The 57,671-nt window shown below is 72.9% G+C and carries 39 protein-coding genes (1 of these 39 running past the window's edge); 17 read left to right on the top strand and 22 right to left on the bottom strand.

What is annotated here, in order from left to right; genetic code table 11:
* On the top strand, positions 1–1,857 hold a 1,857-nt coding region (locus tag CXY01_RS10155), incomplete at its 5' end, for a non-reducing end alpha-L-arabinofuranosidase family hydrolase (RefSeq protein ID WP_222594528.1).
* A 48-nt stretch (positions 1,858–1,905) separates the two neighbouring features.
* On the opposite strand, the gene CXY01_RS10160 is transcribed toward CXY01_RS10155, so the two are convergent.
* Genes CXY01_RS10160 through CXY01_RS10180 form a run of 5 tightly spaced genes read right to left on the bottom strand, consistent with a single transcriptional unit; the run spans position 1,906 to position 16,801 of the window.
* A complete protein-coding gene (locus CXY01_RS10160; protein WP_146927324.1) occupies positions 1,906–3,645 on the bottom strand; it encodes a hypothetical protein in 1,740 nt (579 codons plus the stop codon).
* A 1-nt stretch (position 3,646) separates the two neighbouring features.
* Complete coding sequence (locus CXY01_RS10165) at positions 3,647–7,747, bottom strand: hypothetical protein (protein ID WP_146927325.1); 4,101 nt, start codon at positions 7,745–7,747, stop codon at positions 3,647–3,649.
* Positions 7,744–10,536: a hypothetical protein gene (locus CXY01_RS10170; RefSeq protein ID WP_146927326.1), complete on the bottom strand. Its 2,793-nt coding sequence runs from the start codon at positions 10,534–10,536 to the stop codon at positions 7,744–7,746. The genes CXY01_RS10165 and CXY01_RS10170 overlap by 4 nt, the downstream gene beginning before the upstream one ends.
* Positions 10,533–13,979, bottom strand: coding sequence for a DUF6603 domain-containing protein (locus CXY01_RS10175; RefSeq protein ID WP_146927327.1), 3,447 nt, complete (start codon positions 13,977–13,979; stop codon positions 10,533–10,535). The genes CXY01_RS10170 and CXY01_RS10175 overlap by 4 nt, the downstream gene beginning before the upstream one ends.
* On the bottom strand, positions 13,976–16,801 hold the full coding sequence (locus CXY01_RS10180; RefSeq protein WP_146927328.1) for a metallophosphoesterase family protein: 2,826 nt from the start codon (positions 16,799–16,801) through the stop codon (positions 13,976–13,978). The genes CXY01_RS10175 and CXY01_RS10180 overlap by 4 nt, the downstream gene beginning before the upstream one ends.
* Before the next feature lie 301 nt (positions 16,802–17,102).
* Here CXY01_RS10180 and CXY01_RS10185 point away from each other — a divergent pair, with 301 nt between their 5' ends.
* Entirely contained in the window at positions 17,103–17,579 is a 477-nt protein-coding gene (locus CXY01_RS10185) for a PPOX class F420-dependent oxidoreductase (protein ID WP_146927329.1), read from the top strand.
* A gap of 15 nt (positions 17,580–17,594) precedes the next feature.
* Here the strand turns inward: CXY01_RS10185 and CXY01_RS10190 are convergent, their stop codons facing one another.
* Positions 17,595–19,961: an arylsulfatase gene (locus CXY01_RS10190; RefSeq protein WP_146927330.1), complete on the bottom strand. Its 2,367-nt coding sequence runs from the start codon at positions 19,959–19,961 to the stop codon at positions 17,595–17,597.
* Positions 19,962–20,115: 154 nt separating this feature from the next.
* Positions 20,116–21,078, bottom strand: a complete 963-nt coding sequence (locus tag CXY01_RS10195) for a formylglycine-generating enzyme family protein (RefSeq protein WP_222594529.1) — start codon at positions 21,076–21,078, stop codon at positions 20,116–20,118.
* A 168-nt stretch (positions 21,079–21,246) separates the two neighbouring features.
* Here CXY01_RS10195 and CXY01_RS10200 point away from each other — a divergent pair, with 168 nt between their 5' ends.
* From CXY01_RS10200 to CXY01_RS10230, 7 genes are all read left to right on the top strand, one after another.
* Positions 21,247–22,029: a DUF899 family protein gene (locus CXY01_RS10200; protein WP_146927331.1), complete on the top strand. Its 783-nt coding sequence runs from the start codon at positions 21,247–21,249 to the stop codon at positions 22,027–22,029.
* Positions 22,030–22,105: 76 nt separating this feature from the next.
* Positions 22,106–23,116 (top strand): Bug family tripartite tricarboxylate transporter substrate binding protein, encoded by a 1,011-nt coding sequence (locus tag CXY01_RS10205; RefSeq protein WP_146927332.1) that lies wholly within the window; start codon positions 22,106–22,108, stop codon positions 23,114–23,116.
* Positions 23,117–23,129: 13 nt separating this feature from the next.
* Complete coding sequence (locus CXY01_RS10210; RefSeq protein ID WP_246125226.1) at positions 23,130–23,654, top strand: tripartite tricarboxylate transporter TctB family protein; 525 nt, start codon at positions 23,130–23,132, stop codon at positions 23,652–23,654.
* Positions 23,654–25,180, top strand: a complete 1,527-nt coding sequence (locus CXY01_RS10215; protein ID WP_146927333.1) for a tripartite tricarboxylate transporter permease — start codon at positions 23,654–23,656, stop codon at positions 25,178–25,180. The genes CXY01_RS10210 and CXY01_RS10215 overlap by 1 nt, the downstream gene beginning before the upstream one ends.
* Positions 25,177–25,563, top strand: a complete 387-nt coding sequence (locus CXY01_RS10220; RefSeq protein ID WP_146927334.1) for a universal stress protein — start codon at positions 25,177–25,179, stop codon at positions 25,561–25,563. Before CXY01_RS10215 ends, CXY01_RS10220 begins: the two co-directional genes overlap by 4 nt.
* A 122-nt stretch (positions 25,564–25,685) precedes the next feature.
* The gene (locus CXY01_RS10225; RefSeq protein WP_146927335.1) at positions 25,686–26,834 is read left to right on the top strand and encodes a zinc-dependent alcohol dehydrogenase; all 1,149 of its coding nucleotides are present in this window, start codon (positions 25,686–25,688) and stop codon (positions 26,832–26,834) included.
* An 11-nt stretch (positions 26,835–26,845) separates the two neighbouring features.
* The gene (locus CXY01_RS10230; RefSeq protein ID WP_146927336.1) at positions 26,846–27,427 is read left to right on the top strand and encodes a hypothetical protein; all 582 of its coding nucleotides are present in this window, start codon (positions 26,846–26,848) and stop codon (positions 27,425–27,427) included.
* 23 nt (positions 27,428–27,450) lie between these two features.
* On the opposite strand, the gene CXY01_RS10235 is transcribed toward CXY01_RS10230, so the two are convergent.
* Positions 27,451–28,011, bottom strand: a complete 561-nt coding sequence (locus tag CXY01_RS10235; protein ID WP_146927337.1) for an AMIN-like domain-containing (lipo)protein — start codon at positions 28,009–28,011, stop codon at positions 27,451–27,453.
* Between the two features lie 263 nt (positions 28,012–28,274).
* On the opposite strand from CXY01_RS10235, the gene CXY01_RS10240 reads away from it, so the two are divergent.
* Positions 28,275–29,234 carry a diguanylate cyclase domain-containing protein gene (locus CXY01_RS10240; RefSeq protein ID WP_146927338.1) on the top strand — a complete coding sequence of 320 codons (960 nt, stop codon included), beginning with the start codon at positions 28,275–28,277 and terminating at the stop codon, positions 29,232–29,234.
* Between the two features lie 11 nt (positions 29,235–29,245).
* Here CXY01_RS10240 and ppk2 read toward each other — a convergent pair whose 3' ends face one another.
* The 3 genes from ppk2 to CXY01_RS10255 all read right to left on the bottom strand — a co-directional run bounded on the left by ppk2 (position 29,246) and on the right by CXY01_RS10255 (position 31,600).
* Positions 29,246–30,175, bottom strand: a complete 930-nt coding sequence (gene ppk2 / locus CXY01_RS10245) for a polyphosphate kinase 2 (protein WP_146927339.1) — start codon at positions 30,173–30,175, stop codon at positions 29,246–29,248.
* 90 nt (positions 30,176–30,265) lie between these two features.
* Entirely contained in the window at positions 30,266–31,189 is a 924-nt protein-coding gene (locus CXY01_RS10250) for a PfkB family carbohydrate kinase (RefSeq protein ID WP_146927340.1), read from the bottom strand.
* A gap of 177 nt (positions 31,190–31,366) precedes the next feature.
* The gene (locus tag CXY01_RS10255) at positions 31,367–31,600 is read right to left on the bottom strand and encodes a hypothetical protein (RefSeq protein WP_146927341.1); all 234 of its coding nucleotides are present in this window, start codon (positions 31,598–31,600) and stop codon (positions 31,367–31,369) included.
* Positions 31,601–31,752: 152 nt separating this feature from the next.
* Here CXY01_RS10255 and CXY01_RS10260 point away from each other — a divergent pair, with 152 nt between their 5' ends.
* The 4 genes from CXY01_RS10260 to CXY01_RS10275 all read left to right on the top strand — a co-directional run bounded on the left by CXY01_RS10260 (position 31,753) and on the right by CXY01_RS10275 (position 34,657).
* Positions 31,753–31,965: a three-helix bundle dimerization domain-containing protein gene (locus CXY01_RS10260; protein ID WP_146927342.1), complete on the top strand. Its 213-nt coding sequence runs from the start codon at positions 31,753–31,755 to the stop codon at positions 31,963–31,965.
* A gap of 187 nt (positions 31,966–32,152) precedes the next feature.
* Positions 32,153–33,073 carry an ABC transporter ATP-binding protein gene (locus CXY01_RS10265; protein WP_146927343.1) on the top strand — a complete coding sequence of 307 codons (921 nt, stop codon included), beginning with the start codon at positions 32,153–32,155 and terminating at the stop codon, positions 33,071–33,073.
* On the top strand, positions 33,070–33,864 hold the full coding sequence (locus tag CXY01_RS10270) for an ABC transporter permease (RefSeq protein WP_146927344.1): 795 nt from the start codon (positions 33,070–33,072) through the stop codon (positions 33,862–33,864). The genes CXY01_RS10265 and CXY01_RS10270 overlap by 4 nt, the downstream gene beginning before the upstream one ends.
* A gap of 16 nt (positions 33,865–33,880) precedes the next feature.
* On the top strand, positions 33,881–34,657 hold the full coding sequence (locus tag CXY01_RS10275) for a CPBP family intramembrane glutamic endopeptidase (RefSeq protein WP_146927345.1): 777 nt from the start codon (positions 33,881–33,883) through the stop codon (positions 34,655–34,657).
* A gap of 92 nt (positions 34,658–34,749) precedes the next feature.
* On the opposite strand, the gene CXY01_RS10280 is transcribed toward CXY01_RS10275, so the two are convergent.
* From CXY01_RS10280 to CXY01_RS10315, 8 genes are all read right to left on the bottom strand, one after another.
* Entirely contained in the window at positions 34,750–36,690 is a 1,941-nt protein-coding gene (locus CXY01_RS10280; RefSeq protein ID WP_186813368.1) for a glycosyl hydrolase 53 family protein, read from the bottom strand.
* A 186-nt stretch (positions 36,691–36,876) separates the two neighbouring features.
* The gene (locus tag CXY01_RS10285; RefSeq protein WP_146927347.1) at positions 36,877–37,914 is read right to left on the bottom strand and encodes a LacI family DNA-binding transcriptional regulator; all 1,038 of its coding nucleotides are present in this window, start codon (positions 37,912–37,914) and stop codon (positions 36,877–36,879) included.
* 56 nt (positions 37,915–37,970) lie between these two features.
* Positions 37,971–40,007: a beta-galactosidase gene (locus tag CXY01_RS10290; RefSeq protein WP_246125231.1), complete on the bottom strand. Its 2,037-nt coding sequence runs from the start codon at positions 40,005–40,007 to the stop codon at positions 37,971–37,973.
* A complete protein-coding gene (locus CXY01_RS10295; RefSeq protein ID WP_146927348.1) occupies positions 39,977–42,100 on the bottom strand; it encodes a beta-galactosidase in 2,124 nt (707 codons plus the stop codon). The genes CXY01_RS10290 and CXY01_RS10295 overlap by 31 nt, the downstream gene beginning before the upstream one ends.
* Before the next feature lie 45 nt (positions 42,101–42,145).
* Positions 42,146–45,148 (bottom strand): beta-galactosidase, LacZ type, encoded by a 3,003-nt coding sequence (gene lacZ, locus CXY01_RS10300; protein WP_146927349.1) that lies wholly within the window; start codon positions 45,146–45,148, stop codon positions 42,146–42,148.
* The gene (locus CXY01_RS10305) at positions 45,145–45,957 is read right to left on the bottom strand and encodes a carbohydrate ABC transporter permease (protein ID WP_246125232.1); all 813 of its coding nucleotides are present in this window, start codon (positions 45,955–45,957) and stop codon (positions 45,145–45,147) included. Before CXY01_RS10305 ends, lacZ begins: the two co-directional genes overlap by 4 nt.
* Positions 45,950–46,924 carry a carbohydrate ABC transporter permease gene (locus tag CXY01_RS10310; protein WP_246125233.1) on the bottom strand — a complete coding sequence of 325 codons (975 nt, stop codon included), beginning with the start codon at positions 46,922–46,924 and terminating at the stop codon, positions 45,950–45,952. The genes CXY01_RS10305 and CXY01_RS10310 overlap by 8 nt, the downstream gene beginning before the upstream one ends.
* Positions 46,925–47,012: 88 nt before the next feature.
* Positions 47,013–48,326 carry an ABC transporter substrate-binding protein gene (locus CXY01_RS10315; RefSeq protein ID WP_146927350.1) on the bottom strand — a complete coding sequence of 438 codons (1,314 nt, stop codon included), beginning with the start codon at positions 48,324–48,326 and terminating at the stop codon, positions 47,013–47,015.
* A gap of 353 nt (positions 48,327–48,679) precedes the next feature.
* Between CXY01_RS10315 and CXY01_RS10320 the strand changes: the two genes are divergently transcribed.
* The gene (locus CXY01_RS10320) at positions 48,680–49,711 is read left to right on the top strand and encodes a LacI family DNA-binding transcriptional regulator (RefSeq protein ID WP_146927351.1); all 1,032 of its coding nucleotides are present in this window, start codon (positions 48,680–48,682) and stop codon (positions 49,709–49,711) included.
* 23 nt (positions 49,712–49,734) lie between these two features.
* On the opposite strand, the gene CXY01_RS10325 is transcribed toward CXY01_RS10320, so the two are convergent.
* Together CXY01_RS10325 and CXY01_RS10330 are read right to left on the bottom strand one after the other, a co-directional pair.
* The gene (locus CXY01_RS10325; protein ID WP_246125235.1) at positions 49,735–50,574 is read right to left on the bottom strand and encodes a glycosyltransferase family 2 protein; all 840 of its coding nucleotides are present in this window, start codon (positions 50,572–50,574) and stop codon (positions 49,735–49,737) included.
* 44 nt (positions 50,575–50,618) lie between these two features.
* Entirely contained in the window at positions 50,619–54,002 is a 3,384-nt protein-coding gene (locus CXY01_RS10330; protein WP_146927353.1) for a DUF5107 domain-containing protein, read from the bottom strand.
* 69 nt (positions 54,003–54,071) lie between these two features.
* Here CXY01_RS10330 and CXY01_RS10335 point away from each other — a divergent pair, with 69 nt between their 5' ends.
* Entirely contained in the window at positions 54,072–54,965 is an 894-nt protein-coding gene (locus CXY01_RS10335) for an AraC family transcriptional regulator (RefSeq protein ID WP_146927354.1), read from the top strand.
* A gap of 47 nt (positions 54,966–55,012) precedes the next feature.
* Positions 55,013–57,382 carry a beta-galactosidase gene (locus CXY01_RS10340; RefSeq protein WP_146927355.1) on the top strand — a complete coding sequence of 790 codons (2,370 nt, stop codon included), beginning with the start codon at positions 55,013–55,015 and terminating at the stop codon, positions 57,380–57,382.
* A gap of 6 nt (positions 57,383–57,388) precedes the next feature.
* Here CXY01_RS10340 and CXY01_RS10345 read toward each other — a convergent pair whose 3' ends face one another.
* Positions 57,389–57,671, bottom strand: partial view of an FAD-dependent monooxygenase gene (locus CXY01_RS10345; RefSeq protein ID WP_146927356.1) — the final stretch only. The gene runs 878 nt beyond the window's last position; 283 of the gene's 1,161 nt are visible here — the last part of the coding sequence; its start codon lies beyond the right edge, outside the window; the stop codon is at positions 57,389–57,391.

Raw genomic sequence — 57,671 nt, forward strand, 5'->3', positions numbered from 1 at the left:
GACTGGAGCCACGCCAAGACCCAGGCCGTGTACGCCATGGTCAAGGACTTCAAGGCCCGCGGCGTCCCGATCGACTGCGTCGGCCTGCAGTCGCACTTCAACCCGCAGAGCCCGGTGCCGAGCAACTACCAGACGACGATCTCGAGCTTCGCCGCGCTCGGCGTGGACGTGCAGATCACCGAGCTCGACATCGAGGGCTCGGGCTCCTCGCAGGCGGAGAACTACCGCCGCGTCGTCCAGGCATGCCTCAACGTCGCGCGCTGCACCGGCATCACGGTGTGGGGCGTGCGGGACACCGACTCCTGGCGCGCGTCGGGCACCCCGCTGCTCTTCGACGGCTCCGGCAACAAGAAGGCCGCGTACACCTCGACGCTCGACACGCTGAACGCGGCGACGCCGACCCAGAACCCGACCACGCCGAACCCGACCCCGACGACCCCGAACCCCACCCCGACCACGCCGACCCCCACCCCCACGTCGGGTCCCGGCACCGGCTGCACGGTCGCCTACACCGCACCGAGCCAGTGGCCGAGCGGCTTCACGGCCAACGTCCGCATCACCAACCTCGGTACGGCGATCAACGGGTGGACGCTGACCTGGTCCTTCCCCGGCAACCAGGCGGTGACGCAGGCGTGGAGCGCCGCGGTGACGCAGAGCGGCTCCGCCGTGACCGCGCGCAACGTCGACTACAACCCGAGGATCGCCGCGGGCGGCACGGTCGACTTCGGGTTCAACGGCTCGTGGAGCGGCAGCAACCCGGCGCCGACGAGCTTCCGGCTCAACGGCACCCTCTGCAACGGGAGCGTGGAGCCCACGGCGACGCCGACCCCGACCGTGACGCCGACACCCACCTCGACACCGACACCGACGCCCACCCCGACCGCCACCACGCCGACGGGCACGCTCCCGTCCAGCTTCCAGTGGTCGTCCACCGGGGCGATCATCGGCCCGAAGCCGGACGCATCCCACAACCCGGCCTCGGTCAAGGACCCGAGCGTCGTGTACGCCGACGGCAGGTGGCACGTCTTCGCGTCCATCTACGCGGGCGGCTACAACCTGATCTACACCAGCTTCACCGACTGGTCCCAGGCCTCGTCCGCGACGCCGTACTACCTCGACCGGTCCGCCATCGGCTCCGGGTACCGGGCGGCGCCGCAGGTCTTCTTCTTCGCGCCGCAGAACCTCTGGTACCTCGTCTACCAGACCGGCGCAGGGGGCTCGTACTCGACGACGTCCACCATCTCGGACCCGTCGTCGTGGTCGGCACCGAAGAACTTCTACGCCTCGCAGCCGCAGATCATCACCGACAACATCGGCAACGGCTACTGGGTCGACTTCTGGACGGTCTGCGACACCGCGAGGTGCTACCTGTTCTCGTCCGACGACAACGGCCACCTGTACCGGTCCGAGACGTCGCTCGCGAGCTTCCCCAACGGGTTCACCAACACGGTGATCGCGATGCAGGACTCCGACCGGTTCCGCCTGTTCGAGGCCGTGAACATCTACAAGCTCGCCGGTCAGACCAGCTGGCTCATGGTGCACGAGGCCATCGGGACGGACGGCAAGCGGTACTTCCGGTCGTGGACGGCGCCGTCGATCGCCGGCTCGTGGACGGCGCTGGCCGACTCCGAGTCCAACCCGTTCGCCCGCTCGAACAACGTCACGTTCCCCGCAGGCGCGTGGACCAGGGACATCAGCCACGGCGAGATGATCCGGTCCGGCACGGACCAGACGATGGAGATCAGCCCGTGCAACCTCCGGTACCTCTACCAGGGGATGGATCCCAACGCCTCGGCCGAGTACAACGAGCTGCCCTGGCGGCTGGGCCTGCTGACGCAGACCAACTCGACCTGCTGAGCTCCGTGCCCGACCGCCCGTGCAGCCGGCGGTCGGGCACGGACCCGTCTACCCGACGAGGTGGTCGTAGCGGACCCCGCTGGGCGGCAGGCCGGTGCTCACCCGTGTCCGGTGGGTCGCCCACACGTGCAGGGAGCCGTCCACCCAGCGCGCCGACTGGTACGACCGCTGCACGACGAGACCACCGCTGGGCACCTCCTCCTCGGGGATCAGCAGGGAGCCGTCGGGTCCGCCGCCGAGCAGGGCCGTCACGCTGCTGACCACCCGCCGCCCGCCGGCCAGGTCCAGCACCGACCCGCGCGCCAGCGCGACCTGCTCCGTGCCGCCCACCCGTACCGGGAGCAGCGGGATCCAGTGCGGTGGCGGGGCCTGCGCCAGGTGGTAGTCGGGTGCGGCGTCGGGGTCGCCCTGCGGCTCGGGCGGCCGTGCTGCGCTCAGCTCGACACCGACCTGCAGCGGCGACTCCCGCAGCTGCTCGACGGCCCAGCCGAGGTTGGCCTGCTCGTCCCGGGCGAGCACCACCTGCTCCACGACCGGCCCGACGACGGGCTGGGCGAGCCGCGGCGCGAGGTACAGCAGGTTGGTGATCGCGACGCCCTCGACCTCGTCGCGGTCGACGGGCATGGCGTGCTGGAAGAGCCCCCACCGGTCGGACCGGCCGAGCCGGTGGTCGCCGTGGGGGCGCAGCAGCGTGCGCGTGCCGAACGTGTCCGTGACGACCAGCGACGTCGCGGAGACCAGGTGCCCGACGGGCAGATCCACCCCGATGACGAACCAGTCGTTGCCGAACCCCGACAGCGTCTCGATGAGCAGCAGCTGCCCCAGGTCCGTCTCGGCTGGGCGGAGCGCGGCCAGGTTGAGGCGACCGTCCTCGAGCTCCCAGAACCGGCGGGCGGGCAGGCCGGGCGCGGTCACCGGTGCCGGCATCACCGTCCGGGTGACCGCCTCCCCCGCCTCGGCCGGGGTGGTGCCCAGGTTCACCTCGCCGTTCACGTCGAGCTCGTACCAGTCGAGGGTGTCGCTGTCGTAGCGGTGGGCGGTCAGGGTGGTCTCGCCCGTCGGCTCGACGGACATCCGGGCGGCGAACGACGCCGTGTGCTCGAACCGGGCCGGCTGCCAGCTCGTCGCGGCGGGATCGGCGTCGGCGAACAGGCCCGCCACGAGGCGGAGCCAGTCCGCACCCGCCGCCCGCAGCTCGGCCCGGTCGGCCTGGTCGACCTCGACGCCCAGCCGGAGCAGGTCCCGCCCCGCCAGCTCGACCCGCAGCCGCCGGCCGTCGAGGCTGCGGCCGGCGTGCAGCCGCGCGTACCCGGCGGTCGCGGGGTCGAGCGTCGCCAGCACCTCCGGGTCCGGCGACGGCACCGCGAACGCCCGCACGACGTCCGGCCCGTAGTCGCGGGACGTGCTCTGCAGCGCGAGCACCCGCAGGAACAGGCGTCCGGTGTCGACGGCCAGGCGCAGCCCCTCCGCGGTCGCCGCCGTCGACGGCAGCGGCTCGCCCGCGTGCTCGATCAGCGTCTCGAGCGGAGCCGCCCGGGCGTCGAACCGCGGCGCCTGCACCGCCGTGTCGGGTGGGATCGGACCGGCGACGAAACGGGTGGGTCGCGCGGCGACGCCACGCCAGCGCGCGACCACCGGGGTGCCGCCGTCGTGCCCCGCGAACTCCCCCAGCTGCCACTGCCGGGCCAGGAGCCACATCGGGTCCTGCACGGGAGCCGCGGCACCGGCGCTGACGTCGGGCCGCTGCGGCTCCGGCTCGAGCCGCGAGAACGTGGTGATCGAGGGCACGTCAGTCCACCCCCGTCAGGGCGTTCGGGCTGGTCGAGACGGCGTCCCGGTCGGCGTTGAAGGCCAGCACGGTCGCGGGCAGGTACTGCCGGACCGCGCCGAGCGTCGACGGCGGGACGGCGCGCAGGTGCACCTGCTCCAGGGTCTCGACCAGCACCTGGTTCAGCGTGCCGAGCGTCCACGGCTCCCCCACGACCGGCGGGACCGCGAGCAGGATCGCCTGCGGGGCCATCAGGTCCGGCGGGTCGTAGCGGAAGGCGACGCCGGTCGTCTCGCTCGCGGACGGGACGACCTCGGTCCACTCGTCGACCAGCAGTCCGGCGACCTCCCGGTCCGGCGCCACGAGCTCGGCACCGACCAGGGCGAGCGAGACCGCGCCGTCGACGTGGTGGTCGGCGGGCAGCGCGTTCCACACGTCGCCGGACCGGAACGGCACCTGGGCCGCGCCCGGCGCGAACGCAGGCCCTCCGAGCACCTCCGCCTCGCGCAGCGCGATGCCCAGCCTCCCGAGCGGCTCCCGGACCCGTTCCATCCGGGTCAGCCAGACCTCCACCGCCAGCTGGTCTCCTCCGAGCAGGGCGGGGTGGTCGCGTGACGCCACGACGTCGGCCGCGGTGGACGGGACGAACCGGGGCAGCGCCACGAAGCCCGGTCCGAGCAACACCCGCAGCCGTCGGAGGGCCGCCGTCCAGGAGGGGCCGGAGGGGTCAGCGCCCGCGGCACCCGCCTCGGCGAGCCTTCCCCGCAGCTGCTCCCGCGCCCTGGCCGCGGCGGCGGCCCAGCCCGACGGTGTCGTCTCCACCGGGACCGCGGCGTCGCCCACGCCCAGCGACCAGCTCCCCACGACGGCGTCCTGCAACCGGGCGGGGTCGCTCAGGGCCGCGTCGAGGAGCTCCACAGCACCCTGCACGGCAGCCCGCGCCGCGGCCACGCGGGCGTCGAGCTCGGCGCCGTCGACCCCGGGCTCGGTGTCCGCGTGCGGCGGCTGCAGCGTCCCGCCGTCCATCGGCGTGGCCGGACCCAGCAGCGCGGCCAGCGAGCGGCCCACCTCCAGCAGGTCCAGGAGCGGACCGTCGAGCACCACCACCGGTCGCAGCACGTCGTCGCCGGACGCCACGGCCGCGCGCGCCGCGAGCTCGGCGAGCCCGTGCTCCCCCGCACCGGCCAGCCGGACGAGATCGCTCGCCGACAGGTCCAGGTCCGGCAGCGGGACGGGCAGCACGACGTCGCCCGCAGCGTCCCGGACCGACACCGTGCGTCCCGTCGCCGGGCCGAGCACCCGACCCAGCCAGGCGTCGAGCCCCGGCTCGGCCGCCGCCCGGGGCGAGCGCGCCGGTCCCGTCCAGCCCGGTGCCGCCGACGCGGCCGGGTCCAGCACGATGCCCACCCGGTGGGTCACCGCGACCCCCGTGCGCGGCGTCTGCACGACGTCGAGGTCCGGCGGCGGGACCAGCCCGCGGTCGAAGTCGGTCACCGTGCTCACGGCCCGGTCCAGGTCCCCCAGCGCGAGCTGGTGCACCTGCTCGGCCTGCAGCAGGTCCGCGGCGGCGTCCACCGCCGAGCCGAGCCGGCGCAGGACGCCCTGCGCCGCGGCGCGGTCCGCCTCGCTCGGGTCGCCGCCGACGAGGTGGTCGATCGCGTGGTCCTCGCTCGCCGCCCACAGCGCGTGCAGGCTCAGCCCGTCCAGACGCCGCGCGGCCGGGGGCAGGTGCTCCTCACCGGGCAGCGGCGACACCTCGCGCGCGTTGTCGATGGCCTTGTCCAGCCCGCGGTCGTGCAGGTCGCGCTCCACCAGGTAGCCGAGGACGACGTTGACCGTGCGCCCGGCGCGGACGCCGTCGAGCACCGACCGGGCCAGCCGCACCCGTTCGGACGTGAGGCTGATCGCGAACGGTGTGTCCGTGCCACCGCCGTGGGCGAGGTGGGCGTTGCGCAGCAGGGCCGCCACCTGCGCCTGGTGGATCGACGGAGCGTGCAGGAAGCCCGGGTCGTCGACCCCGGCCAGGAGCGGACCCGGCTCGCCCGGGGGGGTCTCGGTGAGCACGCCGGCGGCGGTCGGCGAGAGCTGCTCCGACCAGCCGTAGCCTCCGACGAGCGCACCCTGCGCCTGGACCGCGCGCAGCTCGGCCAGCCGCCGGCTCGCGAGCGACGTCGTCCAGGCGTCGATGCGGTAGGTCGCGGCGTCCAGCGTCCCGAGCAGGTGCCGTTCGAGCGCCGCGGGGTCGGCCGCCGCGAGCACCTCGACGGCCGCGCGGAAGGCCGCCACGTGCGGGTCGGTCCCTGCAGCGAGGCGCTCGCGCACGGTGGCACCGTCCGGCAGGGTCGCGTCGCGCTGGGCCCGCCACCCCGCGGTCGGCTCGCCGAAGCCGTCGAGCTCCTCGTCGGTCACGTCCGGCGCCTCCGGGCCCAGCAGCCGGGCCGCCGCGGTCGCGTTCTCCCGCAGCAGGCCGTGCCGGACGAGCGCGGCCAGCAGCGACGGCGGCGCGTCGTCCCCGCCCGCGGCCAGCTGGTCGACGTCGGCGGTCAGCAGGTCACGCAGGAGCGCGGGGTGACCCACGAGCGGCACCGTGACCGGCCTGCTGTCCGGCTCGTGCACGGTGAGGGCAGCGGGGCGCAGGCCGACGCCGGCGGCAGCGGCGAGGGGCAGCGACCGGTTCCCGGCGACGTCCCAGAACCCCGCCTCGCCGAGCCGTCGGCCCAGCAGCAGCTGGACGTGCTCGGCGAAGCGCGCGCCGAACGCACGCCGGAGGCGCACCCGGTCCGACCGGGCGCCCAGCCGCAGCACGTCGACCAGGTCGGCAGCGACGTCGCCGCGGCCGACGCGCGGCGCCCGCCCGAGCGCCGGTCGCCAGGCACCGTCGACGAGGCCGGCCAGCACCCGTCGCAGGCGGTCCTCGCGTTCGTCACCCGCGAACCGGCCCAGGGAGGTGACCGGCAGCAGCCCGTACGGCTGTCGGCCCACGCGCAGCGTCGGCAGCGGACCGGCCGGTCGGACGAAGCGGCGGGCGTGGTCCCGGACCCAGTCGGCATCGGCGAGGGCCACCCCCGCCAGCTGCGGCAGCCAGTAGCCCCACGTGGCCGGCCACAGCGTCGTGCTCATCGCCTCGGCCAGCGGGTCGTCCGCCGAGGCGCCCGCCGGCAGCGCCGCGAGGTCGGCCGGCCCGGCGAGCCCGAGGGCGGACCGGGCGAGCGCGGCCGCGGTCCCCGGCTCCGGCGGCGCCGACGACGCCGGCCAGGAGCCCGGCGCGGCGCTCGACCAGCCCGAGGCCACGTCCTCGGTGTTGTTGGTCAGGGTCTCCGGCTCGAGGAACGCCAGGCCCTCGCTGTAGCGCTGCGCGTCGAGGAGCCGCGCGACGCTGCCGTCGGGACCGCCCTCGCGGACCCCGGCGACCAGCAGCAGGTCCACCGGCCCGGGGACCGGGAGCCGCAGGGCCATGCCGACCTGCTCGGCGGTGTCGAAGTCGACGAGCCAGCTCATCGCCCGGTCCACCGCCGCGACCTCGTCGTCGTCCTCGGCGTGCACCAGCGGTGCCGACAGGTCGGGGCCGACCGCGAGGTCCCCGATGATCGGGCTGCCGGTCACGACCGCCACCACCGCACCCTGGGCGTAGGCGGTCGCCGTCCAGCGCGTGGGCAGCAGCCGGGCGACCGGGGTGCTGCGCAGGTCGGTGGTCTCCGGCACGGGGAACGTGGGCTCGGTGGAGAGAGGCGCGTCGTCGGCGACGGAGCCCTCCGGCCGGGCCTGCGGGTTCGTGGGCGTGGTGGCCCGGACCACCCAGGCGGCCCGGCCCGGTCCGTACCGGTCCGCGAGCGCGGTGTACGCGCGCTGCGCCCGGTCGCGGTCGGTACCCGTGCGCCACTGGACGCGCCAGAAGTCCTCGCCCGCGGCGATCTCCTGCGCGGACAGCCGCGGGTCGTGGGCGTCGACGTGCAGCTGGTCGGGGTACACCCGGACCAGCAGCTCGGCGTCCCGGTACCGGGTCTCGAGGCGCACCGGCAGCAGCACGAGCGGGTGCTCCGAGCCGGCGACGGGAGCGGTCAGCCGTGCGTCCGAGGCGACCGCGTCCCCGGTGAGCGCGGCGAGGTCGAGCGGCTGGGTCATGGCGTCGGCTCCCGCAGCAGGACCGCGACCGGGATGGTGATGCGCGCGGGCAGCTGGCGCAGCCGGGCCGCCTGCCGTGCCGACGTGGTCTCGGTGGCCGGCGCGTGGCTGACGCCGGCGGGCGCCTCGCCCACCTCGAAGCCGAAGCGGGGTGCCCCGGGCTGCTCGGCGATCACGACGGACCAGTCGTCGGCGTCGGCGAGAGGCACGGTGAACCCGAAGAAGCTGATGTCGGGGTCCATCGAGCCGCGGAACACGGGCAGGAGCCGCTCGACGGGCGGGCCCGGCTTCGTCGCGGACACCAGTGCGTCCGGGAAGCGCCTGATCAGCTCGCTGCGCAGCAGGAGGACGAACCGGTCCTCGACGACCGTCGGCGCACCGAGCGCCCGGTCCCCCCAGGAGTCCAGAGGCGCGAGGTCCGGCGGGGCCTCGGGTGCGACCGCCGCGTCCCAGAACCGGTCGAAGAAGGTCGCGGTCATGGGCGTCGGGTACTCGCGCCAGAGCAGCTCGCGGCCCAGCTCGTGGTTGAGCCCGACCATGAACGCCTCGACGAACTCGCCGTTGGTGCGCAATCCGAGCGCGGTGTCCGCCGGGACGCCGTCCAGACCGGGCAGCAGCCAGTGCTGACCCAGCTCGGCCAGCGACCGGGACATCGGGGCGTCGAAGCGTGGGGCGAACCGCAGCGACGGCACCGGGGCGGCCGCGTCCGGCGGCGTCGGGCTCTCGAGCAGCCCGCTCACCCGGGCGCCGAACGTGCGGGTGGGGGTGGTGAGCGCCAGCGCCTCGTCGAAGGCGGCCCGGGCGGCCAGGGAACCGTGCGGGGTCTCGCCGGGCGCAGCGGCGGCCAGGAACGCGGCCAGGTGGCGCGTCGCCGCCGCGCGGAAGGCGGCAGCGGTCGCGTTGTCCTGCCGGGGAGGACGCGGGTCCACCGGGTCCGGGTCGACGGGGTCCGGGTCGACCGGTTCGGGGTCGGGGTCGAACGGGTCGTCCGGGTCCCGGGGTCGGCGCAACGAGAACGGGCCGTCGTCGCCCGCACCGACCGCGCGCCGCTCCACGCCGAGCACGCCGCCGTCGAGCGGGGGCAGCGGACGGGGACCCGGGGTCGGCGCCGGTGCCGGACCGATCGCGAACCCGGGTTGCGGCGGGCCCGACTGCACGGCGTCGGCCGTCACCTGCGCCCAGGACAGCACCTGCGGGGTCGGCAGCGCGGCTCCGCCCGCCTCGAACGTGAGCGGCCCGAGCGCCGGCGTCAGCTCCCGGTTGATCCGTGAGACCGGCGCCATCCGGTCGAGGATGTCGAGCCGGGCGGTGGGTGCGGTCCGGGCCAGCCGACGCACGGCCGGTCCGCGAGACCGGGTCACGCGCCGGACCACCGGGCTCAGCGCCCGGTCCGGCAGCTGGGCCTGCGCCCACTGCTGGGCGAAGCTCGCTCCCCCGGTCGACGGCGCTCGCAGGAGCCGGGCCCGCAGCGGCGCGAGCACGAACAGGCCGGACTCGGGCGGCAGCGGCACGACGTGCCGCCGGTGCAGGCTGTCGGCGAGCGCCAGCCCCAGCGTCGCCAGACCGAAGACCCGTCCCGCGGTGTGCAGGTCGGCCGCCTGGTCCCAGGCGGCCGCGACCAGGGTCTCCTGCTGCTGCTGGACCACGAGCGTGCCCAGCGCGGCGGCCACCCGGTGGGCGGGGTCGGTGTTGAGCTGCTCGTACCAGCGTCCGGGGGACGCCGCATCGAGCGCCCGGGCGGCGGCGTAGCTCTGGCCGTAGCGGGGCGGCGCCAGGAGCGGGTCGGTCTCCGGCTGCTGGTCGGGGGTGTTGAGCACGTCGACCAGGGCCGTCGCGAACCGCTCCCGCATCGTCGGGTCGGACCACCGCTCGACGGGCGCGTCGAGCGCGAGCAGCGCGCCCGCCAGGAGCACCTGCGCGTCGTCGGCCCCGGCGATCCCGAGCCCCGACGTCGACAGGTCCACCGCACGCGTCCCGAAGCCGTCGGCCACCGGGCGCCCCCGGATCGCGAGGGCGAGGGACTGGAAGTCGCCGGCGGGACCGGTGGCGAACCGCCAGTGGTGCAGGACCGGCAGCTCGACGGCCCCCATCCCCGGGCCGCGCCGCCAGGCCGGGCCCTGGGCGTCGCCCGGGTCGTCCCCGAGGCCCGTGAGCCGGCCCGCCTCGAACGTCGGCACGACGCACGCGAGGTACTCCGTCTGCTCGACGAGGAGCCGCCCGCTGACCAGCCGGGACAGGCTGCGCGCGGGGTCTGCGGCGAGGGCGTCGGCCAGGGCCTCGTCGCTCATCGCCGCGTCGGTGGCCAGCTGCGCGTGCGCCCAGGCCCAGCTCTCGTCGAGGTCCGGCAGCTCGTCCTCGGGGTGCGCCGGCGCGCCGATCCGCAGGACGGGCAGCGATCCGCGGGTGGGGGCCGCCAGCTGCACACCCGGCTGCTCACGGACCACGACGAGGCACATCCAGGGCCGCAACCGGCCCTCCGACGCCGACGCGGGGGTGAACAGCCACGGCAGCGCCGGCTCGTCCAGCTCGACGAGCGCCAGGTAGTTGGACTCGAACGTGCGCGTGCCGGGCGCCGGATCGCTGCGGATCACCTGCTGGGGCGCCAGCGCCGTGACGTCGCCGGGGCCGAGGAGCCGGACGGGCACGGTCGCGGGTCCCGCGCCGTTGACCCTCACCTCCGCGGTCGCGGACGCCTGGCTCGCCGGGTGCCCGTCCCGGCGGTCCTCGGGCAGGTCGAGCGGGCCGCCGCGGCGCGCCCACGGCAGCAGGACGAGGTGCGGCTCGCTCATCGGAGCCGCACCAGACCGGCCAGCCGCGGCGCGTCCGGCCGCACCTGGCCCGCGTAGCGCTCGGACACGGCGGTGCGGGTGCCCGCGCGCGCGGCCGCGGCCAGGCGCAGACCGGCCCGCAGGTGGGCGGGCTCCGCCGGCGCCGGGTCGGGCAGGACGACGGGGACGCCGTCCGGCCCGACGACGATCTCGGTGTACCGGAACGGCTCCGCGACGCCGGCCGAGGCGTCGGACGCGTACCGGTCGCTGCCCAGGCTCACCCCCGCCTCCCGCAGCACGACCCCGGGCGCCGCGAGCCGTTCGGCGTCGGTCATGTCGAAGAACTGGCTGTCCGGGAACTCGTCGCCCACGGGCGCCACGCTGGGGATCGCCCCGCCGATCCGGGGGTCGGTGATCGCGAACCGGCGCGCGTCGCGCGGCACGAACGCACCGACCCGGTCGATGGCGCGGGCGGTGTTCAGCGGGACGAGGCCCTGCTGCACGACGAGCCGGCCGAGCGGGTGCAGCACCAGCTCCTCGGTCCGCGGCACCGCCCGCACCGCGGCGACCTGGGTCGCCGCCGCCGGCAGCTCCGTCATCCAGCTCCGCGGGTCGGCGAGCCGCGTCAGCAGCTCGGTCACCACGTCGATCGTCTCGGTGACCGGCGACCCGCCCCCGCCGATCAGGGTCTTGTCGAAGGAGACGGTGTAGTCCCACCAGAGGATGCCGAACGTCGCCCTCCCGGCCAGCCGGAGCGGGATCGGCCCCTCGAGCATGCCCCGGACCTCGATCTTGAACAGGTTCCGCGAGCCGCGCTTGAGCTGCACGCCGGCGGCGAAGTCGGCGATGAAGTGGGGAGGCCAGAAGCTGACCAGCACGTCGAAGCCGATGTACCCCTGGAGGCTGAAGCCGTACGCCGCGGCGTAGAGGGATGCCTTGGCGCCGAGCTGCAGCGTGTTGGTCGTGACGGCGAGGTAGGCCTCGAGCACCAGCCGCGGGTTGTCGCCCGTGGTCAGCGCCACGGTGACCCGCGGCAGCGCCGGGAAGCCGGCGGGCGGGCTGAACCGCGGGTTGAACCCGCCGACCGCGAGCGCGAAGCCCTGACCGCGCTCGCGACGGAACGCGGCCGCACCGGTCAGCACGAACCGTCCGCACAGCTTCGAGTCGTACAGCACGGCGTCCAGCGCAGCGGAGCCGGTGTCGAGGTCGAGGACGCCGACGACGTCGAGGTTGAGGGTGACCAGCGGGTTCGCGTCCTGCGGGAGGACCGAGGAGAGCCGGCCCAGGACCAGGAACCGGCTCGTCTCGCTGACGGAGTCCCGCTCCAGCATCAGCGCGAGGTCGGCGCGCAGCAGCGGGTGCCCGCTGCCGAACGTCATCTTCACCAGGACGCCGTAGACGTGGGTGCCCTCGCGCGCCGGGAAGAACGTCCGCAGGGCGGAGACCAGCTCCGGCAGGTGCTTGACGGGGTCGGCCGGGAAGAGCAGGTGCTTGAGCCGGCCTGACGGCAGGGCAGCGCGCACGGCGGCGACGTCGAGGGTGCGGTCCGCCGCGTAGAGCAGCCCGAACCCGTCGAAGGTGATGAAGCCCGCCTGCAGACCGAGGTGCTCGACGGTGCCGACGAGGAGGAACGACGTGACCTCGTTGCCCTCGCGGTCCTTGGTGGACGCGAGCCCGATGCAGGTGATCGTGACGCGCTTGCCCACCCGCAGGACGAGGACGCCGACGTAGTCACCCGTGGCAGGGTCGAGCTGGATCGTGCCGCCGCCGCTGACCGGACCGGTCCGCAGGTCCAGCGCGATCCCCGTCGGGCGCGTCGCGTCGACGTGGGCGTCGAGGACGCGCAGGTTGCGCTCCTCCTTCGGGGTCGTCGTGTCCACGGCCGCGAACAGGCCCAGGCGGTCCACCCGGACGTAGACCGGCCCGATCTGCGTGCTGAAGGAGACCAGCGCCCCGAGCGCGACCGCCCAGCCGGTCTCGGGCTCCTCGGCACGGTTCCCGGCCAGCCGAAGGACCACCTCGTGGACGTTGATCCCGAGCAGCCCACCGCCACCCAGGGGCAGGGTCTTCTCCAGCGCCGGCGGACCGGCCGGCCCCGAGGAGTCGAAGGGCGGCTCCGGACCGGTCGCGTCGACGCCGGCGGGCACGTGGATCTCGTGGATGAAGCCGAGCGCGGAGTCGTACCCGAGGCCGAGCGAGAACACCTTCCGGACCGGTCGGCCACCGAGGAGCTTGCGCAGGAAGCTGTCCTTGTCCGCGGAGTCGATCACCAGCGCGCAGTGGTCCAGGCGCAGCAGGACCCGAGCACCCGTGGCACTGATGGTCAGGACGGCGCCGATCTCGCCGAGCTCGATCCGCGACCCCGTCGCGCGTGGCACCGCGTAGCTGATCCCCGTCTCGTCGGGCACGGCGCTGTACCCGACGGAGACGGCGGAGGTCGCCGCCTGGGCGTTGGCCTGCACGCCCTCCTCTCCCCCGATCAGCAGCGCGGCCCCGGCGTCGCTGCGGACGTCGACCCGGAACCTCCACGTCGGGCCGTCGGTGGCGCCGGGGTTGAGCACCTCGTCCAGCGTCAGCGTGCCGCCGAGCGCGAGGAACAGCTGGTGGGGCCGGGCGGGCGTGCCCAGCCGCCGGGGCAGGTACATCCACGTGACCCGCAGCTGCTCGGCGTCGGTGCCGCCGTCGCGGCGCAGCGCGAGCGAGACCATCCGGCCCGCCAGGACGTCCGCGGCGGTCGGTCGGGCCGGGGAGTCGACGTCGAGCGCGGCGGAGTCCCAGCCGACGACCACGTCGCCGAGCGCGTTGCGCCCGTCGGTGTCCTTCGTCTGGTCGACCACCGCGATCGCCGCCACGATCCCCCGGATCAGGCCGTCCACGACGAGGAACGACGTGTCGCGATCCGTGGTGAGCGTGCTGCCCTGCGCCCCGGACCGGGTGTCGTCGAGGTCGTCGAGGGTCCGTCCCGGGTTCCACAGGAACGAGAAGATGGTGCCGAACGCGCTGAGGAACCGGGTGCCCGCCGTGTCACCGGGCGCCAGCGACCCGCTGAGCTCGGACGTGATCGCCACGGCCTGCATCACGAGGAACAGCTTCGGCCAGCGGCGCCGCACGTACGTGCTGCCCAGGAGGTCGAGCAGGCTGTTCACGAACGTGTCGCCGCGCCCCTCCCAGTCGGTCCCCTGCCACGCCTCGACCTGGTCGATGACCGCCCCGATGAGCAGGGCCAGGTTGCCCGCCGCCTCGATGTCCGCCTGCAGGTCGGGGTCGACCTGCGCCCGGTACGCCGTGATCGCAGCGAGCGGCGCCTCCGGCAGCACGAGCTTCTCGGTCGCGGCGTCCGGCGCCGCGCCGAGGTCCGCCAGCACCGCGCTGCGCGCCTCGGGCCGGCCGAGCAGGTCCGCGGTGAAGGAGACGAAGTCGAGGACCTCGCCCGCGATCGACCGCAGGACCGAGCCAGCGCTCACGGTCCGGGCTCCGGGACGGGCACGCGGCTCAGCACGGACCGGCGCAGCTGCGCCGGCGGCGCCTCGGCCTGCGGCCCCAGCGAGGCGCGGTGGACCATGTACGGACCGAGCACCGGGAGCTGCGTCTCGGGGTCGACGGCCGACGTGTGCACCTCGCCGACGGCCGTCACCACACCGTCGTCGTCCGTCTCGAACCGGCAGATCCCGAAGTTCGACCGGAACATCATCTGGCGCGTGTTGCGCATCCGGTCCAGGGAGGCCTGGTGCCGGGCGGCGACCGCCTGCATCGCCGCGAAGGCCGTCGCAGGGTCGGCCAGCTGGGCCTCGACCACCGCGTCGTCCAGCGGGGTCACGCGGATCGGCGCCGGCCGGTCGGCATCCGCCCGGTCGTCGACCAGCGGGGTCACCCGCCAGCGCCAGTCCGGCGGCTTGTCGGGGTTGAGCCGCGACGTGAGCCGGTCCTCCCGCTCCTCGCCCTCGGGGTTGTCGTCCAGCCAGCCGTGGGTCGCCAGCAGCACCGGGCTGCGCAGCAAGCGAGCCCGCGTCACCGCCACCAGGTCCGCCTCGGTCCGCCCGTCGGGCAGCAGCACCAGCTCGGCGTCGGGCCGGGTCCAGCCGAGACGCTCCACCCCGAGCCTCGCGCGCAGGAGCTCCTGCAGGAGCATCGCGCTGCGGTCCAGCGCCCGCAGGTAGACGGGCATGACGTTCTTGAAGCCGCTGGACGTCAGCTGCGCGATCCGGGCCGGCTCGGCGGCGTCGCCGCGCCAGTAGCTCATGACGTTGGCGGCCGCGTTGTGCACGTCGCCGGACAGCACCACGACCCGCCGGTGCTCCGCCAACCGGGCCAGCAGGTGCTCGAACGTGACCGCGTCGAAGGCCCAGGTCTCCAGGGCGTCCGGGTTGGTCCCGGGCATCCGACGGTTCCCCGCGGCCGACGACCGGTCCGTCAGGTCGCCTGCCTCCAGCAGGTCGAACACGCGGTAGATGGCCTTCGCGACCACCTCGTCGATCACCGGGGGCCCGATCACCTGCAGCGGGGCGACCACGACGAGCACCTCGCGACCGTCGGGCAACGGAGGACGCGGGACCTGGTCGACGAGCGCCTCCGTCGAGACGTTGCCCGGCGGACCGATCTCGGCGGCGTAGCTGCGGCGGGTGCGGTTGTCCAGGGCGACGGCGACGTGCTTGGGACCGTCGACCGTGAAGTGCCACGTCATGGGCGCGTCCACGACGCCGAACCGGCCGTCGGGCTGCGGCGGGTTGTCGAGGTGGTGCCCGAACATGCGGCCGATCTCGTCGAACACCGTCGCGTCGGGCCCGGGAGCAGACCGCGGGAACAGCCGCGCCGCCCGGTCCAGCAGGTCACCGGGGAGCTGGCCGCCCAGCTCCGGCCGGTCCGGTGTGGTGACCTGGTCGTACCGGCGCGGGTCGTTGCCCCAGTCCTGGAACAGGGCGTAGCCCAGCATCCCGTTGGTCAGGATTACGTGCCCGAGCGCGGTCCCGAGCACCCGGTGCCGCCACATCGGCGTGAGGAAGAAGTCGTCGGTGACGTCGTGGTCGTCGAGCATCATGTACGTCGGCACGTTCGCAAGCACACGTTGCACGCGGCCCAGCCCGAGCAGGAACTCCCGGTGCACCCGATGGCTGCGCAGGCGCGACCGGGTGTGCTCGGCCGCGTTCTCCACCCTGTCCTTCTCCCGCTGCGCGATGGTCGCCGCGTCGGAGAACAGGTGCTGCGGGACGCGCTCGGGGAAGTCCTGCAGCGGCAGGTCGATGTCGTGGTCCGCGCCCGGCATGTCCAGCCAGCGCAGCGCCGGGCCCGTCCCTGCGCCGGGGGCCAGGAGCTGGGCGCCGGGCACCTCCTCGCCCCAGCATGCCGGCGACCACGCCAGCAGGTAGGCGGCGGCGAACTCCCCGACGGACATCAGGTGGTTGGCGCCGTCGCTGCTGGTGAGCTGGGCACTGACCTGCGTGAGCCTGAGCCGGTCCCCGACCGGGAACTGCGGCGGCCCGGCCGGCAGGTCCCCCGCGGCCTCCGTCTGCTGCGGGGTCTCGGGGGTGTAGCTGGCACCGGGGTCGACGCGGCTCGGCTCGACGTCGGGGCGCCGCAGGACCTGGTTGACCTTGACCCGCTCGAGGGGCACCCCGCCGTCGGTGCCGATGAGCTCCACACCCAGCTGCGCGGTCCGCAGCATCATCAGCGAGTCCACGTCGTCGGCGTAGATCTGGTCCCCGCCGAGGAAGAGCTGGTGGATCCGCCCCCGCGGGTCGTCGAACCGCTCGTTCAGGTACTCGTCCATCCACGCCAGCGCGTCGCCGTCGTCGTACCCCGGGCGTCGGCAGGACCCGTACGCGATCCGCAGGTCGTCCAGGGTGGACGGCGGCAGCGCGAAGCTGGGCAGCATCCGGTCGGCGTACCCGAGCGGTCCGCACTCGACGCCGCTCACCGTGTGCGGGCCGAGCAGGCCGAGACCGGCCAGGTCGGTGGTGTTCTGCGCGCCCGTGACGGTCACGTTGTACGAGTACAGCCGGTCGGGCTGGAAGACCCTGCCGGACGACGGGGGCAGCCGCACCGTCACGAGCCCGAGATGGAGCTGCTCGCCGATGCGCACCGTCGTCTCGCCGGGATGCGGCGGTGCCGCGTTCGGGTCCGGCGGGTCGGCGCTGGTGGCGAACGGCGGGTTGGTGGTGTCCGACGCGACGCGACCCTCCCACACGGTGACCCGGACGCCCGCCGGCTCGCTCAGCACCACCTGGACGGCGACGAGCCCCGGGTCGACGCGGCGCAGCACGGGACCCGCGAGGAGAAGCGGCAGCGGCATCAGTTCTCGCCTGCCCCCACTGACGAGACGATTCGGGACACTTCGGACGTTAGACCCATCGCCCCCGCCCCGACCAGGGCCAGGTCCGCCGTCGACAGGCACGCGTCGAGGGGAACAACCGCCGCCGGTGCGCCGTTGAAGACCGTGCCGCTCCGGTCCATGACCCCGGGCTCCATCATCAGCCGCCACGAGCGGCCCCGCGCCGAGAGGCGTCTGCCGGAGCGGACGACCAGGCCGGCGGGTGCACCCGCCGGCCTGGTGCCGTCAGGCGCCCGTGCGCCGCGCCTCCTACCGTGGTGCCATGCCTCGTCCCGTCGCCACCACCCGCCGCACGGACCTCGCCGAGCTCCTCGACTTCGTCCGGGACCGGCATCACTTCGTCCTCGTGACCACGCGCCAGGACGGACGGCCGCAGGTCTCCCCCGTCAGCGGCGGCGTGGACGCGCAGGGTCGGCTGGTGATCTCCACCTATCCGGGCCGCGCGAAGACCGTCAACGCGGAGCGCTCGCCGGAGGTGAGCGTGTGCGTGCTGTCCGACGACTTCGGGGACGCCTGGGTGCAGGTCGACGGACGCGCCGAGGTGCTGCACATGCCGGAGGCGGAGGACGCACTGGTGGACTACTACCGCTGCATCGCCGGCGAGCACCCCGACTGGGACGAGTACCGCGCCGCCATGCGCGTCCAGGGCAAGTCCCTGATCCGGGTCACCCCGACGCGGTGGGGACCGGTGGCGACCGGTGGCTTCCCCGCCGACGTCGCGGCCCGGCTCGACGGCTGACGGCCGGAGACGCCCTCATTGCCGTGCCATCGCGATGCGCAGGCGCTCCTCCGGGTCGATGACGTGGTCGTGGTCGTCGTCGCCCAGGTCGATCTGCACCCAGTGGATCTTCCCGCGGAAGCGGCTGGTGGCGGCCGTGTAGTCGGCGCTCACCGTGGTGCCGCTCTCGTAGCCGATGTCGGTGGTCTCGTCGGCGGAGAAGACCATGGGCTGGGTCATCGCCACCCGACCGGAACCGACGGCGGCGCCGTCGTGGAAGAGCGTCACGTCCCCGCCCTTCGCCAGGCCTCCGCCGTCGTAGGCGAACTCGACCCGCAGCTGGTGCTTCCCGGCAGGGATCGGCTGCTCGGCACCGACGACGAAGTGGTGGATCCCGAGGACGTTGTAGACGAACGTCAGCCGTCCGCCCTTCGCGTAGAAGCTCCACCCGCCGAACCGCCCACCCTGCGCGATGATCACGCCCTCGGCGCCCGACGCCTCGACGACCACCTCGGCCGTCACGGAGAACGACTTGTTCTTGATGCTGACGACGCTGTTCTCCGAGAGCCGGCCCATGCCCGGGAAGAACTGCTGCGAGGTGCCTCTGATCAGGGTCGGGCGCCCGGCCATCGACGGCTCCAGCCGCTCCGCCCCGCGGTCGTCCAGCGGCAGCACGCCGTACTTCGTCGCCTCGATCAGCCACAGCCTCTGCAGCCGCGCGAGCACGTCCGGGTGCTCGGCGGCGAGGTCGTGCGCCTGGCTGAAGTCCGTCCGCCCGTCGTAGAGCTCCCAGACGTCGTCGTCGAAGTCCGGCAGCGTGCCGCCCACCATGATCCACGGGGTCTTGTGCTTGGTGACGGCGCTCCAGCCGCGGTGGTAGATCCCGCGGTTGCCGAACATCTCGAAGTACTGCAGGTCGTGCTCTTCCGGCAGGTCGGGCTCGTTGAACGTGGGGAGCATCGAGGTGCCCTCCATGGGCGACTGCTGGACGCCGTTCACCATCGCCGGCTCCGGCACGCCCGCTGCCTGCAGGACGGTCGGGGCGACGTCGATGACGTGGGTGAACTGCGACCGCAGCCCGCCCGCCTCGGCGATCCCGTCGGGCCAGTGCACGATCGTGCCGTTGCGCGTGCCGCCCCAGTGGGAGGCCACCTGCTTGGTCCACTGGAGCGGGGAGTTCATCGCCCATGCCCAGCCCACCGAGTAGTGGTTGTACGAGGAGGGTGAGCCCAGCTCGTCCAGCTTGCTCAGCAGGAACTCCGGTGTCTCGACGGCGGCCATGCCGTTGAAGTTGGCCATCTCGTTGAACGCACCGTTGACCGTGCCCTCGGCGGACGCCCCGTTGTCGCCGATGATGTAGTAGATCAGCGTGTTCTCGAGCACGCCGAGATCCTCGATGGTGTCCAGGAGGCGACCGACGTGATGGTCGGTGTGCTCCAGGAAGGCGGCGTACACCTCCATCTGGCGGGCGAGCACCGGCTTGAGCTCCGCCGGCATGTCGTCCCACGCGGGGATCTCCGCGTGCCTCTCGGTCAGCTGCGTCCCTGCCGGCACGATGCCGAGCTCGACCTGACGGGCGAACGTCCGCTCGCGCTCGACGTCCCACCCGTCGTCGAACCGGCCGGCGTACTTCTCGATCCACTCCGGCGGGACGTGGTGCGGGGCGTGCGTCGCACCCGGCGCGAAGTAGACGAAGAACGGTCGGTCCGGCATCAGCGCCTTCTGCTGCCGGACCCAGCTCATGGCGCGGTCCGTGAGGTCCTCGGTCAGGTGATAGCCCTCCTCCGCCGTCGCCGGTGGCTCGACGGGCGTGGTGCCGTCGTAGAGGGCGGGATCCCACTGGTTGTTCTCACCACCGATGAAGCCGTAGAACGTCTCGAAGCCACCACCCCCGGTGGGCCACGCGTCGAACGGACCCATCGGCGACGTCTGCCAGACGGGTACCTCGTGGCACTTGCCGAACTGCGCGGTCGAGTACCCGTTGAGCTTGAGGGTCATCGCGAGCGGCGCCTTGGTGTTGGGCCGCAGCGAGCTGTTCCCGGGCGCCGACGTGGCGGTCTCCGTGATGCTGCCCATGCCGACCGAGTGGTGGTTCCGGCCGGTGAGCATGGCCTGCCGGGTGGGCGCGCACAACGCGGTGGTGTGGAACCGGTTGTACGTCAGCCCCGTGGCGGCGAGGCGCTCGGCGCTGGGTGTCGCGCACGGCCCGCCGAACGCGCTCGACGCACCGAACCCGACGTCGTCGAGCAGCACGATCAGGACGTTGGGCGCACCCTCCGGCGGGAGGAGCGGCTCGATCGGGGGGAACGACGTGTCCGGGTCCTTGGCGTCGAACGTCGTCAGTCCCGGCGACGGCCGGTCGGGGATGGGCAGCATGGTCCTGGCGTGGCGATCGGCGGTCATGACGCTCCTTCGCCGTGCGGCGCACGGGTCGTGTCAGCGCGGGCCGGTCGTGGTCGCCGGCCCGGAACCAGGGTGTGCAGACCACGATGCGCGAACGCCGTCGTCCTCTTCGCACCCTAGTGCCCGGTACGGCGTGCCTGACCAGGGCCGACGGTCAGGACACGCAGCGGAAGCCGATGTTGCCGGCGGACGAGTCGGGCGAGCTCGAGCTGCGCGCGTCCACGCGGTAGCGGAAGCAGTACGACTCGTGGCACAGGTAGGACCCACCGCGCATCACGCGCTGCAGGCCTGCGACGGGTCCCACCGGGTCGACGCGCGGCGACGACCGGTAGGTGTCGACCGCGAACCAGTCGTGGCACCACTCCCACACGTTGCCCGTCATGTTGTGCAGCCCGAGACCGTTCGCGGGGAACGCTCCTGCGGGAGCGGTACCCAGGTAGCCGTCGTCGAGCGTGTTGTGCCGCGGGAACTCCCCCTGCCACACGTTCATGCGGTGCTCGCCGCCCGGCTCCCGCTCGTGCCCCCACGGGTAGTGCGCGCCGACGACGTCGCCGCGGGCCGCGCGTTCCCACTCGGCCTCGGAGGGCAGGCGCAAGCCCGCCCAGGTCGCGAACGCCGAGGCGTCCGACCAGCTGACGTGCACCACGGGATGGTCCGCCCGGTCCCCGACCGACGAGTGCGGGCCCTCGGGGTGCCGCCAGTCGGCTCCCTCCACCTGCCGCCACCACGGCGTGGCCGCCACACCCCGCGTCGGTGGGAAGTCGTCCGGCAGCAGACCGGCGAAGACGAAGGACCAGCCGAACGCCTCGGCCTCCGTCCGGTACCCCGTCGCGTCCACGAACTCCGCGAACTGGGCGGTGGTCACGGCGGTCCGCATGATCCGGAACGGCCGCAGCTCCACTACGTGCGCCGGCCCCTCCCCGTCCGACGCGTGCCCGTCCGCACCGTCGTGCCCCATGACGAAGGAACCACCGGGGACCTCGACCAGGGTATCGACGACGCTCGCCCGGGGCGTCGCGGCGTCTGCGCGCGGGAGCCTGGGCGAGCCGAGCCCGAGCGGCACGGGCGTGCGGGGGTGCCGAGCTCCCGGGGCGCAGCACGGCTGCTCGGTGGTCACGGGCTCATCCTCGCGCCCCAGCACCCACGGCGTCCGCACCGGCCCGCACGATCGACGAGGACATCAGGCCATCGTGTCGATCGGAGGCACGCCCGCGCGTCGTGCCCGTGAACGCCGACGACGATCGTCGTACGACGCCGCCCGGCACCACCCACCACGGAGGACACCATGACGACCACCCCCGACGACCTGACCCGCGCCCTGCCCGGCCGACCGCCCGTCGTCGACCTCGCCACCTGGCAGGTCGCGCGCGGCGAGCTCCTGGTCCGCGAGAAGGCCCACACCCGCGCAGGCGACGCGATCGCGGCGGAGCGCCGCAGGCTGCCCATGGTCGAGATCGACGGCACGGTGGAGGTCGTCGGACCCGACGGGCCGGTCCCGTTCCGGTCGCTGTTCCAGGGCCGCGACGAGCTCGTCGTCTACAAGCACATGTGGCACGACGGTGCGCCGCACCAGGGCCAGTGCGAGGGCTGCACGGTGAGCGCCTGGCAGCTGAAGGACGCCGTCTACCTGAACGCCCGCGGCGTCTCGTTCGCCATCCTGACCACGGGCCGCTGGGACGAGGTCGCCCCGTTCGTCGACTTCATGGGCTACACCCAGCCCTGGTACTCCGTGCGGGACGTCGAGGCGCCCGTCGGTGACGAGATGGGCTCGCTGGCCACCTTCCTGCGCGACGGCGACCGCGTCTTCCTGACCTACACGACGACCGGGCGGGGCGTCGAGGCAGCCGCCCCGTCGTTCGCCTTGCTCGACATGACGCCCTACGGGCGCGGCGAGGCGTGGGAGGACAAGCCTGACGGCTGGCCGGGGGGCAACGGCCCGTGCTGGTACTGGCGGATGGACGCGGACGGCCGCGCCGGGTGGGCGGAGTCGACCCGGCCCGTCCCGCAGTGGAGCCGTCCGGGCGCCACCCCGGTGGAGTCTCTCGGTCGGCACGGCGACCACCACTGACCGCCGGGCGCTCCCCCGAGATGACGTCCGCGTCGGGATGGGTCAAGATCGACGCAGGCACAAGGGGGTGTTCTGCATGGGGCTCTCCGGTGCCCGCGCGCGCGAGTCTCGTCGCGGGCGTCGCGCGGCGATCGCCACGGCGCTCGTCGCCGTCCTCGCCCTCTCCGGCTGCGGCGTCACGCGCGGTGACGACGGGGGTGAGAACGCCCGGCTGCGCATGATGATCCCCAACTCGCCGGGCGGTGGGTACGACCAGACCGGCCGTGCGGCGACGCGCGTCATGGAGGCCGAGGACCTCACCGGGCGGTTCGAGGTCAGCAACGTCACCGGCGCGAGCGGGACCGTGGCGATGCAGCGCCTCGTCAACGAGCGCGGCGCCGAGGACCTCCTCATGACGATGGGGCTGGGGGTCGTCGGAGCGACGTACACCAACGGGTCGGACGCGCGGGTGAGCGGAGCGACGCCGATCGCGCAGCTGATCGAGGAGCAGGAGGGGCTGCTCGTCCCCGCGGACTCTCCGTTCCAGACGGTCGACGACCTCGTCGAGGCGTGGCGGGCCGACCCCGGGGGCGTGCGGGTCGGCGGAGGGTCGAGCCCTGGTGGACCCGACCACCTCTTCCCGATGCAGCTCGCCGACGCCGTCGGCGTCGACCCGACCGAGGTCAACTACATCGTCTACGACGGGGGCGGACCGCTGACCACGGCCCTGCTCGGCGCCAAGATCGACGTCGGCACGTCCGGGCTGGGCGAGTTCGAGGGCCAGCTCGCGGACGGCTCGCTGCGGGTGCTCGCCGTGTCGGGCGAGGAGCGGCTGGACGGCGTCGACGCGCCCACGCTGCAGGAGTCCGGCATCGACCTCGTGTTCACCAACTGGCGCGGGGTGCTGGCGCCGCCCGGGATCCCCGACTCGGTCCGCGACCAGCACATCGCCCTGCTCGAGGAGATGCACGGGACGGCCGCCTGGCAGGAGGCGCTGGAGACCAACGGCTGGGTGGACGCGTTCCGCACCGGTGACGAGTTCCAGGAGTTCCTCGTGGACCAGGACGAACGGGTGGCGAGCACCCTCGAGGACCTGGGGCTGCTGTGAACCGGGCGACGCCGTGACCGCAACGCCACCTCCCGCCCCGAGCGAGCACCCGGAGCTCGGGCCCGATCGCGCGCAGTACGGCATGGCGGCGTTCCTCGGGCTCGTCGGCATCTGGACGGTCGTCGACTCCGCGGGCCTCGACCCGGGGTTCTCCGACCAGGTCGTGGCACCCGCGGCGTTCGGCTTCGTGATCGGGTCGTCCCTCGTCGTGCTCGCCGTCCTGCTGGCCGTCGCGACGGCGCGCGGCGACCGCGCCGAGGGCGAGGCCGGTGAGGACGTCGACCTCAGCAGCAGCACCGACTGGAGGACCCTCGCCGGGCTCGCCGGCGTGCTCGGGGCGACCGTCGTGCTCATCGACTGGCTCGGCTGGGCGATCGTCGGCGCCCTCCTGTTCGCGGGCGCCGCGACCGTGCTGGGCAACCGGCACTGGGTGCGCAACCTGGCGATCGGCGCGGTGCTGTCGGTGACGTCCTGGTACGGCTTCTACGTCGGCCTGGGCATCCCGATCCCGGCCGGCGTCCTGGACGGGATCCTCTGATGGACGCCCTGCTCACCGGGCTCAGCATGGCTCTCACGCCCGAGAACCTGCTCTACGCCGTCATCGGCGTGCTGCTCGGCACGGCGGTCGGCGTGCTGCCCGGGATCGGCCCCGCGATGACGGTCGCCCTCCTGCTGCCCGTCACCTACAACGTCTCCCCCAGCGCGGCGCTCATCATGTTCGCGGGCATCTACTACGGCGGCATGTACGGCGGGTCGACCACGTCGATCCTGCTGAACACGCCGGGCGAGTCGTCGTCGGTCATCACGGCGCTCGAGGGCAACAAGATGGCGAAGACCGGCCGCGCGGCGCAGGCGCTCGCCACGGCCGCGATCGGGTCGTTCGTCGCGGGGACCATCGGGACGATCCTGCTCGTCGCGGTCGCGCCGACGGTCGCCGACTGGGTCGTCGTGCTGGGCGCGCCCTCGTACTTCGCCCTCATGCTCCTGGCCCTCGTCGCGGTGACGTCGGTGCTGGGCAGCTCGAAGCTCCGCGGGTTCATCTCGCTCGCGCTCGGTCTGGCGATCGGCCTCGTCGGGACGTCGACCGGCCAGGCACGCCTGACGCTCGACAACCCGCTGCTCGCCGACGGCATCGACATCGTCGTCGTCGCGGTCGCCATCTTCGCCGTCGGGGAGGCGCTCTGGGTCGCTGCGCACCTGCGGCGTCGGCCGCTCGAGATCATCCCCGTGGGACGGCCCTGGATGGACCGGCGGGACTGGCGGCGGTCGTGGGCGCCCTGGCTGCGCGGCACCGCCTTCGGGTTCCCGTTCGGCGCCCTGCCCGCCGGCGGGGCCGAGCTCCCGACGTTCCTGTCGTACATCACCGAGCGCCGGCTGGCGGGCGAGCACCGGGCCGAGTTCGGGAAGGGCGCCATCGAGGGCGTCGCCGGGCCGGAGGCCGCCAACAACGCGTCCGCCGCGGGCACGCTCGTGCCGCTGCTCGCGATCGGCCTGCCCACCACCGCCACCGCGGCCGTCATCCTCGCGGCCATGCAGAGCTACGGCCTGCAGCCGGGCCCCCAGCTGTTCGAGGCCGAGCCCGAGCTGGTGTGGACGCTGCTGGCCAGCCTGTTCGTCGCCAACACCCTGCTGCTCGTCATCAACCTGCCGCTCGCGCCGCTGTGGGCGAAGCTGCTCCGCATCCCCCGGCCCTACCTGTACGCGGGCATCCTGTTCTTCGCGGTCCTCGGCGCGTACAGCGTGAACTTCCAGCGGTTCGACGTCCTGCTGCTCTGCCTGTTCGGGGCGCTCGGGTTCGCCATGCGGCGGTTCGGGCTCCCCGTGCTGCCGCTCATCGTCGGCGTCATCCTCGGGCCCCGGCTCGAGGAGCAGCTCACCCAGGCGCTGCAGCTGTCCCAGGGTGACGTGTCGGCGCTGTGGAGCGAGCCGGTCGCCGTGATCGTCTACGTGGTCATCGCGGTCCTGCTGCTCGGGCCGCTCGTCCTGCGGCTCGTCCCCGGCAGGCAGGGGCCGGAGCGGCTGGAGGACGAGGTCGAGGAGCTCGAGGAAGAGGTGAGGTCATGACCGTCGTCGTCGGTTGGACACCGGACGCCCGGGGGCATGCTGCACTGGTGCGTGCCATCGCGGAGGCACAGGTGCACGACGAGCGCCTGCTCGTCGTCAACGCGTCGAGCGGCACCGCCCCGGTCGACGACCGGTTCGCCGGTGTCGCCGACGTCTCCCAGGTGCGCGCGCTCCTCGACTCCCTCGGGGTCGACGGCGAGGTACGCCAGACCGTCGTGCGCGACGTCGGCGACGCGCTGCTCGACATCGCCGAGGAGGTCGACGCGTCGATGCTCGTGATCGGCATCCGTCACCGTTCGCCCGTCGGGAAGCTGCTCATGGGGTCCACGGCACAACGCATCCTGCTCGACGCCCGCTGCCCCGTGCTGGCCGTCAAGGCGTGAGACCCGCCCGTCTGCCCGTCGGGACGGGGCGGGGGCTCCGAGAGGCGCGCGGGCACACGCGGTGGCAGGCTCGCACAAGCGTCTAGCAGCGCGGCGCCCGGCACTCCCGAGGTGGTGCACCCGTGCGAGCGATGGTCTACCGAGGCCCCTACAAGATCCGCGTCGAGGACAAGGACGTCCCGCGCATCGAGCACCCGAACGACGCCATCGTCCGGGTCACCCTGGCCGCGATCTGCGGCTCTGACCTGCACCTCTACCACGGCATGATGCCCGACACCCGCATCGGGCACACGTTCGGCCACGAGTTCATCGGGGTCGTGGACCAGGTCGGCCCGTCCGTGCAGAACCTGTCGGTCGGCGACCGGGTGATGGTCCCGTTCAACGTGTACTGCGGGTCGTGCTTCTTCTGCGCGCGCGGCCTGTACTCCAACTGCCACAACGTGAACCCGAACGCGACCGCCGTGGGGGGCATCTACGGGTACTCGCACACCACCGGTGGCTACGACGGCGGCCAGGCGGAGTACGTGCGGGTGCCGTTCGCGGACGTCGGCCCGCAGCGCATCCCGGAGTGGATGGACGACGAGGACGCGGTGCTGCTCACGGACGCGCTGTCCACCGGGTACTTCGGCGCCCAGCTCGGCGACATCCACGAGGGTGACGTCGTCGTCGTCCTGGGCGCGGGCCCGGTCGGGCTGTTCGCGGCGCGGTCGGCGTGGCTGATGGGTGCCGGGCGGGTCATCGTCGTCGACCACCTGGACTACCGGCTGGAGAAGGCGAGGACGTTCGCCTACGCGGAGACCGTCAACTTCGCCGAGCACGACGACCTGATCGTGCTGCTGAAGAAGATGACGGACCACCTGGGCGCCGACGTCGTCATCGACGCCGTGGGTGCCGAGGCGGACGGCAACCTGATGCAGCACGTCACCAGCGCCAAGCTCAAGCTGCAGGGCGGGTCCCCGGTCGCGCTCAACTGGGCCATCGACTCGGTGCGCAAGGGCGGCACGGTCTCCGTGATGGGCGCCTACGGCCCGCTGTTCAGTGCCGTGAAGTTCGGTGACGCCATGAACAAGGGGCTCACGCTGCGGATGAACCAGGCACCCGTCAAGCGGCAGTGGCCCCGGCTGTTCGAGCACATCCGCAACGGGTACCTCAAGCCCAGCGACATCGTCACCCACCGGATCCCGCTCGAGCACATCGCCGAGGGGTACCACATGTTCTCCGCCAAGCTCGACGGGTGCATCAAGACGCTCGTCGTCCCGGACGCGGCCTGAGGAGGGACGCCATGGCCTACACATCCGAGAAGCCACCACTGCCCGAGTCGATCGACCAGCTGCGCGCCCGCATCCCCGGCTGGGGCGCGGACCTGGACCCCGCCGACCGTCCGTCGGTGCCCCGGGAGAGGCTCGACCTGGACACCGGTGCCCACTGGGACTTCCCCGACCGGCAGCCCGAGCTCGTCCCCCGCGAGCGGTCGATCGAGCATGCCTTCCTCACGCCGGTGTTCGGCACCGCCCAGCCCCTGCGCGGGCTGCCCGGAGTCGTGCGCGCCCACGCCTACGAGCGGTACAGCGAGGCGCGCGCCGCCCACTGGCTGCTGCTGGTCCTGGCGGACCGGCTCGACGCCATCGAGCACCACGCGACCTCGCTGCTCACCCCACGCCCCGACAACCCGATCACCCAGACGGGCGTGCTCAGCGAGGTCCGTCGGCACGGTCTGAGCTCCCGGACGGAGGGCCACCGCGCCGACCGGGTGCACCAGCCGCTCGACCCGGTGCTCGTCGGCGGCCCGTGGCTGCTCGCTGCCGCGGGAGGCGTGGTCGCCGCGGCACTCGTCGGGCGGGCCGTCCGCGCGCTGCGCAGCTGACGGGACCGGTCAGCCGGCCGCCCTCAGCACTGGGAGTGGCCGGTCGCGCACCACTGGTGCCCGACGTCGACGACGAGCCGGGAGCCGGCCCCGGGCCCCGCCAGGACGAACGCGCGGAACGGGAGTCGCGCCCGCACGCCCAGCCCCACCGAGCTCGAGCCCTCGAAGCTGCCTGCCCAGACCACGTCACGGAACGTCCGGTACGACGACGTGTCCACGAGCCGGCCAGGTCCGACGAAGAACGCGTCGGTCGCGATGGTCGGAACGCCGACGACCACCTGGAGCCGCGCACCGCCGGCCGTGGGGACGACGTCGCCCGAGCCGTCCTGGCGCACCTCGTCGACATAGCTCACCGACCAGCCCGTCAGCGGCGCGTCGATGTCGAGGACGAGCCGGTCGAAGCACGTGTGCCGGCCGGCTCTGACGTTCGTCATCGTCCCGGCCGAGAGGTCGCCCGCCGCCTTCGGTGCAGAACCCCACACCTGGCCGCAGTACGGGTGCGCCGACGCCGCCGGCGCGGTGAGCAGGCTCAGGCCTGCCATCAGGAGGAGAACGAGTCCGAGTGCGGTCAGTCGCCTGCGCATGGTGCGCCTCGATGTCCGTCCGCGACCGTGACCTGCGGAGCGGGCACCCCGCCACGGCGCGGTTACCGGCCCGATCGTACTCTCGTCGGGGCCGCGGACGGCGGGCGGGTGCAGAAGCATCGAGTCCCCCGCCCGGGGTGCTCGGCCTCGGCTCGTCCGCTTCGTCCGCTGCCTGGTCCACCTCGGTGACTCCCGCGTGAACGTTGGCTGGCGGCTCGCCGAACACGGCCACGACCTGCGGGTGGAGCGAGGACGCTCTCCCTGTGGCCGACGTCCAGACCCTCCTGCGTGACCTGCGCTCCGGCGCCGTCCCGTCCAGCGCGCTCGTCTCGACCCTCGCCGTCCCGCTGGAGGTGGTGGATGCGGACATGCCCGTCCACGAGATCGAGCCGCTCTTCTTCAACCCGGCCCTCGTCCGGGTCGGCGTCGTCGACCGGGACGCGACGGGCCGGGTCGGACTCATCACGCGATCGCGGTTCAACGCCGGCATGGCCGGCCGCCTCGGGTACGGCCGAGCGGTGCTGACGCGGCGCCCCGCACGCGCCGTGGCGGACTGGGACCCGCTCGTCGTGGACCCGACGGCATCCGTGGTCGAGGCGGCCCTGCTGGCGATGGCCCGGCCGCCCGAGTCCCGGTTCGAGGACGTGGTCGTCCGCGCCGACGTCTGGTCGGCGACCGGGACCGCCGAGCTCGTGCACTCGCTCGCCGCCGCGCTCGCGGACCAGGGGATGCGCGACCGCACCACCGGTCTGGTCAACCGCCACATGCTCGAGCACACGCTCGACTCGTGGGCGCGGGAGATCCAGGGCACGCGGCGACGCCTCGCGGTCACGCTCATCGACGTCGCCGGGTTCGGCCTGCTCAACGCCGTGCACGGTCTGCCCCACGGCGACCGCGTGCTCGCCGCCATGGCGCAGGCGCTGGCGAGCACCTCCCCGGCGGGGTGCGTCGTCGGCCGGCTCGGGGACGACGAGATCGTCATCGCCGCGGTGCTGCCCGCCGTTCCCGATCAACGGGCGCGCGAGGTGACCGAGGAGCTGCGGCGGATCGCGCTCCGGGCGCTCGCCGCGCGTCCTGCCGGCTTCGCGGACGGCGAGTGGCCGGCGGTCCGTGCGGTCGCCGCCGTGAGCCTGCAGGGCTGGGCCGACGGACCGCTCCTGCTCCAGGAGCTGCACCGGGACATGCGCCGGGAGAAGGCCGAGCGGACCCCGGTGCACCGGTAGGCCCACCCGGCTCAGTCGCCGACGGTGTCGCGCGCACGCTGGACGATCAGCGGGTCGACCTCGCCGACGACCTCCTCGTTCTTGTCGTCGTAGGAGAACTGGCTCAGGAAGTAGCGCATGGCGTTGAGCCGGGCCCGCTTCTTGTCGTTGCTGCGGATCGCGATCCACGGCGCATGGTCCGTGTCCGTCCCGGCGAACATGGCTTCCTTCGCCGCGGAGTACGTCTCCCAGCGGCCGAGGGACTCGAGGTCCATCGGTGACAGCTTCCAGCGACGGACGGGGTCGATCTGGCGGATCGCGAAGCGGGTGCGCTGCTCGCGGCGGGTGACCGAGAACCAGAGCTTGGTCAGGTGCGTGCCGGCGTCGACGACGAGCTTCTCGAAGTCAGGGGTTTGACGCATGAAGGCCGCGTACTCGTCATCCGAGCAGAAGCCCATCACCCGCTCGACGCCTGCGCGGTTGTACCAGGACCTGTCGAACAGGACGATCTCGCCCTGCGTGGGGAAGTGCTTGACGTAGCGCTGGAAGTACCACTGGCCCTGCTCCGTGGTGGTCGGCTTGTTGAGCGCCACGACGCGTGCCGCCCGCGGGTTCAGGTGCTCGATGAACCGCTTGATCGTGCCGCCCTTGCCGGCCGCGTCCCGGCCCTCGAACACGATGATGTGGCGTTCGCCGTTGTCCTCCGCCCAGTACTGCAGCTTGAGGAGCTCGATCTGCAGGCGGTACTTGGTCTCCTCGTACTCCTCGCGATCCATCAGCTCGTCGTACGGGTAGTCCTCGCGCCAGGTCTCGACCGCCTTGCCTCCCGGGTCGATGAGCACGGGGTCCGCACCCTCGCCACCGGCCACGCTGTAGCCCTCGGCGACCAAGCGGTCGATGTACTCGCGCAGGTCGTCCTCGGCGTCAGGCTCGATGCGGTCGAGATCGAACGTGGACTCCATCGGATCCTCCTGGCGGGCCGAGCCGCCTGCGACGGCGGAGACGTCGTCCCATCATGACCACCGACGCGCGCGACGTCTCTCCGAGAGTCCTCAGGCCCCGGTCGCCGAGGCCAGCTCCTCGGCGGTCGGAGGCACCGCACCCAGCCTCGCGACGGTCAGCGCGGCGGCCTGGACCGAGCGCTGCAGCACCTGCTCGACCACCGGCGCGCCGGACCGCACCCAGCGCATGCCGGTGTCCGATCCGAGCGTCAGCGCGCTGTCGATCAGCGTCGACATGAACGCGTCTCCCCCGCCGACCCCCGCCTCGGCGTGCAGGACCGGGATCCCCGGCACGTCGACGACGCCGCGCGCGGTCACCGCCGTCGCGCCGCGAGGACCACGCGTCAGCACGGCGAGGTCCGGGCCGAGACCGATCCAGTCGCGCAGCACGTCGAGCGGGTCGTCCTCCGGGTACAGGAACGCGAGGTCGCGCTCGCTGGCCTTGACGATCCCCGCCAGCTCGACGAACCGGAGCGTCCGACGGCGGGCGTCCTCACGCGGGCCCACCAGGGCGGCCTCGATCCTGGGGTCGAACGTGATCAGCGACCGGCCGTACGACCGGGCCACGAGGTCCAGCACGGTGCTCGCACCGGGCTCCAGGTACGCCGCTACCGAGCCGGCGTGGACGCTGCGTGCCGTCGAGGTCCCCGGGTCCGCGGCGGGCTCCCAGTGGATCCGGAAGTCCTGACGCACCGAGCCGTCGACCCACAGCACCGCCCGGGCGACGGACGAGGCGGTCCGCACGAGGGACGAGTCCGACAGCCCGACACCGGAGGCCGTCAGGTACGCCGAGATCTCCCGCCCGCGCTCGTCGCGACCGATCGCGGTGTGCAGGACCGTGTCCCGACCGAGGCGGGCCAGGCCGACGGCGATGTTGCCGGCGCTGCCGCCGACGCGCTCGCGGATGGTCATGCCGTCGTCGTGGACGTCGATCAGCGCCTCGCCGATCACCAGGACGTCGGGTCGTGGGGTCATCGCTTCCTCAGGTCGTGGCCGGCGGGTGGGGCTGCTGCAGGACCCCGAGGCCCGGGAGCCTGCTCGTACCAGGCCCCGGAGCGTGCTTCGAGAGTGACACTCGTGTCGTTTCCGGCGGGTTTCGACCCGGGGAACACTGTGTGCGCCGCCGAGTTTCACCCGATGCCGCCCGGCCGGTCAGTCCAGCTCGATCACCTTGTGCCTGGACACGTCGATCGAGAGCCGTTGCCCACCGACCACGAGCCCGATCTCGACGTCGTCACCGTCGACGCCGTGGCGCACCATCGCCAGGCGTCCGCGGATCAGACCGCCCGGGTGCCTGTCGTTGCCGAAGCCCAGCGTCGCGGTCCGGCCGATGTGCGACCCGCTCAGCTGAGCGGCACGAACCTCGGACCCGGGACGTTCCGTCACGGGGTCCACCCCAGCTCCTGTCGGTAGCACGGCTGCGACCGTACGGTGCCGGTGCGACGGACGGTTGAACGCCGGGAGAACACTGCGCGACAGGCACTGCACGGCGGTCGGGAGCGGTTGACCAGCGGCAGGGCCGCCCGCACGCTGACGGCATGCCCATCGACAATGAAGGTCGTGCGATCGACGACGTCGTGCAGCGACTCTCGGCCCGTTACCCCGACATTCCCCAGGCCACGATCCGCGAGGTCGTCGAGGCTCAGCTCGCCCAGTTCGAGGGATCGCCGGTCCGGGACTTCGTCCCCGTCCTCGTCGAGCACGAGTCGCTCGAGCTCTTGCGGGTCGGCGCGGAGGCTGCGTCCGACTGAGGCCGCGACGCCGACGCCGTGACCGCTCCCCGAGCTGCAAACCCTCCGTCGGCTCTCGACGGGCGGGGCGGCGGTTCATGCCCCATCGTTCGAATCACCAGGTTCGCGCGGGTCGGCGCGATGCCCCTAGCCGTCAGGAGCCTTCCATGCCGCAGGGGTCGTCCCCGTCCGCCACGGAACCGATCGCATGATCGAGGTCGAAGGGCTCACCAAGACGTACGGGGAGAAGGTCGCCGTCCAGGACCTCTCCTTCGTCGCTCGCACGGGCCGGGTCACGGGGCTGCTGGGGCCCAACGGCGCGGGCAAGTCGACGACGATGCGGATGATCCTCGGGCTGCACCGCGCCACCAGCGGCTCGGCACTGGTCGACGGGCGCGCGTTCGTCGACAGCCCGGCACCGATGACGGCCGTGGGCGCGATGCTCGACGCGCACGCCGTGCACCCCGGCCGCACGGCCCGCAACTACCTGGACGCGCTCGCGGCGACGCACCACCTGCCCGCGCGGCGGGTCGACGAGGTCCTGGAGCTGACCGGGATGACCGAGCCGTCGCGCCGCCGGGTCGGCACGTTCTCGCTGGGCATGGTGCAGCGCCTCGGGATCGCCGCCGCGCTGCTCGGCTCGCCGCACACCCTCGTGCTCGACGAGCCGGTCAACGGGCTCGACCCCGACGGGGTGCACTGGGTCCGTGAGCTGGTCCGCAGCCTGGCCGCCGCCGGCACCACGGTGCTGCTGTCCAGCCACCTGATGAGCGAGATGGCCCAGACCGCCGACGACGTGGTCGTGCTGGGCCGGGGACGACTCGTCGCCGCCGGCGCGATCGCGGACGTCGTCGCGGCGGCCACCGCGAGCAGCGTGCGCGTCCGCCTGGCCACCGAGTCGCCTGCCGAGCCGCTGACCGCCGCCGTGACCGCAGCGGGCGGGACCACCTCGGCGACCGGGGACGCGCTGGTGGTGACCGGGCTCGACAGCGAGCAGATCGGTCACCTGGCGGCCCGGACCGGCTCGGTGCTGGCCGAGCTCACCCCGCAGAGCGCCTCGCTGGAGGACGCGTTCTTCGAGCTGACCAAGGACTCGATCGAGTACACGACCGGCGGGACGACCTCATGACCACGACGGACACCGGCCCGACGGCCCGGCTCGACCTCACCGGGCTGCTGCGCAGCGAGCTGATCAAGGCCCGCGGCCTGCGCTCGATCCAGTGGCTGCTCGCCCTGATCGTCGCGCTGCCCATCGTGATCTCCGTGCTCACCGTGACGACCTCCGACGCCGCCGCTGGCACGCACGAGGAACTCACCGCGCTGGCGCTGTCCACCGTGTCCGGGACCAACTGGATCCCCCTGCTGCTCGTCCTGATGCTCGGCACGATCGTCGCGACCGCCGAGTACGAGCGCGGCGCCGTGCAGATGACGTTCACCGTCGCCCCTCGTCGCACGGCCGTCGTGCTGGCCAAGGCCATCCTCGTGGGTGTCACCTCCCTCGTCGCCACGTTCCTGCCCGCGGTGGTGGCCTACCTGCTCGCCGCCGCGCTGCTCGGTGGGGACGACCCGGCCACGCTCGGCGACCCGGACGTGCTGCGCGTCATCACCGGCACGGCCCTGTACGCGGCCTCCGCCGGCGTCATCGCGATGTGCTTCGGGTTCCTGACCCGCTCGAGCATCGGCGCCGTGACCGCCACCATCGGGTTCCTCTACGCCGTGCCCGCGCTCCTGCAAGCCATCCCCGTCGAGGCCGTCGGATGGTTCGCCCGCACCATCCCCGGACCCGCCTCCACCCCGCTCGAGCTCCCCGGCCACCCCGAGGGTGACCTCACGTTCACCACCGCGCTCATCGCAATCGTCCTCTGGACAGCCGCCGCCCTCCTGCTCACCTGCGCGGTCGTTCGCCGCCGGGACGTCTGACACCGAGGAGAACGTCGTGCGCGTGCAACCCCGAGCCTGGATCGGCCTGGCCACGTGGGCGCTCTACCTGGCCGTCGCCGTGGTGATCCAGGCGACGAGCAGGATCCCCTACACCGAGTGGGGTGACTCCGCGGGGAACCTGTGGCGCGGTGCCGTCCTGTCTCTGGTCGTCGGAGCGGTGCTGGTGGCGATCGTCACGACGTGGCTCGGGTGGTGGCGGCCGGCGATGCGCGAGCGGCGGACGACCAGGGCCAAGTGGACGATCATCGCCCCCGCACTTCTCGTGGTCGTGATGGTCGGGAACCTGGCCGGGACCGACTGGGGCTCCGTCGGAACCGACTTCGTCATCGCCGCCCTGGCCCTGGGAGTCTTCGTCGGGTTCAACGAGGAGATGACCAGCCGCGGCCTGCTGCTCGTCGGCCTGCGCGGCAGCACCCGGGAGATCTGGGTCGCCCTGATCTCGAGCCTGCTCTTCGGACTGATGCACGGCGTCAACATCGTCCTCGGCCAGTCCGTCGGCGAGACGCTCCCCCAGGTCGGCCAGGCGTTCCTGCTGGGCCTGTCCTTCTACATCCTGCGTCGGGTCACCGGGTCCCTCGCCTGGGCGATGCTGCTGCACGGCGCGTGGGACTTCTCCGTGTTCACGCTCGGGGAGACCGCCGGCTCGAACCCTTTGACGGTGCTCGTCCTCGTGGCCGGAGTCGTCGCGTTGGCCACCTTCTGGTTCGCCGCGCGCGACGCCCGCGAGACGGCCGGGGAACCAGAGCTCGACGCATCGCCGCCACGGTCGTAGGGACCACGCGGAGCCCGCGTGCGGTCCTGCCCAGGGCACCGGCGGTGGCCCCCGAGGGCCACCGCCGGTGGTGCTGCGTCAGGCGCGAGCGCTCACGAGGCTCCGAGCGCTCTCCGGACGACGTCGACGACCGCGGTCACCGGGCCGTGCTCGGCCGTGGTGCCGCTGATGACGACCTGTCCGGGGCGGGACGGGGCCCGGGCCGGGACCGCGTCCCACGTCACGGGCACCGCGTGGAGCGTGCCGTCGGAGTCGAGGACGTCGACGGTGGCGGGCAGCCTGATCGGGCTCGAGGTGCGGACGGTCCGGTAGACGGTGTCGGCGACCACGAACTCGGCGTCGCTGGCCTCGTAGACCTCGATCGTCTCGTGGAAGGTGAGCACCGGCCACGCGCTGCTCGACCAGTCGATCATCTCCTGCCAGTTCGCTGGCTCCCACACCAGGACGCCGGCGCCGCGGTTGTCGGGCAGGTCGTTCGCGATCCGGAAGACGTCCTGCAGGAAGAGCCCGGCGCCCTCCGCCGTCTTGGGGTAGGGCGAGTTCGGGACGGGCAGGCCGTCGTAGTCGTTCGACTGGTGCGAGGTCTCGGCGATCTCCATGGCGTAGCCCGGGTGCGCCACGGCCACCTGGTGCAGGTTCGCCTCGTAGTGCTCGGGCGTCCCGTGCCAGTCCGGGTAGTAGGAGTGTGCGATCACGTCGATGTCCTGGCCCTTGGCGTTGAGCCGGGTGAGGAACTGGTCCCAGAACTCGAGCGTCTTGTCCACCCGGCCGTTGTCGATGATCGCGTGGGTCTCCACCGGGATGTCCACGCCGTGGGCGGCTGCGACGTCCCGGACGGCCGCGATGCCTGACGCCTGGAGGGTGGTGAACCGGTCCCAGGCGGCGTCGTAGGCGGCCTGCTCGGCCGGGTCGTCCGAGCCCCAGTAGTCCCAGAGCAGGGCACCACCGGGCTGCGAGACGAACGACGGGTCCTGGTTGAAGTAGCACGTGCCGCACCACGCCGCGTCGTCGAACCACGGCAGCGGACGCTCGCTGCCCCACATGAACCCGTTGATGAGCTCGTTGCCCACCGCGACCTTCTCGGGAGTGGTGCCCTGGGCGACGAGGGCGTCCACCGTCGCGTAGGTGTAGTCGTAGACCGCCTGGGTCAGCTCCTCGAAGGGCAGCTCACGCCACGCGGTGGGCTTCGCCTGCTTGCTCGGGTCGGCCCACGAGTCGGCGTAGTGCAGGTCGATGCCCAGGCCCATGCCCTGCTCGACGACCTTCTGCGCGACCCCCAGGGTCCGCTCCGGGCCCTGGTAGGCGGGCTCGAGGTACTCACCCGTCCGCTCGTCGCGCGGGTCGTTGAACACGCGCAGGCGGATGTACTCCATGCCGGCGTCGGCCGCCGCCTCCAGCACGGGCACCGGCTCGGCACCCTCGTCCACGACGTAGGTCAGGCCCTGTGCGTCGTTCTGGTCGGCGTACGAGATGTCCGCGCCCAGCACGATGTCGTCGCGCAGGTAGTTCCACACGGACAGCTCGCTGATGCCGGCCACGGCGCCCGGCGACACGTCGGTGATCGTGACCCGCAGGAAGGCGATCCCGGCGCGTGCGACGAGGTGCTCCGCGCCGCGACCCGGCTGGTCGTTCCGCCTGCGGTCGACGACCGTCGTCCACCGGTGCCCGTCGGCGGAGGCCTCGACCACGTACCGGTAGGTGCCGTGCGCGTCGGGGAAGACGAGACCGACCTTGCGGATGTTGTCGTACGCCCCGCCGAGGTCGAGGACGAGGGAGTCCCGGCCCTTGCCACCCTTGCTGCGGACCGTCCACGCGGTCGCCGGGTCGCCGTCGACGGCGAGTGCCGCACGATCCTGTGCCGCGGTGGCGCTCACCGTGACCCACGGCTTGGTGGCGAGGTCGCTGCGGACGGGTGCGAAGTGGACCGCGCCGTCGGGCTCCTCGGCCGGGGCGGGCCCGGCGCTGCCGAGGACGAGGGCGCCCGCGGCGAGAAGGGCGAGCACGGAGGTTCGGCGTCGGTTGAGGGGCTGCATGGGACGTCCTTGTCTCATCGGAGTGTGCACGTGCACAGCACTCGATCACCGTAAGAGCGGCTCAGAGCGCGCGTCAAGATGCCGTGTATGCCCGATCGGCGTGGGAGCGTGCACAGTCGTCCGGTCAAGGGCGTCGACGTGGTGAGGCGGACAGCCCGGCGGATGACCTCGCGCGGGTGCGGCTCCTCAGGACGGCGTGGGTGCGACCGACCCGGTGCTCGCGCGCACGACGAGCGAGGTGGGCAGCGTGACGGCAGCCGGCTCTCCGCCCTCGATCAGCTCGATCAGCAGGCGCACCATCTCGCCGGCGATACGTTCCAGCGGCTGCCGCATGGTGGTCAGCGGCGGGTCGAGCGTCGCGGCGAGCCCGGAGTCGTCGAAGCCCCCGACCGCGACGTCCGCCGGGACGCGTCGGCCGGCCTCGCGCAGCACCTGCAGCGCGCCCGTCGCCATCAGGTCCGAGCCCACGAAGACCGCGTCGAGGTCGGGACGGCGTTCGAGGAGCGTCCGCATCCCTGCCGCGCCACCGTCGCGCGAGTAGTCGGCGTGCGCCACGAGCGACTCGTCGTAGAGCGACCCGAGCTCGTCGCGGTAGCCCTGGAGCCGAAGCCTTCCCCCGGGGGTGTCCAGCGGCCCGGTGACCGTCGCGATCCTGGTGCGGCCGATGTCCAGCAGGTGCCGCGTCATCCGCCGCCCGCCGCCGAGGTCGTCGGCGGCGACATAGCCGAGGCTCCCCTCGAACCCGAGCGGGATGCCGCAGGAGATCATCGGGATGCCCTGCCGGACCAGCGCGTCGAGCAGGGGGTTGCCGCTGTGCGAGGAGATCGCCAGGACGCCGTCGACGTGCCCGGCGCCGACGTAGGACGAGACCTGCGTCTGCTCCTCGTGGGTGCCCGCGACCATGAGCAGCAGCGGCATGCCGCGTGCGGCCAGCGCCCGGGCGGCTCCCCGCAGGAGGATCGAGAAGTTCGGGTCCTCGAACAGCAGGTGCTGCGGCTCGGTGAGCAGGAACGCCACCGAGTTCGACCGTCCGGTGACCAGGCTGCGGGCGTGCAGGTTGGCGGAGTAGCCGGTGGTCCGGATCGCCTCCTGGACGGCTGCGAGCGAGTCCGGCGACACCCAGTGCCCACCGTTGATGACGCGCGAGACCGTGCCCCGGGACACGCCGGCCGCAGCCGCGACGTCACGGATCGTCGGGCGCTTGCGCGGCGCGGTGGGTCCCATCGCACGAGACTCTAGGGGAACGGCGTCCCGATCCACGTCGGGACGGCCACCCCGGCTCAGTCCTCCCGGACGACGACGACCCCCCGCGCGGGGACGTCGGTCCCCGCCTCGTGCCGCCGGTCGGCCACGAGGTCGTGGCCGGAGACGTGCAGAGGCAGGTCGATGCTCGTGTGGTTGAGCGCGAACAGCCAGCTCCCGGAACCACTCGTGCGACGGACGACCTCCAGGCCACCCGGCGACGGGACGAGCGACGACACGCCCGCCGCAGCTAGCACGCGTCCGAGCAGGTCGGCGAGCGACGGGTCGTCGAGGCGGGTCGACAGGTACCAGGCGGCACCGCCCGACGGCGTGTCCCGGCGCGTGACCGCGGGACCGCCGACCGACGGCCCGTCGAGGTAGGTCGCGATGACCTCTGCTCCTGACGACGTCATCCGCTCGGTCCAGACCTCGCCGGTGCTCCCGTCGCTCAGCGTCGTGGTCCCCTCGGCGGCCAGGGGCGCGAACTCCTCCACGCGCACCCCCAGCAGGTCCCGGAACGCCCCGGGGTACCCGCCCAGGAGGACCCGGTCGGAGGCGTCGACGATGCCCGAGAAGTACGAGACCAGCACCTGGCCGCCGCGATCCACGACGTCGGTCAGCCGGTCCGACAGGTCCTGCGGCGCGAGGTAGAGCGTCGGTACCAGGACGACGTCGTAGCCGTCGAGCGCCGTCCCGGCGGGCAGGACGTCCACCGCGACCCCCGCGTCGACCAGCGCACCGTGCAGGCGCCGAGCGAGGTCGAGGTAGCGCAGGTCGACGGTGGGGTGCGCCTCGAGCTCGGCGGCCCACCACGCCTGCGTGTCCCACAGGAGCGCCACGCGAGCCTGCTCGACCCGGCTCCCCCGCACCTCGGCGAGGCGACCGAGGGTCGCGCCGAGCTCGACGACGTCCCGGAACAGCTGGGAGTCCCGACCGGCGTGCGGGACCATCCCGGAGTGGTACTTCTCGGCACCGGCCCGGGACTGCCGCCACTGGAAGAACAGCACGCCGTCCGAGCCGCGGGCCACGTGCTGCAGCGAGTTGCGCAGCAGCTGCCCCGGCTCCTTGGCGAGGTTGCGCGGCTGCCAGTTGACCGCGCTCGTGGAGTGCTCCATCAGCACCCACGGCTCGCCACCGGCGAGACCCCGGACGCGGTCGGCGCTGAACGCCAGCTCCGCCCAGCCCCGGGGGTCCTCGGCCGACAGGTAGTGGTCGTTGGACACGATGTCGACCAGCGGCGTGGTCTGCGTGTAGTCGATCTGGTGGAAGTCGCCCATGACCATGTAGTTGGTGGTCACCGGCAGGTGCGGCGTGACCTCGCGCAGGACGGCCGCCTCGGCCTCGAGGTGCGCGACGAACGCGTCCGAGGAGAACCGCTCGAAGTCCAGCCGCTGGCCCGGGTTCGCGATGGTGGTGGTCCGGCGCGGCGGCAGGATCTGGTCGAAGCTCGCGTAGCGCTGTCCCCAGAACGCCGTCCCCCACGCCAGGTTGAGCGCGTCGATGTCGGCGTACTCCTTGCCCAGCCAGTCGCGGAACGCGGCCGCCGACACGTCGCAGTAGCAGCGCCCGTTGTGGCAGGCCAGCTCGTTGGAGACGTGCCACATCCGCACCGCGGGGTGGTGGCCGTACCGCTCCGCGATCACGCGCGCGATCCGGGTGGCGTGGTGCCGGATGATCGGTGACGAGACGCACCAGGACTCGCGGCTCCCGTGCGTGAGCCGCAGGCCGTCCGCGTCGACGGGCAGCATCTCGGGGTGCGCCAGGTGCAGCCACACCGGCGGTGCCGCGCTGGGCGTGGCCAGGTCGACCCCGATCCCGTTCTCGTGCAGGAGGTCGATGATCCGGTCGAGCCACCCGAAGTCGAACACCCCCTGCGCCGGCTCCAGCTGCCCCCAGGAGAAGATACCGAGGCTGACCAGCGTCACGCCGGCCTCCCGCATGAGCGCAACGTCGTCCGCCCAGACCTCCTCCGGCCACTGCTCCGGGTTGTAGTCCGCTCCGAAGGCGATGCCCTCGGTGGGCCACGGGCCGGTCCAGCGCGCGGTCACCGGGCCACCGCCACGAGGACGTCCCACGCGCCGAGGGTGACGGTGTCGCCCTCGGCGAACCGGGTCAGGGTCGGCGAGGACCCGTGCGGTGCGGCGACGACGTCGAGGTCGGTAGGGACGGTGACCACGGTGGCCTCCCAGGACCAGTTGTGGACGACGTGCACGCGCGCGCCGTCGGGTCGGGTCGAGCTGTGGACGGTGACGCTCGGTGGCAGGTCGGACCAGCCGGCGAGCGGGGTCGGCACGAGCCAGCGGGCGAGGTCACGGGCGAGCGCCGGGTCCGGCACGGTGCCGACGACCGTCACCCGACCGGCGCCGTAAGCCCGCGTGGTGACCGCCGCCCAGGCCCCCAGGTGCGGGTGGTCGTAGGTGGCGAGGACGTCGGCGCCGTCCGCGACGAGGCACTCCGCCCACGCCGTCGCCGCCGCACCCCCGTCGAGCGGGAGCTCGGCGGACCCGCGCACCGGGACCGGCTCGTCGAGGTTGGAGAACTCGTCGTACCAGGCCCCGGCCGGCTCGGCCAGGCGTGCGGGCTGGATCTCGGCCCGGGCGCGTGCCTCGTCGTCCGCGTACCCCGTCCGCGGTCCGACGACCAGGTGCCCGCCGGCCTCCGCGTACCGGCGGAGCCAGTCGAGGTCGCGGTCGGAGGCCGGGTAGAAGCCCGCCGCCACGAGGACGGGGTGCGTGCGGGCGGCCTGCGCCGGCTCGTCGTCGAGGAGGTGGCGCGGGCGCACCACGCGCGCCTGGAGCCCGGCATCGAACGCGCCCCGGTAGAAGGCCGAGACGATCCGCGGGTAGCTGTCGCGGTCCCCGGTGCCGTCGTCGAGCTGCAGCGGCGGCTGGGCCGCGAGCGCGAACCGTGCCTTCGTCGAGCTCAGGATCGCGATGTCGGCGTCGGGCGTCGCGTCGGCGATCGCGCCGCCGCCCCGGGCGAGCTCGGCACCCAGTCGCGCGATCTCGTCGTAGGCCCGGCCCGGGCGCCCGCTGTGCGGCAGGACGCCGCCCCAGTACGTCTCGGCGCCGTAGTGCAGAGTGTGCCAGTGCCAGTACTCGACCATCCGCGCGCCCCGGGAGACCAGCGCCCAGGCAGCCTGGCGCCACTGGCCGGGGTACGCCGGGTAGTTGGTGCTCGGCCCGCCGATCGCCGAGGCGTCCGTCTCGGTCACCAGGAACGCTTCGCCGCGACTCGAGAACATCACGTCGGCGACCTGGAACAGCGCCCAGGTGCCGGTGGTCGTCCAGTACTGCGGCACGACCGCCGTGCTGGGGTGCGCGAGCCCGTCCTGCATCCGGTAGTACGGGTTCCCGCTCGTCACGTCGAGGACGGCGGCGAGGTCGGCGTCCTCGAGGGCCGGGCGCTCGTAGGAGATGCAGGTGGTGACGAACTGGTCGGACCGGGCGAGCTCGCGGACCGCTGCGGCCTGCCACGCGATCATCTCGGTGGTCAGGGCCGCCTGGAACTCGCGCCACGCGAGGTCGTACTGCGGCTGGGCGTTGCCGTCCGGGGTCCACAGGTCCGCCCACGACGAGAGCCGGTGCGACCAGTAGACCAGCCCCCACTCCCGGTTCAGGGTCTCGACGTCGCCGTACGTGTGCCGGAGGTGGTCGACGAACCGCTGGAACACCCCGTGGTTGTGCAGCAGGTGCAGCCCGGGCTCGTTGTCCACCTGGAAGCCGATCACGGCCGGGTGGTCGCGGTAGCGCTCGACGATCTTGCGCAGGATCCGGTCGGCGTAGAACCGGAAGACGGGGTGCGTGAAGTCCGCCTCCTGCCGGGCTCCCCAGCCCATCCGGCTGCCCGTGCGGTCCTCACCGGCGACCTCGGGGTAGCGCCGGACCATCCACGGCGGCAGCGCGTAGGTCGGCGTGCCGATCACGACGTCGATCCCCCGGGCCAGCGCTCCGTCGAGGACGGGCTCGAGCCAGTCCAGCTCGAACCTGCCCTCGTCCGGCTCCCAGGTGGACCAGACCGACTCCCCCACCCGGATCACCGAGAACGACGCGGCCTGCATGAGGTCGAGGTCGCGCTCCAGCGTCTCCGGCTCCGGGTCCTGCCCCGGACCCGCGTACTCGTAGTAGTACGCCGCGCCGAAGCGCACTCGGTCGTGCTGCACAGCCATGGGTCGTCTCTCCGTGGTGGTGGTGCTGCGCCTGCGGAGACGCGTCTAGAGGAGCCCCCGGAAGGCGAACCGGAACGTCAGCTCGCTGTCCGTGGGCAGCCGGTACTCGGCATGGGTCTGCGCACCCCAGGAGTCGTCGCCACCCACCCCACGACGCTGCAGCGCCGGCCGCAGGATCGTCTGGTAGATCGGCGGCAGCTCGGTGTGGTGGGCCGCGTTCTCGATCTCGAACGGCGTCCACGGCAGGGCCGACAGCTCCATGCCCTGGTCCGACTCCAGCCGCAGCCCGGCCCCCCGCTCGTCCGTCACGGTCGCCCAGCGCACGCCGGTGCGGCTGCCCGCCTCCTGCGGGCGCAGGTACGGCGTGAGCGCGGTGCGCACGTCCGCCTCCCACACCCCCAGCCGGGCGCCGGCCCGGCGGTCGACGTACGACTCCTCGGGCCCGTCCCCGTACCAGCGCAGGCGGTGGAACGCGTGGTCGGTCGCCAGCAGGAGTCCCAGCTCGGGCATGTCCGACAGCCCCGCACCGGGTCGCACCGTGAGGGTCACCTCGACGCGACCGTCACCGTCCACGAGGTAGGAGAGCTCGCACTCCCCCGCGGCAGCGGGCAGCTCGTACCGGAAGCGAATCAGGACCCCCGCGTCCGTCTGCTCGACCGCGGGCTGGTCCGGGCCCCGGACGGCCGACGCGTACCGGCTGGCGAGCAGCCAGGCGCCGTCGAGTGCCGGTGCCCCCCACCCGTGCTCGTTGGAGGTGGGTGCGTGCCAGAAGCTCGGTCGCGGCACCGAGCGCAGCAGCTCCCGGCCACCGTCCGGCGTGAGCCCGTAGCGGTAGGACAGCAGCCCCCCGTGCAGCCGCGAGAACAGCGCGGTGAAGTGGCGCCCCCGGACGCCCACGTTGTGGATGCCGTGGACGACCTCGGGTGCGGGCGCCCGGCGCGCCGGCACGGAGCCCTCGACGACCACGACCGTCTGGTCGTGCGCCACCTCGTGCCCGGCGGACGCCCAGCGCGTGGTGCGGCGGAGCCGGAAGGACACGTCGACGGTGTACTCCCCGGGTGCGCTCGGCACCGTGACCGGGAGCGCGTAGACCTGCGAGTCGCCCGGGGCGACGGCCGTGTCCAGCACCTCCTCCTGCAGCACGCGCCCCTCGCGGGCGACGGTGACCACGCACTCGTGCACCGACGACGCGGTGGCCAGGTGCCGGTTCTCGACCGTCACCTTGTCGGCGCTCACCGACAACCGGTAGCCCTGGTAGAGGTAGCGCACCTCCTGGGCGAGCGGCTTGAGGGACCGGTCGGCGAAGACGATGCCGTTGCCGCTGAAGTCCGAGTCGTGCGGCGCGTCACCGAAGTCACCCCCGTACCCGAAGTACTCCCGGCCGGCGGGGTCGGTGCGCCGCAGCGCCTGGTCCGCGAAGTCCCAGATGAACCCGCCCTGGAACAGCGGCTCCCGGTAGGCGAGGTCGACGTACTTGTGGACGGCCCCGAACGAGTTGCCCATCGCGTGCGCGTACTCGCACAGCAGGTAGGGCTTGTCGCGGTGCGTCGCGAGGAACTCCTCGATCTCGGCCGCCGGCGCGTACATCCGTGAGACGACGTCGGTCGTCTGCGGGTAGCGCGGGTCCCAGTGGACACCTTCGTAGTGCACGGGCCGGGAGTCCTGCCGACGGAAGTACTCCGCGACCTCGAGGATGCCGGTGCCGCCGAACGACTCGTTGCCGCACGACCACAGGACGACGCTCGCGTGGTTCTTGTCCCGCTCGAGCATGCTCGCGGCGCGGTCGAGCAGGGTGGGCAGCCACTCGGCGCGGTCCCCGGGCAGCGCCACGTCGGTCCCGGCCCCCGCGTACCTGATCAGGTCCCACATGCCGTGCGACTCGAGGTTCATCTCGTCGATGACGTACAGCCCGTACTCGTCGCACAGCTCGTAGAAGTACGAGTTGTTCGGGTAGTGGCTGGTCCGCACCGCGTTGATGTTCAGCCGCTTCATGAGCCGGACGTCGGCCTCGGTCTGCTCGCGGGTCATCACGCGACCCTGGAGGCCGAAGTCGTGCCGGTTGACCCCGTTGAAGACGACGCGCGCACCGTTGACCTTGAGCAGGCCGTCCTCGATGCCGAACCGTCGTACACCGACCCGCACCGGGACGTGCTCGGTGAGGCGGCCCGACGCGTCGTAGACGTCGAGCGTGAGGTCGTGGAGGTACGGGTCCTCCGCACTCCACAGCCGCGGGTTCTCGATGCGGACGACGAGCTCGTCGTCGCCGGCGAGCTGTCCGGCACCGGCGATGCTGGCCTCTACCCTGCCGTCGCCCGCCAGGACCACGCGCACGCGCACGGTCACCTCGGAGAGGTCGTCGGCGACGTCGGTCACCACCCGGAGGTCCTCGACGTGCACGCGGGGCCGGCGGTACAGGACGACGTCCCGGAACAGGCCCGAGAACCGGAAGAAGTCCTGGTCCTCGATCCACGACCCGGCGCTCCACCGGACCACCTGGGCCACGATCACGTTCTCGCCGTCGACCAGGGCGTCGGTGAGGTCGAACTCCGACGGGGTGAACGAGTCCGTCCCGTAGCCCACGTAGGAGCCGTTCAGCCAGACGGCGACAGCGCTCTCCGCACCGTGGAAGCTCACGCTCAGCCGCTCGCCGTCCTCGAGCGGGTGCTCGAGGGTGAACGTCCGGCGGTACGTCGCCACGGGGTTGTACCGCTGGGGAACCTGCCCCGGCTCGAGCTGCTCGTACCCGTCCCACGGGTACTGCACGTTGGTGTACTGCGGACGGTCGTAGCCGAGCAGCTGGATGTGGGCCGGCACCGGCACGTCGTCCCAACCGGAGTCGTCGACGTCCACCCGCTCGAAGCCGGGGACCACGAGCGCGGGGCTCTTGGCGTAGTGCAGCTTCCACAGCCCGTTGAGCGACTGCTCGAAGGAGCTCGTCCCGGTCGCCGGCTCCTGCGAGGAGGCGAACCACCGGTGGTCCGAGTGCGGGTCGAGCCGGTTCTCCGAGACGAGCTCGGGGTCGCAGATGCGGTTGAGGTCGAACGTCACTTGATGGCTCCTGTCACGCCTTCGGCAAAGCTGCGCTGCAGCAGCAGGAACACGACCATCGTCGGCACCGACACGATGAGCACGGCGAGCATGAGGCTCCCGTAGTCGGTGACGTACCCGGCGCGCATGTTCGAGAGCAGCATCGGCAAGGTCTGGTACGCGTTGTCGACGAGGATCACCTTCGGCCACAGGAAGTTGTTCCAGGAGAACAGGAAGGTGATGACTCCCGCGGCAGCGAGGGTGGGCTTCATGGTCGGCAGGTAGATGCGCGCGAAGATGCTCACCTCGCCGAGGCCGTCGAGGCGCGCCGCCTCGATGATCTCGTGCGGGAACGTCCGCGACGCCTGCCGGAACAGCAGGATGAGGAACGGCGTCGCGATCAGGGGCACGATGACCGCGAACGTCGAGTTCACGAGTCCCATCTGCGCGAAGAGCCGGAACAACGGGATCATCGTCGCCGCGAACGGGATCATGATCGCCAGGAGCAGGATCGCCATGACGGCGTCCTTCGCCCGCGAGTGGTAGATCTCGAACGCGTACCCGGCGATCGAGCACAGGATCAGCGCGAGCACGGTCGTCGCGATGGCGTTCACCGACGAGTGGTAGAACGCCGACCCCAGCGGCTGGGAGTCGACCAGCGTCCGGAAGTTCTCGAGGAGGTGGCCGCCCGGCAGCAGCTTCGACGCCACGACCTCGTTGCTCGTGTTCGTCGCCGAGACGGCCATGAAGTAGAGCGGGAAGACCGACAGGAGGACGGCGACGGACAAGAACACGTACGCGGGGATCCGGCGGAGCTGAGTCTTAGTCACGCTTGTCGCCCACCTTCAGCTGGATGGCGGCCAGGATGGCCACGATGATGAGGATCGCGTAGGAGATTGCAGCCGCGTACCCGAAGTTCGGGCTGTTCCGGAACGACACGTTGTACAGGTAGTGCGACACCGTCATCGTCGTGTTGCCCGGGCCACCGTTGGTCAGGTTGTAGGACTCGTCGAACATCTGCAGCGTCCCGTTGGTCGACAGGATCGCGCAGAGCAGGATGATCGGCTTGAGCTGCGGCATGGTGACGTACCAGAACGTCTTGAACCCGTTGGCGCCGTCGACGCGAGCAGCCTCCAGCGTCGACCGGTCGATGTTCTGCAGCGCGGCCAGGAAGAAGATCATGTTGTAGCCGGTCCACCGCCACAGCAGGCCCAGGATGATCACCATCCGGGCCGTGCCCGTCTGGCCGAGCCAGTTGACGTTGGCGTCCAGCAGCCCGAACCGGATGAGCAGGTCGTTGGCGAGGCCGTCCGTCGCGAAGATCTGCCGGAACACCAGCGCGTACGACACCAGGCCGACCGCGCAGGGCAGGAAGATCGCCGTCCGCCAGAAGCCCTTGAACCTCAGCCACGGCGCGTTGAGCAGGTTCGCCAGCACCATCGCGAGGCACAGCATGATCGGCACCTGGATGATCAGGTAGATGAACGTCGTGCTCATCGTGAGCCGGAACGTCTCGTCCTCGAACAGCCGCTGGTAGTTCAGCCACAGGGGCTCTGCCCAGGTCAGCCGGGTCCCGCGTCCTGTCTGCAGCGACAGGAACAGCGCCTGGATCATCGGCCAGAAGTTGACCAGCACGATGAGGGCTGCGGCGGGGATGAGGAACGTCCACCCCGTCAGGCTCCGGCGGCGCGCTATCGCCGACAGGGGTACCCGCTTCGAACGGCCCGAGGACTCCTTCGTCCCGGGGGGAGGTGCGCTCGGAGCGCGGTCCTCGGTTGGTGCGGTGGGAGCAGACACGATCAGCTCACCTCTTCTTCGCCGGTGACGGACTGGGAGGGAAGCGGGCGGCGGAGGCGTGGAGGAACCTCCGCCGCCCGCCCTGGGATCACCCCATGGCGAACTCGACGGTCGACTGCGCCTCCGCGAGCGCCGCCTCCGGGTCCGTGCCGTTGACGATGTTGGTGATGGCGACGCTCACGGCGTCACGTCCCTCGTAGTAGTACGCACCCGTGTTGTTGCTGGGCACCTCCGCGGCGAACTTCAGGACGTCGGCGTAGATCGGCTGCCCGCCGAAGAACTCCTGCGGCTCGCTGTACACCTCCGACTCACCCGCCGGCAGCCAGTTGGCGAGCGCGCCGGAGGCCGGGAGGATCGTGTCGTAGAAGTCGGTCGAGCCGGCGAACGTCGCGTCCAGGAAGTCGGCGGCGAGCGCCTCGTTGCCGTTCGGCGTGATCGCCCAGGACGAGCCGCCGTTCGCCGTGTAGTTGGTCGCGCCGTCGACGCCATCGAGCTTCGGGACGTTGGTCACCGCCCACTTGCCGGACTGGTCCGCGGCCGACTGGATGGAGCCGGAGATCCAGACGCCGTTGACGACGCCGGCCGTGTTCGAGTTCACGATCGTGTTGATGTACTCGTCCCAGGAGTTGACCTCGACGAAGACGCCCGCCTCGACCATCTGCCCGTACATGTCGATGGCCGCCAGCAGCGCCTCGTTGTCGGTGATGGTCGGGTTGCCCTCGTCGTCGAACAGGCTCGCGCCGGCGCTCTGCAGCATCATCATGATCGTGTCGGCGGAGCCGGCCTGACCCGTGAGCATCGGCTTGCCGGTCTTGGCCAGCACGTCCTTGCCGATGGTGAGGAACTCGTCCCACGTGATGTCGGTGAAGTCGTCGACCGTGTAGCCGGCCTGCTCGAGGATGTCCGTCCGGTACGCGCCGATCGCGGTGCCGTTGTCGAACGGCACCCCGTAGTTGACGTCCTCGTACGTGGAGTACGCCACGACGGACTCGGGGAACTCGCTGAAGTCCACGTCCGAGTCCGCGAAGTCGGCGAAGATGTCCGGGTAGTTGATGACGTTCTTCTGGAACGCGTTGTTCTGCATGAGGAAGATGTCGGGCAGCTGGTCCGTCTCGCCCGACTGGGCGAGCGTCGTCAGCTTGGTCTGCACGTCCTCCCATGGCGTCTCGACGATCTCGAGCTTGAAGTCCGGGTTGTCGGCCTGGAAGACCTTCTCGGCCTCCTCGAGGGCGTAGATGTTGAAGGCCGGGTCCCAGGCCCAGACCGTCAGGGTGTTGTCCTCGGCGCCCCCGCCACCCGTCTCGTCCCCGCCCGAACCGCCGTCCCCGCCGCTGCAGGCGGCGAGAGCGAGGCTCAGCGTCATGACGGCGCCCAGCGCCCCGAGCGTGCGTGTCTTCTTCATCGGGTGATCCCTTCGTGCTGTTGGTCGTCCCGTGGACCGTCGCCGGCTCTCGCCGAGCCGCCGGCTCCCGCTCGCCCGGCGCGACGTCGCGGCGGTTGGACGGGACAGGTCGACTGTGCTGTTGGAGGTCGTGCGCCGTGCTCAGTTGAGGCGGTCTGCCAGCTCCGCACCGTGAGGGTCTGGTCGACATCGACCGTGAGCGACACCCGTGTCGCTCGACCCCCGAGGGCGCGTTTGGTGACGTCACCATAGCAGCGCGTCCCGATTCGTAAAGCGACGCTTTGGTAACGGTCCGACACACACCTTCGACGTTTGGTGACGTCACCATGGCGTTTCCGCACTAGCATCTCGCCATGACAACCGCGTCAGCACCTGGCCGCCGCCGCTCAGGTCCGTCGATCGGCGACGTCGCGCGTCTTGCCGGCGTCTCGCCCCAGACGGTCTCGCGCGTCTCGACCGGCGCCGACTCGGTCCGGCCGAGCACCCGCGCCAAGGTCGTGCTCGCCATGGACCAGCTCGGCTACTCGCCGAACCGGGCGGCCCAGGCGCTGCGGAACGGCACGTTCGGCGCCATCGGGGTGCTGTCGACCGGCTTCCAGCGCACCGGTGAGGCCCTCACCGCCGAGGCCCTGGTCGAGGCCGCCGCGCTCGAGGACTACTCGGTCACGCTCCTGCACGTGCGCAACCCCGCTCGCGAGAGCTGGGACAACGCAGCGCACCGCATCTCGCACCAGGCCATCGACGGCCTCGTCATCATGCGGGCCGAGCAGGCGTCGCCGGCGACGCTGGCGCTCCCCACCGGCATGCCGGTGGCGGTGTCCTTCTCCAAGTTCGCGGGCCACTACCCCACCGTCTCCGCCGACCAGGTGCAGGGCAGCGAGGATGCGGTCCGCCACCTGCTCGGCCTGGGGCACCGCACCGTGCACCACCTCGCCGGGCCGCAGGACTCGGAGCACGCCCTCGTCCGCAGCGGGACGTGGCGCCGCTGCCTCCTGGAGGCGGGGATCCGTCCACCCGAGCCGGTGTACGGGGACTGGAGCGCGCACGACGGGTACGAGGCGGGACGGCGGCTGGCGGCCGACCCCGAGGTCACCGCCGTCTTCTGCGCCAACGACGAGATGGCGCTCGGCCTGGTGCGGGCGCTGCACGAGGCCGGCCGCCGCGTCCCGGACGACGTGTCCGTGGTGGGCTTCGACGACATCGCCGTCGCCGGCTGGACGTCACCGCCCCTGACGACCGTCCGGCAGGACTTCCACGCCATCGGCCGCGCGCTCATCACGCTCGTCGTCGGACAGCTCCGCCTGCGGTCCGTCCCGCCACCAGCCCTGACGGTCGTGCCCACGGAGCTCATCGTCCGGGCGAGCACCGGACCCCCTCCGCGCTGAACCCGGGCCGCGCCGTCGCCGGCCTACCCCCGGCGCACGGCGATCCGGACGGCCGCAGCCATGCCACCGTCGCCGTACGTGACCTCCCCGACCGGCAGCGACGGGTCCGCGGCCACGAGGTCCTCCCACCGACCGGCGGCGTCGATGGCGCGGGCCTCGAGCGCCAGCAGCACCTCCCGCAGGTGCCGCTCGAAGACGTCGCGGTGCTTGTCGACGAGCCGGCCGTAGAGCTCGAGCCGGGAGTCCATGGACCGGACGTTCGCCGACGCGGGCGCCGTCCGGTACTCGACGAGCGGCTCCGGCACGACGGTGACGTGCCCACCGTCGCCGACGAGCGACAGGAAGAAGTCCCAGTCCTCGAACCCGCTGCGCATGTCCTCGTCGTACCCGCCGCACGCACGCCACGCGTCGCGGCGGACGACCGCGGTCGCGGGGCAGGCGTTGCGGTGCAGGAAGTCGACGGCCGACCCTCCGCCGGGCCGCACCACCGCGTCGATCACGCCGTGCGCGTGCAGCCACGACGACGCGGCACGTGCGCCGGGGTCGTCCTCGAGGACCGCGACCGTCCTCTCGAGGAACGTCGGCGCAAGGCGGTCGTCACCGTCCAGCACCGCCACGACGTCCGTCCCGGCGGCGGCGGCGATCCCCGCGTTCCGAGCCGCGCCGACCCCGCGGTTGGGCTGACGCAGCACCCGGACGCGAGCGTCTTCCTGGAGGCGCTCGATGACCGCGACCGACCCGGCGTCGGTCGAGCCGTCGTCGACCACGATGACGGCGTCCGGGACGCGGGTCTGGTCCAGGGCCGACTCGACCGCCTCGGCGACCAGCTCGCCCTGGTCGAACGCGGTGACGATCACGCTCACGCTCAGCACGCCCCATGCTGGCACGAGCGGCGACGCGTCACGCCTCACGCCGGAGCCAGCTGCCGCCGGAGGTCGAGGGCGCGCAGCCGGCCGGGCTCGCGGGCGAGCACGTCGTCGAGGCGCGCCGCCGCGGCGTCGAGGTCACCCCGCAGGGCCGCGACCTGCGCCTCCAGCAGCATCGCCGTCGTCGTCTGCGCGGCCTGCAGGTCGTCCTCGAAGAGCAGCAGGGTCGGCAGCGAGGTCGCGAAGTAGTCCACCGTCGCAGGCGTCGAACGGAGCGTCTCCGCGTGCGCGGCGAGGCCGTCGACCAGGGCGTCGGCGCGGACGTCGTCGCCGAGACGGCGCAATGCCAGCACCGCGTAGCAGGTCGTCTCCGAGAGCTCGACGTGGGCCATGCCCTGGAAGTCGCCCGTCGAGCCGGCGGCCTGCGACCAGGCGGCGGCGGCGCCCGCGTCGTCACCCGTCGCGGCGAGGGCGTCGCCGCGCACCAGGTGCAGCTGGGCGGTGGTGGCCAGCGGGTGCCGGGCCTCACCGAGGTTCGCCGGGGTATCGAGGGCCGCGCCGACGTGCTCGAGCGCGCGCTGCCCGTCACCGGCGGCGAGTGCGCGCCGGGCGAGCGCGAGCAGTGCCTCGTCCCAGGCCGAGAGCACCTGCCCCTCGCCGCCCTCCCACGGCTGGAACCAGCGGCCTCGGAGGAGCTCGAGCGCGACCTCGGGCGTGCCCGTCGCGGTGCGCAGCTGCGCCACCTCCACGACGAGGTCGTCGCGGGCGTCGACCGCCGCGCGTTCGCCCACGAGCACGGCGAGGCGCTCCTCGGGCGTCGCGCCCGACCGCATGGCCAGCTGGTCACGCTCGTAGACCAGGCGGGGGTCGCCGGGTGCGACCGCGAGCGCGCTCTCGTAGTGCCGCCGAGCCTCCTGCGGGTCGCCCAGAACGTTGAACGCCGCGACCGCACGGTTGCGCCACACGACCGGGTCGCTCGGATCCAGCTCGGTCGACGTGCACCAGGCGGCGATCGCGTCGTGGTGACGGCGCTGGAAGTACAGCCAGTGGCCGAGGAGCGCCCAGGCCCGGGCGTCGTCGGGGTGCCGCTCGACGTGCGCCTGCAGCATGTCCGCGTCGTCGAGGCGCGACGCGAGGCAGTGCACGGCGGGCACCGTCCGCGCCAGCGCGCGGTGCCGGTCGGCGTCGTCGTGCTCGCCGGCCGCCCGCAGGATCCGTGCCGCGTGCAGGTGCACGAGCGGCCGGACCTCGACCTGACCGAGGGCAGGCTCGACCTCGGCCGCGGTCTCGAGTAGCCGCACCGCGTCGGGCCACGCACCGAGCGAGTCGTACTCGAGCGCGACGTCGAGCAGCGTCGGGGCGTCCGTCGCGACGTCCTGACCCGCCAGGTCGCGCGTCCACACGTCGAGCGGGTCGCGGTCCAGCGCCCGCGCCAGCACGGCGTCCGCCTCGGCGTCGCGGCCGGCGCGCCGCAGCAGGACGACGAGCACCGCCTGCGCCTGCAGGTTGTCCGCGTCGGCGGCGGCCTCCCGGGCGTGCTCGAGGGCGGGACGGTCGTTGCCGCGCGCGGCGTCGAGCCGTGCCATCGCCAGCAGCGCCGGACCGCGCCACGCCCGGTTCCACCGCGCCTTGCCCCACGCCTCGTCGGCCTCGTCCGGGCGACCGGTGCGCGCGAGCACCTGGCCGAGGCGGAAGGTCGCCTCGCCGTCGCCAGGGTTCGGGTTCAGCCGGGTCAGGCGGGCGAGCGCCGTGCGCAGGTGCTGCTCCGCCTCGGCATACCGGCCGGCCGAACAGCGCCGTGCGGCGAGCGCGACGTTCGAGCGGTGGTCGCCCTCGTCGCGACGCAGAGCCTCGAGCCAGTACGGCTCGGGTGAGCGGGTCGCGTGCCGGTACTGGTCGAGGTGCACGCCGATCAGGTACAGCTCGTCGACGGACGGGACGTCGGCGGGCGCCGCCGGCTCCTGCGCAGGCTCGGGCATCGGCGGGGCGCCGTGCACCGCGCGGGGTCGCCACACGATGACCTCGGCACCGCCGTGCTCGACGACGAGCGTCAGGTCGTCGGGTGCCCAGGCGGCGTCGAGCGTCAGGTCATGCACGATCGGACGATCCGGACCCGAGTCGGCCTCCACCTGCCAGAGCGTCGCACCGTCGGGCCCGGTCAGGCGCACGGCGACACCGGCGCGGTCCTGCGTCATCGCGACCCCGACCCGCACGGCGGTGGTCGCGGTGCCTGCGCCGCCCGGGGTCACGTCGAGGCGGACGGCCGCCTCGAGGTTGGCCTGGTGGACCGGACCGGTCTCGCGGATCGGGTACCAGTACTGGCTGAACGCCTTCGTCTCGCCCGGCGCCAGGAACGCGAAGTCGGGCTGGTTGTCCGTGAAGACGCCGGCCATGAGCTCGACGTACGGCCCGTCGGTGTCGGTGAGGTTCGCGTCCCAGGCCCTGCCGAACGCGCCGGTGCCCCAGGTCCACTGCTTCTTGCCGGGCGCGACCTGGTGGTCGGCCCAGTGCACGAAGCCTGCACGGCGGCCGTGGTCGTAGCCGCCGAAGAAGTCGTCCTGCGTCCCGAGCGCCATGTACGACGTGGGCACCGGGATGTTCCGGTACCAGTCGAGCCGGTCAGGGTCGGGGGCACTGTCGGGGTGCGCCCCAGCCTTCCGGGCCGGGTAGTCGATCCCGTAGTACGGCCGGTCGGCGGCGGGGAACGCCGTCACGGCGCGCTTGGCGTGGTCGGCGACGGCGTGCACGTCGGTCGGGAAGAACGACTGGTAGTCGTCGTTCACGGCGGCCGCGACGTTGGCCCACCAGAGGAAGGTCTGCACCTCGTCCGTGCGGTTGAACAGCCTCACGCGCAGCTCGATCACCGACGAGTCCGGACGCAGGCGGATGCCGTGCATGCCCTTCATGCGGGCGAACGGGTCGTGGTCGGAGCACCACACCGTCACGGCCCCGTCGGCCTCGTGCTCGATCGTCGCCTCGACCGGCAGGAACGTCGCCGGGCGGTGGTGCTGCGGCCAGTTGAGCTCGACGCCGCCCGAGATCCAGGGGCCGGCGAGCCCGACGAGCGCCGGCTTGATGACGTTGTTGCGGTAGAAGAAGTCGTACCCGTTGGTGGTGTCCATCCCGACGTGGATGCGGCCCCCCAGCTCCGGCAGGATCATCAGCCGGACCCACGGGTTCTCGAGGTGGATCGCGTCCCAGACGTGGGGCGCCTTGGTGCGGCTGATGCGCTCGTGGAACGGCAGCGGGTACACCCGGCCCGACGAGCCCTGGTAGACGCGGTTCTCCAGGAACGCCGGGTACCGGTCCGCCGGCTCCGGCAGGTAGGTGTCGATGGTGACCGGCTGGCGCCACGCGGCGACCGCCCGACCCACGAGGTGGGCGGGCACGGCGGGGAGGTCGAGGCGGGACTCGTCGTCGAGCATGGGCAGGACGCTACGTGCCGGTCGGGATGCTGCAGAATGGGCATTCTTCCGAGACACATGGACGAATCGATGACCGCAGTGCCGCAGACGCCGCCCCGCCGACGTGACGGCTTCCCGGGGCAGCGCATGCACGTGCTCCCCCGCCCGCTCGTCGAGCAGGCACTGCGGACGCGACCGCTGTCCCAGCTGCTCGTCACCGACGCCGGGTACTTCCCGCGCGCGTCGACCCACGGGCGCGCCCGCACGCACGGCGCCCCGCAGCACATCGTGATCGTGTGCGCGGCGGGCCGCGGGACCTGCACGCTGCCGTCGGGCGTGCACCAGGTGCGCGCGGGCCAGGCGCTCGTCATCCCCGCGGGTCTGCCCCACCGCTACGAGGCGGACGCCGAGGAGCCCTGGACCATCTGGTGGATGCACCTGGTGGGTCAGCAGGTACCCGACCTCCTGGCGGCGACCGGCGCCACGCCGGACCAGCCGGTCGTCGGGCTCGGCGACCCGGCCCCCGTCATCTCCCTCGTCGACGCGATCCTGCGCCGCATGGAGCGCGACGAGACGATGGCCAGCCTCCTGGCGTCCTCCGGTGCCGCCTGGCACGCGCTGGCGCTCCTGGCAGCCGACCGGCGGACGATCGGCCGGCAGCAGCCGGACCCGGTCGCGGCGACGATCGAGCACCTCCGCGCGAACGTCTCGACCCGCATCCCCCTGGCCGACCTCGCGGGCATGGCCGGGCTGAGCGTCTCGCACTACTCCGCGCGGTTCCGACGAGCCACCGGCTACGGCGCGCTCGAGTACCAGACCCGTCTGCGCATGGGCACCGCGCGCGAGCTCCTCGACACCACCGACCGGCCCGTCGCGTCCGTGGCCGCCCAGGTCGGGTTCAGCGACCCGCTCTACTTCTCCCGCCAGTTCCACCGGGTCCACGGCATGAGCCCGACCGAGTACCGCTCGCACGACAAGGGCTGAGCGCAGGCGCGCTCAGCGAACCGTCCAGGCCTGTTGCAAGGAGAGACATGACCAGCCACCTCACCGTCGTCGCCCCGACGGCACCACGTCGCGGCCACCTCGACGTCGGCGAGCCGCCCGCCGGCGACGACCGGATCGAGGTGACCAGCAGGTGGGTCGAGCGGGGTGGCGTCCCGTGGTTCCCCGTCACGGGTGAGATCCACTACTCGCGCGTCCCCCGCGATCGCTGGCGTGACGTCCTGGGCCACGCCCGGGCCGGCGGCCTGACCTCCGTGGCGACCTACGTGTTCTGGCAGGCGCACGAGCCGGAGCCCGGCGTCTTCCGCTGGGACGGCCAGCTCGACCTGCGCGCCTTCGTCGAGGAGGCCGGGGCGCAGGGCCTCGACGTCGTCGTCCGGCTCGGCCCCTGGGCCCACGGCGAGGCGCGGTACGGCGGCTTCCCCGACTGGCTCGTCGAGCGAGACGTCGCCACCCGCACCGACGACCCGGCGTACCTCGGTCTCGTGGAGGCCTTCTACGCGCGGACGATCGCGCAGCTCCGGGGCCTGGCGCACGCCGAGGGCGGGCCGATCGTCGGCGCACAGATCGACAACGAGCTCTACGACCAGCCGCAGCACCTCGCACGCCTGCGCGGGCTCGCCGAGGAGCTCGGGCTCCGGCTCCCCCTCTGGACCGCGACCGGCTGGGGCGGTGCGCAGGTCCCCGACACCCTGCTGCCCGTGTACAGCGCCTACGCCGACGGCTTCTGGGACGACGAGCAGACGGAGTGGCCCGAGTTCTCGGCGTTCCACTTCCGCTACAGCCCGGTCCGCGACGACCTGTCCGTCGGTGCGGACCTGCGCGAGGCGCTCGACGGGATCACGGTCGACCCCGGCGCGGTGCCGCTGACGGACGACGCCGCGGTGCCCTTCGCGACGTGCGAGCTCGGCGGAGGGATGCACGTCGCGTACCACCGCAGGCCGCTGGTGGCACCCACCGACGTCGCCGCGCTCGCGCTCGCCAAGCTCGGCAGCGGCTCGATCTGGCAGGGCTACTACATGTACGCCGGAGGGACGCAGCGCACGGGTCCGCACGGCTCCGAGCAGGAGTCCCACGCGACCGGCTACCCCAACGACGTCCCGCAGGTGACCTACGACTTCGCCGCCCCGATCGGCGAGCACGGTCAGATCCGTCCCCACCACCACCACCTGCGCGCCCAGCACCTCTGGCTCCGGGAGGACGGACGTCGCCTGGCCACCATGGCCACGACGGTCGGAGGCGGCAGCGCCGACCCGACCGAGCTTCGCTGGGCCGTGCGGTCCGACGGTCGCAGCGGCTACCTGTTCGCCTCGACGTACCAGCCCGCGAAGGCGGCTCTGCCGGAGCAGCGCGACGTGCAGCTCACGGTGACCCTCGACGGCGGCGACGTCACGGTGCCCACCCAGCCGGTCACGGTCCCGGCCGGTGTCTCGGTGGTCTGGCCGCTGAGGTACCCGCTCGCGCCGGGCGTCGTGCTGCGGAGTGCGACCGCACGGGTCCTCACCCGCGTCACCGTCGACGACCGCGACGTCGTCGTGCTGGGCGCCTACGACGGCATCCCCGTCGAGCTCGTCCTCGACGGGAGCCACGACGTCGGTGGGGCGGGTGCAGCCGTCCACCGCGGGGACGCGACGATCATCTCGCTCGCCGCACCGGCCGGCCCGACGTGCGTCGTCGAGCTGGAGAAGACCCGGATCATCGTCCTGGACCAGCAGAGCACCGACCGGCTCTACCTGCTCGAGGTCGACGGCCGGGAACGGCTGGTGCTGTCGTCCGCACCGCTCTACGCGCTGGACGGCGAGCTCGTCGTGCAGACGGAGGGCCCGGACGTGACCGTCGCGCTCCTCCCCGCTCCTGAGGCCCTCCGGGCGCAGGGCGGGGACCTGAGCGAGCCGTCCGACGACGGCCCCTGGCGGTCGTGGCGGGTGAGCGCGCCGCAGGCAGGCCGTCGCACGCTCGTCTCCGGGCTCCACCCGGGAGCGACCCCGCCCCGTCCTGAGCGCGGCGGCCCCCTCAACCGGCTCAGCGCCCCCACCGACTTCTCCGGTGCCGCCGTCGTGCGGGTCGAGGTCCCCGGAGAGGTGGTCGACGGCGTCGACCGCACGCTGCTCCGCGTGCGGTGGACCGGAGACGTCGGCCGCGCCTACGTCGGCGACGAGCTGATCAGCGACCACTTCTGGCACGGCCGCGACTGGGACGTCGACCTCACGCCGTGGGCGTCCGCGATCGCCCGGCACGGTGTGCGGCTCGAGCTCCTGCCCTGGCAGCGCAGCACCGGCGTCTGGGTCGACCCGACCGTGCGGGACATCCCCGACGGGGTGCACGTGGAAGCCGTCGACGTCGTCCGCGTCGGTCAGGTCCGTCTGACGACGCACGACGGACCGTCAGCCCGCGACTGAGGTCTCTCAGGTCGGTGGCCGCCAGCCGACCACGTCCTGGAGACGGCGCTCCATCAGCGGTGCGGCGAAGCGGCCCGCGACGCGCATGCCGAGGTCGCGCAGCGCGACCGCCACGCCCGACGTCCACGCGGTCGGGGCGCCGACCTGCGCGGACATCCGCGCGATCCGGGTGGTCCGTGGCACGCGTGCTGCCGAGTACGCGGCCAGCCCGCCGCCGACCGGGACGCCGTCGACGGCGGCCGCCAGGACCACCGCATCCTCCAGCGCCTGGCAGCCGCCCTGGCCGAGG

Source organism: Cellulomonas xylanilytica, from assembly GCF_007989805.1.
Classification (GTDB): Bacteria; Actinomycetota; Actinomycetes; order Actinomycetales; family Cellulomonadaceae; genus Cellulomonas; species Cellulomonas xylanilytica.

Coding starts and splice junctions, on each gene's coding strand:
- CXY01_RS10165 (WP_146927325.1), bottom strand. CDS start 7,747: ATGACCCAGCCGCTCGACCTCGCCGCGCTCACCGGGGACGCGGTCGCC.
- CXY01_RS10170 (WP_146927326.1), bottom strand. CDS start 10,536: ATGAGCGAGCCGCACCTCGTCCTGCTGCCGTGGGCGCGCCGCGGCGGC.
- CXY01_RS10180 (WP_146927328.1), bottom strand. CDS start 16,801: ATGCCGCTGCCGCTTCTCCTCGCGGGTCCCGTGCTGCGCCGCGTCGAC.
- CXY01_RS10185 (WP_146927329.1), top strand. CDS start 17,103: ATGCCTCGTCCCGTCGCCACCACCCGCCGCACGGACCTCGCCGAGCTC.
- CXY01_RS10190 (WP_146927330.1), bottom strand. CDS start 19,961: ATGACCGCCGATCGCCACGCCAGGACCATGCTGCCCATCCCCGACCGG.
- CXY01_RS10200 (WP_146927331.1), top strand. CDS start 21,247: ATGACGACCACCCCCGACGACCTGACCCGCGCCCTGCCCGGCCGACCG.
- CXY01_RS10205 (WP_146927332.1), top strand. CDS start 22,106: ATGGGGCTCTCCGGTGCCCGCGCGCGCGAGTCTCGTCGCGGGCGTCGC.
- CXY01_RS10215 (WP_146927333.1), top strand. CDS start 23,654: ATGGACGCCCTGCTCACCGGGCTCAGCATGGCTCTCACGCCCGAGAAC.
- CXY01_RS10220 (WP_146927334.1), top strand. CDS start 25,177: ATGACCGTCGTCGTCGGTTGGACACCGGACGCCCGGGGGCATGCTGCA.
- CXY01_RS10230 (WP_146927336.1), top strand. CDS start 26,846: ATGGCCTACACATCCGAGAAGCCACCACTGCCCGAGTCGATCGACCAG.
- CXY01_RS10235 (WP_146927337.1), bottom strand. CDS start 28,011: ATGCGCAGGCGACTGACCGCACTCGGACTCGTTCTCCTCCTGATGGCA.
- ppk2 (WP_146927339.1), bottom strand. CDS start 30,175: ATGGAGTCCACGTTCGATCTCGACCGCATCGAGCCTGACGCCGAGGAC.
- CXY01_RS10250 (WP_146927340.1), bottom strand. CDS start 31,189: ATGACCCCACGACCCGACGTCCTGGTGATCGGCGAGGCGCTGATCGAC.
- CXY01_RS10260 (WP_146927342.1), top strand. CDS start 31,753: ATGCCCATCGACAATGAAGGTCGTGCGATCGACGACGTCGTGCAGCGA.
- CXY01_RS10265 (WP_146927343.1), top strand. CDS start 32,153: ATGATCGAGGTCGAAGGGCTCACCAAGACGTACGGGGAGAAGGTCGCC.
- CXY01_RS10270 (WP_146927344.1), top strand. CDS start 33,070: ATGACCACGACGGACACCGGCCCGACGGCCCGGCTCGACCTCACCGGG.
- CXY01_RS10280 (WP_186813368.1), bottom strand. CDS start 36,690: ATGCAGCCCCTCAACCGACGCCGAACCTCCGTGCTCGCCCTTCTCGCC.
- CXY01_RS10285 (WP_146927347.1), bottom strand. CDS start 37,914: ATGGGACCCACCGCGCCGCGCAAGCGCCCGACGATCCGTGACGTCGCG.
- CXY01_RS10295 (WP_146927348.1), bottom strand. CDS start 42,100: ATGGCTGTGCAGCACGACCGAGTGCGCTTCGGCGCGGCGTACTACTAC.
- CXY01_RS10315 (WP_146927350.1), bottom strand. CDS start 48,326: ATGAAGAAGACACGCACGCTCGGGGCGCTGGGCGCCGTCATGACGCTG.
- CXY01_RS10320 (WP_146927351.1), top strand. CDS start 48,680: ATGACAACCGCGTCAGCACCTGGCCGCCGCCGCTCAGGTCCGTCGATC.
- CXY01_RS10330 (WP_146927353.1), bottom strand. CDS start 54,002: ATGCTCGACGACGAGTCCCGCCTCGACCTCCCCGCCGTGCCCGCCCAC.
- CXY01_RS10335 (WP_146927354.1), top strand. CDS start 54,072: ATGACCGCAGTGCCGCAGACGCCGCCCCGCCGACGTGACGGCTTCCCG.
- CXY01_RS10340 (WP_146927355.1), top strand. CDS start 55,013: ATGACCAGCCACCTCACCGTCGTCGCCCCGACGGCACCACGTCGCGGC.